Origin of the sequence: Xylophilus sp., from assembly GCA_009914555.1 — a bacterium.
In the GTDB taxonomy this organism is placed as follows: domain Bacteria; phylum Pseudomonadota; class Gammaproteobacteria; order Burkholderiales; family Burkholderiaceae_C; genus WNDY01.
In genome coordinates this window covers 1-44,136 of sequence record WNDY01000036.1, presented here as the reverse complement: position 1 = coordinate 44,136, position 44,136 = coordinate 1, and the positions used below count along the sequence as shown (strand labels likewise).

39 protein-coding genes and 1 pseudogene are annotated in these 44,136 nt (G+C 70.7%); 32 read left to right on the top strand and 8 right to left on the bottom strand.

The features are described 5' to 3' along the window. The first annotated feature begins 725 nt into the window (after positions 1–725). From GAK38_RS15670 to GAK38_RS15660, 3 genes are all read left to right on the top strand, one after another. Positions 726–956, top strand: coding sequence for a DUF1010 domain-containing protein (locus GAK38_RS15670; protein ID WP_325345700.1), 231 nt, complete (start codon positions 726–728; stop codon positions 954–956). 37 nt (positions 957–993) lie between these two features. Continuing rightward, positions 994–1,386 carry a VOC family protein gene (locus GAK38_RS15665; RefSeq protein WP_325345698.1) on the top strand — a complete coding sequence of 131 codons (393 nt, stop codon included), beginning with the start codon at positions 994–996 and terminating at the stop codon, positions 1,384–1,386. 338 nt (positions 1,387–1,724) lie between these two features. Continuing rightward, a complete protein-coding gene (locus tag GAK38_RS15660; protein WP_325345696.1) occupies positions 1,725–2,105 on the top strand; it encodes a VOC family protein in 381 nt (126 codons plus the stop codon). A gap of 16 nt (positions 2,106–2,121) precedes the next feature. Here the strand turns inward: GAK38_RS15660 and GAK38_RS15655 are convergent, their stop codons facing one another. Then, positions 2,122–3,048 carry a LysR family transcriptional regulator gene (locus GAK38_RS15655; RefSeq protein WP_325345694.1) on the bottom strand — a complete coding sequence of 309 codons (927 nt, stop codon included), beginning with the start codon at positions 3,046–3,048 and terminating at the stop codon, positions 2,122–2,124. A gap of 104 nt (positions 3,049–3,152) precedes the next feature. On the opposite strand from GAK38_RS15655, the gene GAK38_RS15650 reads away from it, so the two are divergent. Then, complete coding sequence (locus GAK38_RS15650; protein ID WP_325345692.1) at positions 3,153–4,913, top strand: GMC family oxidoreductase; 1,761 nt, start codon at positions 3,153–3,155, stop codon at positions 4,911–4,913. A gap of 287 nt (positions 4,914–5,200) precedes the next feature. Beyond that, the gene (locus GAK38_RS15645; RefSeq protein WP_325345690.1) at positions 5,201–5,959 is read left to right on the top strand and encodes a sulfite exporter TauE/SafE family protein; all 759 of its coding nucleotides are present in this window, start codon (positions 5,201–5,203) and stop codon (positions 5,957–5,959) included. Here the strand turns inward: GAK38_RS15645 and GAK38_RS15640 are convergent. From GAK38_RS15640 to GAK38_RS15620, 5 genes are all read right to left on the bottom strand, one after another. Further along, positions 5,938–6,396 carry a tetratricopeptide repeat protein gene (locus GAK38_RS15640; RefSeq protein WP_325345688.1) on the bottom strand — a complete coding sequence of 153 codons (459 nt, stop codon included), beginning with the start codon at positions 6,394–6,396 and terminating at the stop codon, positions 5,938–5,940. The two genes, GAK38_RS15645 and GAK38_RS15640, sit on opposite strands and share 22 nt — an antisense overlap. 37 nt (positions 6,397–6,433) lie before the next feature. After that, complete coding sequence (mrdA, locus tag GAK38_RS15635; protein WP_325345686.1) at positions 6,434–8,374, bottom strand: penicillin-binding protein 2; 1,941 nt, start codon at positions 8,372–8,374, stop codon at positions 6,434–6,436. Further along, complete coding sequence (mreD, locus tag GAK38_RS15630) at positions 8,371–8,892, bottom strand: rod shape-determining protein MreD (protein WP_325345684.1); 522 nt, start codon at positions 8,890–8,892, stop codon at positions 8,371–8,373. Before mreD ends, mrdA begins: the two co-directional genes overlap by 4 nt. Then, a complete protein-coding gene (gene mreC / locus GAK38_RS15625) occupies positions 8,889–9,854 on the bottom strand; it encodes a rod shape-determining protein MreC (RefSeq protein WP_325345682.1) in 966 nt (321 codons plus the stop codon). Before mreC ends, mreD begins: the two co-directional genes overlap by 4 nt. A 96-nt stretch (positions 9,855–9,950) precedes the next feature. Next, positions 9,951–10,994: a rod shape-determining protein gene (locus GAK38_RS15620; RefSeq protein ID WP_325345680.1), complete on the bottom strand. Its 1,044-nt coding sequence runs from the start codon at positions 10,992–10,994 to the stop codon at positions 9,951–9,953. Between the two features lie 336 nt (positions 10,995–11,330). Between GAK38_RS15620 and gatC the strand changes: the two genes are divergently transcribed. The 3 genes from gatC to gatB are packed head-to-tail and all read left to right on the top strand — an operon-like array spanning position 11,331 to position 14,627. Continuing rightward, entirely contained in the window at positions 11,331–11,630 is a 300-nt protein-coding gene (gene gatC / locus GAK38_RS15615) for an Asp-tRNA(Asn)/Glu-tRNA(Gln) amidotransferase subunit GatC (protein ID WP_325345678.1), read from the top strand. 11 nt (positions 11,631–11,641) lie between these two features. Further along, positions 11,642–13,171, top strand: a complete 1,530-nt coding sequence (gene gatA, locus GAK38_RS15610) for an Asp-tRNA(Asn)/Glu-tRNA(Gln) amidotransferase subunit GatA (protein WP_325345676.1) — start codon at positions 11,642–11,644, stop codon at positions 13,169–13,171. 7 nt (positions 13,172–13,178) lie between these two features. After that, a complete protein-coding gene (gatB, locus tag GAK38_RS15605; protein ID WP_325345674.1) occupies positions 13,179–14,627 on the top strand; it encodes an Asp-tRNA(Asn)/Glu-tRNA(Gln) amidotransferase subunit GatB in 1,449 nt (482 codons plus the stop codon). Here gatB and GAK38_RS15600 read toward each other — a convergent pair. Beyond that, a complete protein-coding gene (locus GAK38_RS15600; RefSeq protein ID WP_325345672.1) occupies positions 14,596–15,279 on the bottom strand; it encodes a DUF4124 domain-containing protein in 684 nt (227 codons plus the stop codon). The two genes, gatB and GAK38_RS15600, sit on opposite strands and share 32 nt — an antisense overlap. Before the next feature lie 6 nt (positions 15,280–15,285). Next, entirely contained in the window at positions 15,286–15,996 is a 711-nt protein-coding gene (gene pyrE / locus GAK38_RS15595) for an orotate phosphoribosyltransferase (RefSeq protein ID WP_325345670.1), read from the bottom strand. A 10-nt stretch (positions 15,997–16,006) separates the two neighbouring features. Here pyrE and GAK38_RS15590 point away from each other — a divergent pair, with 10 nt between their 5' ends. The 24 genes and pseudogenes from GAK38_RS15590 (at position 16,007) to GAK38_RS15475 (ending at position 43,863) form a co-directional block, all read left to right on the top strand. Continuing rightward, a complete protein-coding gene (locus GAK38_RS15590) occupies positions 16,007–16,810 on the top strand; it encodes an exodeoxyribonuclease III (RefSeq protein ID WP_325345706.1) in 804 nt (267 codons plus the stop codon). 235 nt (positions 16,811–17,045) lie between these two features. Then, positions 17,046–17,598, top strand: a pseudogene (tssB, locus tag GAK38_RS15585) (type VI secretion system contractile sheath small subunit). Positions 17,599–17,676: 78 nt separating this feature from the next. After that, positions 17,677–19,179 carry a type VI secretion system contractile sheath large subunit gene (tssC, locus tag GAK38_RS15580; protein ID WP_325345668.1) on the top strand — a complete coding sequence of 501 codons (1,503 nt, stop codon included), beginning with the start codon at positions 17,677–17,679 and terminating at the stop codon, positions 19,177–19,179. 50 nt (positions 19,180–19,229) lie between these two features. Next, the gene (locus GAK38_RS15575; RefSeq protein ID WP_325345666.1) at positions 19,230–19,712 is read left to right on the top strand and encodes an Hcp family type VI secretion system effector; all 483 of its coding nucleotides are present in this window, start codon (positions 19,230–19,232) and stop codon (positions 19,710–19,712) included. Between the two features lie 25 nt (positions 19,713–19,737). After that, positions 19,738–20,190 carry a type VI secretion system baseplate subunit TssE gene (gene tssE, locus GAK38_RS15570; RefSeq protein WP_325345704.1) on the top strand — a complete coding sequence of 151 codons (453 nt, stop codon included), beginning with the start codon at positions 19,738–19,740 and terminating at the stop codon, positions 20,188–20,190. A gap of 11 nt (positions 20,191–20,201) precedes the next feature. After that, complete coding sequence (gene tssF / locus GAK38_RS15565) at positions 20,202–21,956, top strand: type VI secretion system baseplate subunit TssF (RefSeq protein WP_325345702.1); 1,755 nt, start codon at positions 20,202–20,204, stop codon at positions 21,954–21,956. Then, positions 21,953–23,014 carry a type VI secretion system baseplate subunit TssG gene (gene tssG, locus GAK38_RS15560; protein WP_325345664.1) on the top strand — a complete coding sequence of 354 codons (1,062 nt, stop codon included), beginning with the start codon at positions 21,953–21,955 and terminating at the stop codon, positions 23,012–23,014. Before tssF ends, tssG begins: the two co-directional genes overlap by 4 nt. A gap of 24 nt (positions 23,015–23,038) precedes the next feature. Then, positions 23,039–25,759, top strand: coding sequence for a type VI secretion system ATPase TssH (gene tssH, locus GAK38_RS15555; protein WP_325345663.1), 2,721 nt, complete (start codon positions 23,039–23,041; stop codon positions 25,757–25,759). A 10-nt stretch (positions 25,760–25,769) separates the two neighbouring features. Further along, positions 25,770–27,719 carry a type VI secretion system tip protein TssI/VgrG gene (tssI, locus tag GAK38_RS15550; protein ID WP_325345661.1) on the top strand — a complete coding sequence of 650 codons (1,950 nt, stop codon included), beginning with the start codon at positions 25,770–25,772 and terminating at the stop codon, positions 27,717–27,719. Positions 27,720–27,721: 2 nt separating this feature from the next. Continuing rightward, on the top strand, positions 27,722–28,519 hold the full coding sequence (locus tag GAK38_RS15545; RefSeq protein ID WP_325345659.1) for a toxin-antitoxin system YwqK family antitoxin: 798 nt from the start codon (positions 27,722–27,724) through the stop codon (positions 28,517–28,519). Next, positions 28,520–28,909 carry a DUF4280 domain-containing protein gene (locus GAK38_RS15540; protein ID WP_325345657.1) on the top strand — a complete coding sequence of 130 codons (390 nt, stop codon included), beginning with the start codon at positions 28,520–28,522 and terminating at the stop codon, positions 28,907–28,909. 20 nt (positions 28,910–28,929) lie between these two features. Next, positions 28,930–29,154: a hypothetical protein gene (locus GAK38_RS15535; RefSeq protein ID WP_325345655.1), complete on the top strand. Its 225-nt coding sequence runs from the start codon at positions 28,930–28,932 to the stop codon at positions 29,152–29,154. Positions 29,155–29,183: 29 nt separating this feature from the next. Further along, positions 29,184–30,170: a substrate-binding periplasmic protein gene (locus GAK38_RS15530; RefSeq protein ID WP_325345654.1), complete on the top strand. Its 987-nt coding sequence runs from the start codon at positions 29,184–29,186 to the stop codon at positions 30,168–30,170. A gap of 24 nt (positions 30,171–30,194) precedes the next feature. Then, entirely contained in the window at positions 30,195–31,469 is a 1,275-nt protein-coding gene (locus tag GAK38_RS15525; protein ID WP_325345652.1) for a dicarboxylate/amino acid:cation symporter, read from the top strand. Next, on the top strand, positions 31,466–32,194 hold the full coding sequence (locus GAK38_RS15520; protein WP_325345650.1) for an aspartate/glutamate racemase family protein: 729 nt from the start codon (positions 31,466–31,468) through the stop codon (positions 32,192–32,194). The genes GAK38_RS15525 and GAK38_RS15520 overlap by 4 nt, the downstream gene beginning before the upstream one ends. A 108-nt stretch (positions 32,195–32,302) precedes the next feature. Next, complete coding sequence (locus tag GAK38_RS15515) at positions 32,303–33,763, top strand: dicarboxylate/amino acid:cation symporter (RefSeq protein WP_325345648.1); 1,461 nt, start codon at positions 32,303–32,305, stop codon at positions 33,761–33,763. Further along, positions 33,760–34,248 (top strand): hypothetical protein, encoded by a 489-nt coding sequence (locus GAK38_RS15510; protein ID WP_325345646.1) that lies wholly within the window; start codon positions 33,760–33,762, stop codon positions 34,246–34,248. Before GAK38_RS15515 ends, GAK38_RS15510 begins: the two co-directional genes overlap by 4 nt. Before the next feature lie 51 nt (positions 34,249–34,299). Further along, positions 34,300–35,637 (top strand): type VI secretion system baseplate subunit TssK, encoded by a 1,338-nt coding sequence (gene tssK / locus GAK38_RS15505; RefSeq protein WP_325345644.1) that lies wholly within the window; start codon positions 34,300–34,302, stop codon positions 35,635–35,637. Positions 35,638–35,806: 169 nt separating this feature from the next. After that, positions 35,807–36,574 carry a type IVB secretion system protein IcmH/DotU gene (gene icmH / locus GAK38_RS15500; RefSeq protein WP_325345642.1) on the top strand — a complete coding sequence of 256 codons (768 nt, stop codon included), beginning with the start codon at positions 35,807–35,809 and terminating at the stop codon, positions 36,572–36,574. A gap of 7 nt (positions 36,575–36,581) precedes the next feature. After that, positions 36,582–40,685 carry a type VI secretion system protein gene (locus tag GAK38_RS15495; RefSeq protein ID WP_325345640.1) on the top strand — a complete coding sequence of 1,368 codons (4,104 nt, stop codon included), beginning with the start codon at positions 36,582–36,584 and terminating at the stop codon, positions 40,683–40,685. Continuing rightward, the gene (gene tssA, locus GAK38_RS15490) at positions 40,685–41,824 is read left to right on the top strand and encodes a type VI secretion system protein TssA (RefSeq protein WP_325345638.1); all 1,140 of its coding nucleotides are present in this window, start codon (positions 40,685–40,687) and stop codon (positions 41,822–41,824) included. Before GAK38_RS15495 ends, tssA begins: the two co-directional genes overlap by 1 nt. A gap of 26 nt (positions 41,825–41,850) precedes the next feature. Beyond that, complete coding sequence (locus GAK38_RS15485; protein ID WP_325345636.1) at positions 41,851–41,988, top strand: hypothetical protein; 138 nt, start codon at positions 41,851–41,853, stop codon at positions 41,986–41,988. 136 nt (positions 41,989–42,124) lie between these two features. Continuing rightward, complete coding sequence (locus GAK38_RS15480; protein WP_325345634.1) at positions 42,125–42,685, top strand: hypothetical protein; 561 nt, start codon at positions 42,125–42,127, stop codon at positions 42,683–42,685. After that, positions 42,682–43,863: a PrsW family intramembrane metalloprotease gene (locus tag GAK38_RS15475; RefSeq protein WP_325345632.1), complete on the top strand. Its 1,182-nt coding sequence runs from the start codon at positions 42,682–42,684 to the stop codon at positions 43,861–43,863. The genes GAK38_RS15480 and GAK38_RS15475 overlap by 4 nt, the downstream gene beginning before the upstream one ends. Positions 43,864–44,136 lie beyond the last annotated feature (273 nt).

Genomic DNA, 44,136 nt, shown 5'->3' with positions numbered 1-44,136 from the left:
ACGCACGGCGGGCGTGGTGCGGGCGTTCCTGTGCAGGGCGATCAGCATGCTTGGACCTCCGGAGGTGATTGCAGTGACTCTATCAATCCTCGCATCACCGCTCGGGCCATGAAGAGTGGATAGCGATTCTCGCTTATGCAATCATCCGGGATGCGACACTTAGCTCTACATGCATTGGCAATCCATGTGGGTTTGCCACAAATGCGGATCCATCTATTCTCAGGAGTGAGTCCTAACAATTCATTCAAGCCGATGCCGCTTCGCGGCGCGGCTTAACTCAGGCGTTAGAAGCACTTGGAGAACATCATGGGATTTGGAACATTTCTTATCATTGTGGTTGTGGGTGTAGTTGGTTTGGCAGTGTTTTTGATAATTGCGGAGCAAAAAAAGATAAATGCGATGACGCCGGACGAAAGACAGAATTACGTGTTTGGTGTGGTCAATGCGCACTTAGTTTGCCCTCATTGCCAAACGACCGGAAAGGTGCGGAGTAAAAATGTTACGAGGCAAATAGTTTCAACCGGAACGGTTGGTGGAATACTAAAGACAAACACTAAAAGCACTACTGCGAAGGTCGTGACTCAACACCACTGCGACCACTGTGGGTCTACTTGGGATATTTAACGTCATTCTCAGCTTCAAACTTGCGCTTCAACCGGGACGGCCAAAATACCGGCTGCCCGTTAAGCTGGCATTAGCCACATATTTCCCGCCATATTCAGGTCATGCATAGTCCAGCGGCATTCGTCTTCTCTGGCGTCCATTCGTTGAGTGTTGTGCTGCGCGCCGGGCTTCGCCTTCGGGCATGGGCCTGTGGCACCTCGTCGCTTCGGCGGCGCAACTTCTATGCCTGGGCTGCGCCCGTCTTCGAGTCGGGGCGCTCCCTTTTGGCTATCAGGTCTAACTCGTCGCTCAAGCCGACCCGCCTACGGCGGGCAGCTTATCTAGGCCGTTAGTCTTTTCATCTGCCCTTGACGAGCCAAGCTCAATCCAATGCTTCATCATGTCGAGTTATACGTTTCCAACCTGACACGGTCGCTTGAGTTCTGGGAGCCGTTCCTTGGCGGCCTCGGATACTGCGAGTCACAGCGTTGGCCTCAAGGCGTGAGCTATCTTTACCAAAAAACATACTTGTGCTTTGTTCAGGCCCCCGAAGAGCATCTAAGGACTGGTTACCATCGCAAAAGGGTAGGGTTGAACCATCTTGCTTTTCATGGCAGGTCTCGCGCCCATGTCGATGAAGTCGCAGATTGGGTAAAACGTTCGGGATTCAAAATCCTTTATCCAGAGAGATTTCCGTATGCAGGCGGCCCGGATCACTACGCCCTTTACTGCGAAGATCCAGACCGCATCAAAGTTGAACTTGTTGCTCCTGCCCAAGGCTGACCCAGGGCTCAAGAGGGCGTGCCAATACGCTTGCGTCCAAGTGACCAGCCCGCGGCATACCGCTTTTTGGCATCTCCAGCCCCAGGCAAGCCGCAAAAGTCCAGCCGATCCCTCATCAATGCCAGCATGCCCTGCACGGCCAGCGGCGCGCGCGGCAGGATCGAAGGCAGCACGGAGGACGGTCGCGGGCATGGGGATGCGATGGCTCCCCCGCCGCCGGGCATCCCAAGGCAAGATGACGCGCCCCGCCAACCTCTTCCACGACGCCCGCCCCCCGTCCTCCCGCGGCAGGCGGCGCATCTGCATCCGGGCGGCGGCCGCCACACCATGAGCACGCCATGAGCAACCTGAACACCGTTGAGATCAAGGCCTTCGTGCCGGCGCGGGACTTCGATCTGTCGAAGCGCTTCTATGCCGACCTGGGCTTCACGCTGGCCTGGGCCTCGGACGACCTGGCGTACTTCCACGCCGGGTCGTCGAGCTTCCTGCTCCAGCGCTTCCACGTGAAGGAGCATGCGGAAAACTTCATGATGCACCTGCTGGTCGAGGACGTGGACGCCTGGTGGCAGCAGGTCTGCGACCGGCGCATCGGCGAGAAGTACGGCGTGCGCGTCCTGCCGCCCGAAGACCGGCCCTGGGGCATGCGCGACTTCACCGTGGACGACCCGACCGGCGTGCTCTGGCGCATCGGCCAGGACATCGAGGGCCGCCAACCCTGAGCGGGCGGCGGCGCGGTCAGGCCCACGCCGCCCGCACCGCCTCCACCGCCCCTGCCAGCACCGGCTCCTCTGCGCGCGACGCCAGATAAACGAAGCACAGCCCGCACTCCAGCGCGACCTGGTCCGCGATGACCAGCCCGCGCGCGTGGCTCTCGCGCATGGCGACCGCGTCGCGCGCCAGCGACAGCCCGAGCCCCGCGCGCACCAGGTCGAGCATCGACGCCTCCTGGTCCACCAGCGCGACGCGCTTGGGCTCCAGGCCCAGCGGGCCGAACACGCCGGCCAGCAGGCGGTGGTGGGCCGAGGCGGGCGGCGTCGCCAGCCAGGGCAGCGCGGCCAGGGCCCGCCAGTCGCGGCCCAGCACCTGCGGACCCCAGCCGGCCGGCGCCAGCACACGGTAGGTGCAGCGGGCCAGCGGCACGGCGGCGAACTCGGCGCCGGCGGCGCCCAGCGCCTCGGCTTCGGCCTGCGGATCGCCGAGGTAGCAGGCGCCGTCGAGCGTGCCGCGCGCGATCGGCGCCAGGTGCTCGCCGCTCATGGCCTGGCGCAGCTCGGTGTCGATCTGCGGCGCCGATTTGACCAGCGCCCGCAGAAAGGCGCCGAGCCGGGTGAACTCCGGGTCGAGGATGGTGCCGATGCGCAGCGTACCGCGCACGGCGCCGCGCAGCTGGCGCGCGGCATGGCCCACGTCGGCCAGCGCGGCCAGGGCGCGCTCGGCCTGCGGCAGCAGCACGGCGGCGTCGCGCGTGGGCGCCAGCCCGCGCGGCGTGCGGGTGAACAGCACCAGGCCGGTGGCATCGGCCAGGTTCTTCAATTGCAGGCTGACCGCCGGCTGCGACAGGTGCAGCAGCCGCGCGGCGCGCGAGACGCTGCCCTCGCGGGCCACGGCGACGAAAGCGCGCAGCGTCTGCGGATCGAAGGTGGAAGGAGGCGGGGCAGCCATATTGGTCGGACTTATACCGCCTTTTGCCGATTTCATTGGACGGCGCGCGCGGCCGTGCGGGACACTGCCGCCTTCGCATCCAGCGCCATCATGGAGACAAATACATGGCACAGCCCCGCAGCAGCACCCCCGCGGCCAGCGGCGACACCGCGTTCGACTACATCGTGATCGGCGGCGGCACGGCCGGCGCCCTGATGGCCAACCGCCTGAGCGCCGACCCGCGCCACCGCGTGCTGCTGATCGAGGCCGGACGCAAGGACGACTACCACTGGATCCACGTGCCGGTGGGGTATCTCTACTGCATTGGCAACCCGCGCACCGACTGGCTCTACCAGACCGAGCCCGACGCGGGCCTCAACGGCCGCACGCTGCGCTATCCGCGCGGCAAGACGCTGGGCGGCTGCAGCAGCATCAACGGCATGATCTACATGCGCGGCCAGGCGCGCGACTACGACCAGTGGGCGCGGCTCACGGGTGACGACGCCTGGCGCTGGAGCGCGGTGCTGCCGGCCTTCCGCCAGCACGAGGACCACTGGCGGCTCGATGCGCCCGGCGCCGCGAGCGAGGAATTCAAGCGCCTGCACGGCAGCAAATCCACCGGGGGCAGCGGCGAGTGGCGCGTGGAGAAGCAGCGGTTGCGCTGGGACATCCTCGACGCTTTCGCCCAAGCGGCGCAGCAGGCCGGCATCCCGGCGACCGACGACTTCAACCGCGGCAGCAACGAAGGCGTGGGCTACTTCGAGGTCAACCAGAAGAACGGCTGGCGCTGGAACACGGCCAAGGCCTTCCTGCGGCCGACCTGCTATGGGCGGCCCAACTTCGAGTTGTGGACCGGTGCACGGGTTGCCAAACTGAACCTGGAGCGCAGCGGCGGCAGCCTGCGCTGCACCGGTGCCGAGGTGTGGACCGGCAAGGAGCAGGTCACGGTGCACGCGGCGCGCGAGGTGATCGTCTGCGCCGGCGCCGTCAACTCGCCACAGCTGCTGCAGCTCTCGGGTATCGGCCCGGGGCGCCTGCTGGCCAGCCACGGCATCGAGGTACTGGCGGATGTACCCGGCGTGGGCGCGAACCTGCAGGACCATCTGCAGATCCGCGCGGTCTACAGGATCGACGGCGCGCCCACGCTCAACGTGCTGGCCTCGTCGCTTTGGGGCAAGGCGCGCATCGGGCTCGAATATGCGTTCAAGCGCACCGGGCCGATGAGCATGGCGCCGTCGCAGCTGGGCGCCTTCACCCGCAGCAGCCCGGCCTGCGAGCACCCGAACATCGAATACCACGTGCAGCCGCTGTCGCTCGATGCGTTCGGCGACCCGCTGCATGCGTTCCCGGCATTCACCGCGAGCGTCTGCAACCTGAACCCGACGAGCCGCGGCACGGTGGAGATCCGCAGCAACCGCTTCGACGACGCGCCGGCCATCGCGCCGCGCTACCTCTTTACGCCCGAGGACCGGCAGGTCGCCGCCGACTCGCTGCGCGTGACGCGGCGCATCGTGGCCCAGCCGGCCCTGGCGAAGTACCGGCCCGAGGAATGGAAGCCCGGCCCGCAGTACCAGACGGATGAAGAGCTCGCGCGGCTGGCCGGCGACATCGCCACCACCATCTTCCATCCCGTGGGCACCACGAAGATGGGCGCCGACGGCGACCCGCTCGCGGTGCTCGACAGCCGGCTGCGCGTGCGCGACGGCCAGGGCGGCTTGGTGGCCGGCCTGCGCGTGGTGGATGCGGGCGCGATGCCGACGATCACCAGCGGCAACACCAACAGCCCCACGCTGATGATCGCGGAGAAGGCCGCGGGCTGGATCCGCGCCGACGCGGCGCGCGAGCCGGCGGCCGCGCCGGCCAGCCAGGAAGCCGTGCCGGCCTGAGCCACTGCAGGTGGACCGCCCCGCCGCGATAGCGTGCAGGCCGGCGGGCACCACGGCGGTGCGGGAAACTCCCGATGCACCACCAACGCCCAGCTCATATAGTTATTCCACTCGCAACGGGCCGCAGGCCCTGCAGGCGGGGGGACTGAGGAGACAACGCCAGAGCAAAAACAATGGCTTTCCAGGCGCCCGGTTTTTGAAGAGGCACCGGTATTTTTGGGGCATCGCATCTTGCGATGCCCTTTTTGTTGTGGGCCTCCGATGGGCGCGGGACAATCGGCGCGCTTATGGATCTGTTGATCGTCTCGCTGGCCTCGCTGCTGGCCGGTTTCGTGGACGCGATCGTGGGCGGGGGCGGCCTGGTGCTGGTCCCCGCGCTGTTCGCCACCTTTGCCCACACCCACCCCGCCACGCTGTTCGGCATGAACAAGAGCGCCGGCATCTGCGGCACGGCGTTCGCGGCGCGCCAGTTCGCGCAACGCGTGGAAATGCGCTGGGCCACGCTGCTGCCGGCGGCAGGCGCAGGCTTCGCCGGCGCCTTCCTCGGCGCCTGGACGGTGACGCGGGTGTCGCCGGACTTCCTGCGCAGGGTGCTGCCGCTGGTGCTGGTGGCCGTGCTGCTCTACACGCTGGCGAGGAAGGAACTGGGCCGCCACCATGCGCCGCGCATCCAGGGCCGCGCCGAGGCCTGGGCCGCCAGCGCCATCGGCCTGGCGGTCGGCTTCTACGACGGATTCTTCGGCCCGGGCACCGGCAGCTTCTTCGTCTTTTTGTTCGTGCGCTGGCTGGGCTACGACTTCCTCCACGCCTCGGCGTCGGCCAAGCTGCTCAACACCGCGACCAACCTGGCGGCGCTGATCCTGTTCGCGGCGACCGGGCACGTCTGGTGGCACTACGCGGCCGTGCTGGCCGCCGCCAACGTCGTCGGCAGCCTGGCCGGCACACGGCTGGCGCTGCGGCATGGCGCCGGCTTCGTGCGCGGCTTCTTCATCGTGGTGGTGGGCGCGCTGATCCTCAAGACCGGCTATGACGCGTTCCTGCGCTGAAGTGGCGCCGGCGGCGGCGCGCCTTCGCCGGAACGGGCCGGCCGCTGCCCCTTCTTCTGGCGGGGCAAGGCGCGGACGTACCTGGACAGCGCCTTCTCGAAGCCTTCGGGCTGCAGCCTGCCGTCGTCGCGCAGGACCGCCAGCAGCTGCCCGAGCAGGAGGCGGGACAGGAGTTCGTGCTGCCCGTCTTCATACAGGGACAGCGCCCTGAACAGGAAGGCGGTCGAACTGGCCCGTGCAGGGCCCGCCAGGACCCGCAGGCTTTCGGCAGTCCGCCCCGCCACGCGCAGCGAGGAGCCCAGGCATATCCTGGCGATCAGCTCCTGGCGCGGAGGAAGGCCCGCCCTGATGGCCTTCCTGTAGTGCCCGATGGCCTCGTGCTCGCGGGAGGCGCTGTCCAGTCTCAGCGCCGTCTGCAGTTCGGTCTCGGCAGTCACTCTCAGCCTCCTGGCGGATGCACGGAATGCGCCGGATTCAGGGCGCGCCCAGTTCGATCTCGGCGACCGGCCGCGGCTTGCCCACGGGCGCGGCCGACTGGCCGCGGCGCGTGAGCTCGATGTCCTCGTCGCTCGGGTACAGGCCGCTGAGCACATAGTCGAATACGCGCCGCGCGATCGGGCCGGCGGCCGCCGCGCCCCAGCCGGCGTTCTCGACGATCAGCGCGACCGCGACCCGGGGCGCCTCGGCCGGCGCGAAGGCGGCGAAGAGCGAGTGGTCGCGCTGGTGCTCCTCGAGCGCGCGCGCGTTGTACTTCTGGTTCTGGCCGAGGCTCACCGCCTGCGCCGTGCCGGTCTTGCCGGCCGAGGTGTAGCCCGCGCCGGCGAAGATGCGGGTGCCGGTGCCGGCGGTGTTCACCGCTATCAGGCCGCGGCGCACGATGTCGATATTCTTCGGCGCGTAGCCGAGGTTCTGGCCCGGCGGCTGCGGCACCTCGGTGACCGTACCGGTCACCGGGTCGCGCGTGGCCTTGATGAGGTGCGGGCGGTAGCGTGTGCCGCCGTTGGCGAGCGTGGCCTCGGCCAGCGCGAGCTGCAGCATGGTGAAGTTGTTGTAGCCCTGGCCGATGCCCAGCGAGACGGTCTCGCCCGCATACCAGCGCTTCATCTCCGGGCGCTTGTAGGTGTCGCGCTTCCACTGCGTGCTCGGCAGCACGCCGCGCACCTCGCCGTTGAGGTCGATGCCGGTGATCTGGCCGAAGCCCAGCGGCTTCATGAAGTCGTGGATGGTGTCCACGCCCATGTCGACCGCGAGCGAATAGAAGTACGTGTTCGACGAGAACTGGATGGCGCGCACCATGTCCACGCCGCCGAGCCCGCCCTCGTGGCTGCGGAAGGTGCGCCCGCCGTAGTTGAAGTAGCCCGGGTCGTTGTAGACCTGCGTGGGCGAGCGCTTGCCCAGCTCCAGCGCGCCGAGCGCCATAAAGGGCTTGTAGGTGGAGCCCGGCGGGTAGGTGCCGCGCAGCGCGCGGTTGAGCAGCGGCTTGTCGATCGATTCGTTGAGCGCGGCCCAGCTCTCCTGGTCGATGCCGTCGACGAACAGGTTGGGGTCGAAGGTGGGCTTGGAGACGAAGGCCAGGATCTCGCCGTTGCGCGGGTCGATCGCCACGAGCGCGCCGCGGCGGTCGCCGTACAGGTCCTCCACCATCTTCTGGAGCTTGATGTCGATCGACAGCATCACGCTGCGTCCGGGCGTGGCCGGCCGCGTGCCGAGCCGGCGTGTCGCGCGGCCGCCGGCAGAGGTCTCCATCTGCTCGACGCCGGTGGTGCCGTGCAGCTCGCTCTCGAAGCTCTGCTCCACGCCGAGCTTGCCGATCACCTCGGTGCCGCGGTAGTTGGCGGCCTCGTCGGAGTCGTCGATGCGCTCCTTCTCGCGCGGGCTGATGCGGGCGATGTAGCCGATCACATGGCTGCCAAGCTCGCCGAACGGGTAGGTGCGGAACAGCCGCGCCTTGATGTCCACGCCGGGGAAGCGGTAGCGCTGGGCGGCGAAGCGAGCCACCTCCTCGTCGGTCAGGCGGGTGCGGATCGGCACCGATTCGAAGCTCTTGGAATCCTCGCGCAGCTTCTTGAAGCGACGGCGGTCGCGCGGCGTGATTTCGACCACCCTGGACAGTGCGTCGATGGTGTCGTCGAGCACGCCGGCCTTCGACGGCGTGATCTCCAGCGTATAGGCCGAATAGTTGGTCGCCAGCACCACGCCGTTGCGGTCGAGGATCTGGCCGCGGTTGGGCACGATCGGCACGATGGCCGTGCGGTTGCTCTCGGCCCGGTCGGCCAGGTCGTCGTGGCGCGCCACCTGCAGCACCAGCAGCCGCGCCACCACGAGGCCGAAGGCGCCCAGCACGACGAGCGCGATCACCAGCACCCGCAGGCGGAAGCGGGACTGGTCGGCTTCGACGTTGCGGAGTTCGGTCACAGCGGTCTATTTTCGTCGCGGTCGGGTGCGCGGCGTTGCGGCGCGAGCAGAACCCAGGTGGCCAGCGGCCAGAGCGCCGCCTCCAGCAACGGCGCCAGCAGCACCGACCAGCCGGGGAAGACGCCGCCGATGGCCATGCGCAGCAGCACCTCGATCACGTGCGCCGCGGCGGACAGCGGCAGCACCTGCACCGCCTGCGACACGGTGGAGAACCACAGCAGCCGCCGGTGCACGGTGATCGCCAGGAAGCTCAGCGCCGTGTACGACAGCGCATGCTGGCCGAGCAGCGCGGCCTGCTGCACGTCCATGCACAGCCCCAGCACGAAGGCCGCGCCCATGCCGATGCGCGCGGGCTGGTGCACGCCCCAGAAGACGAGCAGCAGCATGACCAGGTCCGGCGCCCAGGCGATGCGGCCCAGCGGCAGCATGTTGACCGCCAGGCCCGCGGCCAGGCTGGCCCAGATGAACAGGGGGCTGGCCGGCAGCAGCAGCTGCGGGCCGACGCGCGGCTGCATCATCGGCGCGATTCCCCCGCGCCGGCGGCGACGCCGGGCCTGCCGGCACCGGTGCGCCGCGGCGGCTGCGGCGCGGCCTCGCGCTCGGGGCGCGCCGGACGCTCGCCGTCGGACACCGGCTGGAGCACCATCACATGGCGCGTGCCGTCCACCTGCGCCAGCGGCGCGCAGTAAATGCGGGCGAAGGACGAATCGGCCCGGTGCTCCACCTGCAGCACCCGGGCCACCGGCAGCCCCGGCGGGTAGACGCCGTCGACGCCGCTGGTGGCCAGCAGGTCGCCCTCCTTCACGTCGGCGTTGCCGGGCATGAAGCGCAGCTCCATGCCGCCGCCGTGCGCCGCGACCGGGTTGCCGTAGGCCACGCTGCGCGCGCCGGTGCGGGTATTGAGCACCGGGATGGCCTGGTCGCGGTCGACCAGCAGCGTCACCTCGCTCACGAACGGGTGCACCCGCGTCACCTGGCCCAGCACGCCCGATTCGTCGAGCACCGGCGAGCCGGCGGCCACACCCTGGCTGCTGCCGCGGTCGATCACCACCACGCGGGTGTACGGATCGGCCGCGTCGTAGAGCACCTGGGCCGCCTGCGACGGCACCTGCAGCCGCTCGCGCAGCCCGAGCAGGCCGCGCAGGCGGGCGTTCTCGTGCAGCAGGTCCTCGACCTGGCCGGCGCGCTGCGACTGCTGCACGAGCCTGGCCCGCGCCTCCTGCTCGATCGCATGGGCGGACGCCCGCGTGTCGAAGAACTCGCCCACGGTCCGCCCGAGCTGCACCGGCTGCAGCACGAGCCACTGCACCGGATAGAGCGCGGTCGAGACGGCCGCGCGCAGCGGATCGGTCAGATGGAAGCGCACGTCGGCCACCATCAGGAACAGCGCGAGCGCGCCGAAGAACAGCAGCCTGGACAGCGCCGACGGCCCTTGCTTGAAGAAGGGCGGAGCGCTGCGGTCCAGGGTTCCCAGAGGCATGGTCGTCGGTCAGGCCGGAAGAAGGGGCAGCGGGACGGAGAGGAAGCAAAAGGCCGGCTGCATGGTAGCGAGCCGGCCTGTCAGGCGAAAGGGCGTCTATTCACTCGTGAAGATGCTGCCCAGGCGGTCCATGCGCTCCAGCGCCATGCCGCAGCCGCGCACCACGCAGGTCAGCGGCTCCTCGGCCACGAGCACCGGCAGGCCGGTCTCCTCGGCCAGCAGGCGGTCCAGGTCGCGCAGCAGCGCGCCGCCGCCGGTCAGCATCATGCCGCGGTCGGCGATGTCGGCGCCCAGTTCCGGAGGCGTCTGCTCCAGCGCGTTCTTCACGGCCGAGACGATGTTGTTGAGCGGGTCGGTCAGGGCTTCCAGCACCTCGTTGGAGCTGATGGTGAAGCTGCGCGGCACGCCTTCGCTCAAGTTGCGGCCCTTGACCTCCAGCTCGCGCACCTCCGAGCCGGGGAAGGCCGAGCCGATCTGCTTCTTGATCGCTTCGGCCGTGGGCTCGCCGATCAGCATGCCGTAGTTGCGGCGGATGTAGTTGATGATGGACTCGTCGAACTTGTCGCCGCCCACGCGCACCGAGCCCTTGTAGACCATGCCGCCCAGCGAGATCACGCCGACCTCGGTGGTGCCGCCGCCGATGTCTACGACCATGGAGCCCGAGGCTTCCGACACCGGCAGGCCGGCGCCGATGCCGGCGGCCATGGGCTCCTCGATCAGGTAGACGGCGGTGGCGCCGGCGGCCTCGGCCGCGTCCTTGATCGCGCGGCGCTCGACCTGGGTGGAGCCGCAGGGCACGCAGATGATGATGCGCGGGCTCGGCGTGAGCAGCGTGCGCGGGTGCACCATCTTGATGAACTGCTTGATCATCTGCTCGGTGATGACGAAGTCGGCGATCACGCCGTCCTTCATCGGCCGGATCGCCTCGATGTTGCCGGGCACCTTGCCGAGCATGGCCTTGGCTTCGCGGCCGACGGCCTGGATCACCTTCTTGCCGTGCGGCCCGCCCTCGTGGCGGATGGCGACGACCGACGGCTCGTCGAGCACGATGCCCTTGTCGCGGGCGAAGATCAGGGTGTTGGCGGTGCCAAGGTCGATGGCGAGGTCGGTGGAGAAGTACCGACGGAAGGCTCCGAACATTCAAAAATCCTCTCGGGCACGGCGGGCACCTCGGCCTGCCGTCGCCAGGGTGTTAGGGGTGCGCGCCCGACCGGACCGGCCGCGCCGCCACGGCACCTGCGCCCAGGCGCAGCGCCCTGGAAGGGGCTGCCACACGGCGGTACACGTCGGCGGCAGTCGGACGGCGTCGGTTCATGGGGTTGGGAGGGGCTGCGGGCTTTCTTTCGCGCGCGGCGGCCGGCTCTTGGCGGAGGGCGTCGCGGCAAAGCCGGGATAATACCTTATCGCCTGTGAACAACTCCCCGTGAACCGGCCGCAAAGTGCGCTTTACATCCGGTTTCGGCAGCCTTTTCCGCCATGTCCCTCACACCCCAGGATCTGGGCCGCATCGCCAACCTGGCGCGGCTCGAACTCAGTCCCGCCGAGAGCGAACAGACGCTCGCCAGGATCAACGACTTCTTCCGCATCGTCGAGGCCATCCGCGCCGTGGACACCGCCGGCGTCGAGCCGCTGTCGCACCCGGTCGCCGCGGTCCTGCCCATCGCCTTGCGCCTGCGCGACGACGTGGCCAGCGAGCCGAACCAGCGCGAGGCCAACCAGCGCAGCGCGCCCGAAGTGGAGCGCGGCCTGTTCCTCGTGCCCAAGGTGATCGAATAAGGCCGCCGACCATGACGACGCCCTCCCTCACCACTACCGCCGACCTGCACGACCTGGGCGTGACCGGACTGCTCGCCGCGCTGCGCGACCGCCGGGTCTCGGCCGTCGAGGCCGCCGGCCACTTTCTCGGCCGCGCCCGTGCCCACCAAGCGCTCGGCACCTTCGTCGCGATCGACGAAGAAGCCACGCTGCTCCAGGCCCGCGCGGCCGACGCGGCCATCGCCGCCGGCACCGCCGGCGCGCTGGCCGGCCTGCCGGTCGCGCACAAGGACCTGTTCGTCACCCGCGACTTCCCGACCAGCGCCGGCTCGCGCATCCTGGCCGGCTACCGCTCGCCGTTCGACGCGACCGTGGTCGCCCGGCTGGCCGAGGCCGGCGCCGTGACGCTCGGCAAGCTGAGCCTGGACGAGTTCGCCATGGGCTCGGCCAACGAGAACGTCGCGGTCGCGCCGGTCGGCTTCGTCGCGCCGGCGCCGGTGCGCAACCCCTGGGCCACCGATCGCGTGCCCGGCGGCTCCTCCGGCGGCAGCGCCGCGGCCGTGGCCGCGCGCCTGGTGCCGGCTGCGACCGGCACCGACACGGGCGGCTCGATTCGCCAGCCGGCTGCCTTCTGCGGCATCACCGGCATCAAGCCGACCTACGGCCGCATCTCGCGCTACGGCATGGTGGCCTTTGCGTCGAGCCTGGACCAGGCCGGCCCGCTGGCCCGCAGCGCCCAGGACTGCGCGCTGCTGCTGTCGGTCCTGGCCGGCCCCGATCCGGACCGCGACTCCACCTCGCTCGACCTGGCCGCAGAGGACTTCGGCCGCCAGCTGAACGACGACATCGCCGGCCTGCGCATCGGCGTGCCGCGCGAGTTCTTCGGCGAGGGCCTGGCGCCCGGCGTGCGGGCCGCGGTCGATGCGGCGCTGAAGGAATACGAGAAGCTCGGCGCCAGGCTGGTGCCGGTCAGCCTGCCGCGCACCGAGCTGGCTATTCCCGTCTACTACGTGCTCGCGCCGGCCGAAGCGTCGAGCAACCTGAGCCGCTTCGACGGCGTCAAGTTCGGCCACCGCGCAGCCCGCTACACCGACCTGGTCGACATGTACAAGAAGACCCGGTCCGAAGGCTTCGGCGACGAGGTCAAACGCCGCATCATGATCGGCACCTATGTGCTCTCGCACGGCTACTACGATGCCTACTACCTTCAGGCGCAGAAGATCCGCCGCCTGATCGCCGACGACTTCCAGTCCTCCTTCCAGGACTGCGACATCATCGCCGGCCCGGTCGCGCCGACGGTCGCCTGGAAGATCGGCGAGCGCGCCGACGACCCGCTCGCCAACTACCTGGCCGACATCTTCACGCTGCCGGCCTCGCTCGCCGGCCTGCCCGGCATGAGCGTGCCGGCCGGCTTCGGCGAGGACGGCTTGCCGGTGGGCCTGCAGCTGATCGGCAACTACTTCTCAGAAGCGCGCCTGCTCAATGCGGCGCACGGCTTCCAGCAGGCCACGGACCACCATGTATATGCCCCTGGCACGCGTGTGACGGGCGCTACGAGCTGATACCGCCATGAGTACACCTCCCCTCGTCCAGGGCTACGAAGTCGTGATCGGCTTCGAGACCCATGCCCAGCTCTCCACCGAGAGCAAGATCTTCAGCCGCGCGCCGACCGCCTTCGGCGCCGAGCCCAACACCCAGGCCAGCGCGGTGGACCTGGCGCTGCCCGGCACGCTGCCGGTGATGAACCGCGGCGCGGTCGAACGCGCGATCCGCTTCGGCCTGGCCATCGGCGCCACGGTGCCGCCGGTCAGCATCTTCGCCCGCAAGAACTACTTCTACCCGGACCTGCCCAAGGGCTACCAGATCAGCCAGTTCGAGATCCCGGTCGTGGTCGGCGGCGAGATCGGCTTCTTCCTCGGCGACCAGAAGAAGACGGTGCGCCTGGTGCGCGCCCACCTGGAGGAAGACGCCGGCAAGTCGCTGCACGAGGACTTCGTCGGCCAGTCGGGCATCGACCTCAATCGCGCCGGCACGCCGCTGCTGGAAATCGTGACCGAGCCCGACATCCGTTCCAGCGCCGAGGCCGTGGCCTATGCCAAGGAGCTGCACCGCATCGTCACCTGGATCGGCATCTGCGACGGCAACATGCAGGAAGGCAGCTTCCGCTGCGACGCCAACGTGTCGATCCGCCGGCCGGGGCAACCGCTGGGCACGCGCCGCGAGATCAAAAACCTCAATAGCTTCAAGTTCATGCAGCAGGCGATCGACTTCGAGGTCCGCTGGCAGATCGAGCAGATCGAGGACGGCCACGCGATCCAGCAGGCCACGGTGCTGTTCGATCCGGACACCGGCGAGACCCGCGCGATGCGCACCAAGGAGGACGCGGCCGACTACCGCTACTTCCCCGACCCGGACCTGCCGCCGCTGGTGATCGCCGCCGACTGGATCGAGCGCGTGCGCGGCGAACTGCCCGAACTGCCGCGCGCCCTGGTCGCCCGCTTCGCCGAACAGTATGGCCTGCCCGAGTACGACGCCACCACGCTGGCGCAGAGCCGCGCGGTGGTCGACTACTTCGAGGCGACGGCCCAGGCCAGCGGCGCGCCCAAGCTCGCGGCCAACTGGATCCTCGGCGAGGTGTCGCGCCGGCTCAATGCGAGCGAGATCGGCCTCGAGCGCGCACCGGTCGCGGCCGGCCAGCTCGCCCGCGTGATCGCCCGCATCGGCGACGGCACGATCTCGAACAACGCCGCCCGGCAGGTGTTCGACGCCCTCTGGACCGGCGACGGCACCGACGTGGACGCCATCATCGAGGCCAAGGGCCTGAAGCAGATGAACGACAGCGGCGCGCTGGAGAAGATCATCGACGCGGTGATCGCGGCCAACGCCGACAACGTGGCCCAGTACAAGGCCGGCAAGGAAAAGGCGTTCAACGCGCTGGTCGGCCAGGCGATGAAGGCGAGCAAGGGCAAGGCCAATCCGGCCGAGGTCAACGCCCTGCTGAAGAAGAAGCTGGCCTGAGGGCGGCCGGCGGACCGGCCTGGGCCTGCGCCGCCCAGAGCTGGCGCAGGCGCGCCAGCTCGGCGTCGAAGCGCGCCTGGATGCGGCCGCGCTCCTGCTGCTGGCGCTCGATGAAGCGGCTCTGCGCCAGCACGTCGGCATCGTTGTCGGCGAAGCGGCGCTGCAGCGACAGCGGCGCCTTCGACGGGTCCTTGCGGTAGAACTCCATTTCGGTGTCGAGCGCCTTGCGCTGCGCGCGCAGCTCGGCCACCCGCTGGTCGGCCGCGGCGATCACGTCGTCCACCTGGCGCAGCGCCTCGGCCCGCTCGGCATCGTGGGCGGCCACGTTCGGATAGCGCAGGACCAAGGCCCGTTCGCGCCGGCGGTCCTCCAGCTGGCGGCTGCGCTCCTCGGCCTCCTGCCGGCGGCGGGCCTCGATGGCCGCCTGCTCCTGTTCGCTGAGCGCCGGGCCCACGCTGCGCCGCACGGTGCCCGAGCGGTTGAGCTCGCGCTGCTCGCGGTCGCTGCATTCGGGGATCGGACGGTCGGCCGTGAGGCGGCGGCCCTGGCCGTCGACACAGGCATAGATGCCGCCCTGCGCCTGCGCCTGCGGCACGGCCACGCCCATCGCCAGGAAGACGCCACCCGCCAGCGTGCGGGACCGCCGATTCATCTCATCTCACCTCGCAGACGATGGGCCGTCTTCTTCGACGCCGTAGCGGTCGCGATAGGCTTGCACGCGCTGCCGGTGCTCCCGCGCAGCGCCGTCCTGGCCGAGATAGTGCAGCAGGTCGGCCAGCCGCGCGATCGTCACGACCTGCAGGCCCAGCCGGCTGCGCACGTACTGCACCGCACTGTAATCCACGTCGGCGCCGTTCTCGGTCGCCTTCTCCTGGCGGTCGAGCGCCAGCGCCACGCCGTGGGGCACGGCGCCCGCGGCCCGGATCAGGGCGATCGACTCGCGCACGGCGGTGCCGGCGGAGATCACGTCGTCGATGATCAGCACCCGGCCCTGGAGCGGCGCGCCCACCAGGCTGCCGCCTTCGCCGTGGTCCTTGGCTTCCTTGCGGTTGTAGGCGAAGGGCACGTTGCGGCCCTGGCGGGCCAGTTCGACCGCGACGGCCGCGCCCAGCGGAATGCCCTTGTAGGCAGGGCCGAAGAGCATGTCGAACGCGATGCCGCTGTCGAGGATGCGGCGTGCATAGAATTGCGCGAGCCGGCCCAGGCGCTCGCCGTCGTCGAACAGTCCGGCGTTGAAGAAGTACGGGCTCAGGCGGCCGGCCTTGGTCCTGAACTCGCCGAAGCGCAGCGCTCCGACCTCCACGGCGAACTGCACGAACTCCTGCGCCAGCGGCCCCTGGGCCGTGTGCTGCGCCACCTCTGTCACCATGAAAAACTCCCTGTTCAAACTGACCAGCCTCAACCTCAACGGCATCCGCTCGGCCGCCGTCAAGGGCGTGGAAGCCTGGATCGCGGCCACGCGCCCGGATTGTATTTGCGTGCAGGAGATCAAGGCCCAGGCCGCCGACCTGGAGGGCCGCTTCGAGCGGCTGGCCGGGCTGCAGGGGCATTTCCACTTCGCGCAGAAGAAGGGCTACTCGGGCGTGGGCGTCTATTCGCGCCACGAACCGAGCGACGTGATCGCGGGCTGGGGCGACGAGGAATTCGACGCCGAGGGCCGCTACGTCGAGCTGCGATTCGACACGCCGGCGCGCAGGCTGTCGATCATCAGCTGCTACTTCCCGAGCGGCTCTTCGGGCGAGGAGCGGCAGCAGGCCAAGTACCGCTTCCTCGCCGGCTTCCACCCGCACCTCATGCGGCTGAAGGCGGCGCGCGAGTTCATCCTCTGCGGCGACATCAACATCGCCCACCAGCAGATCGACCTCAGGAACTGGCGCAGCAACCAGAAGAACAGCGGCTTCCTGCCCGAAGAGCGCGCATGGATGACAAGACTGTTACATCTCACTGACGAAGGCGGCGGCCTGATCGACGTCTACCGCCAGCTGCAGCCCACCGCAACCGACGCCGCCTACACCTGGTGGAGCAACCGCGGCCAGGCCTATGCCAACAACGTCGGATGGCGGCTCGACTACCACCTGGCGACCCCCGCCACCGCCGCCCTCGCCCGCAGCGAGCACATCTATAAGACGGAAAAATTTTCCGATCACGCGCCCATCACAGTCGACTACGACTTCCGCCTCTGACCTGGGGGCCGCCGCAGGCGGCGCTGCGGCGCCCTATACCGCATTGAGGGTATGCGGTGTCAAAAAGTGTTGCGGCGACATGGTTTGTCTGCATACTGCCGCCGTTCCGGTAGCGGACAGGCGGAGCCATCCGCACGTCCGGCATGGAAACCGCATGGCACGCGCCGCCGCGGGACGATCCGACCGGCGCCTGCGCAGAGTCCCTGTCAACGCAACCTTTTCCTGAGGTCCCCTTATGTCGAATAGCCTGCAACACTGGGTGGGACGCAACCGTCCCCCCCCGCGTCCAGATCACCTACGACGTCGAGATCGGCGACGCGGTCGAGAAGCAGGAACTGCCGCTGGTCGTCGGCGTGCTCGCCGACCTGTCGGGCCAGCCGGCCACGCCGCTGCCCAAGCTCAAGGAGCGCCGCTTCGTCGAGATCGACCGCAACAATTTCGACGAGGTCCTGGGCAACATCGCCCCGCGCCTGGACCTGTCGGTGCCCGACACGCTCAAGGGCGAAGGCAACCTCCGGATCGAACTGAACTTCGGCAAGTTCGACGACTTCCACCCTGAAGCCATCGTGGCCCAGGTGCCCCGCCTGGCCAAGCTGCTCGAAGCCCGCCAGCAGCTGCGCGACCTGCTGGCCAAGCTCGACGGCAACGACGAGCTCGACGACCTGCTCGAAAGCGTCGTGCAGAACACCGAGGACCTCAAGGCCGTGCGCAGCCAGGCCGAAGCCGACCAGCCCGCCGCCGCACCGGCCGCTGCCGAGTCCACCGAAACCGAAGCTCCGGCCGCCTGACGCGGCCCTTCTTGTCCGATCAATCCGCCGGCGGCCTTCGTTGACGACGCCCCGGCATACCCGTACATGGTGAAAGAGATGGCCAAATCATCCCAGGCCGCTGGCAGCAGCGCAGCAGCAGCAACCACGGTCACGACCAGCGAATCCGGTCTGCTCGACCGCATCCTTGAGGAAGGCAACCTGGTCTCCGAGCCTTCGCAGCGCCCCTACGCGAAAAAGCTCATCGGCCAGCTGGCCTCGCAGATCCTCGACGAGGACATCAAGACTGCCCCCGGCAAGGGCGTGGTCACGCTGATCAACGAGCGCGTCGCCGAGATCGACCGGCTGCTGACCGACCAGCTCAACGCGATCCTGCACGACCCCGCCTTCCAGCAGCTCGAAGCCTCCTGGCGCGGCCTGCGCGACTTCGTCAAGGGCACCGAGACCGGCCCGGGCCTGAAGCTGCGCCTGCTCAACGTGACCAAGAAGGACCTGCTCAAGGATCTGGAGACCGCCGTCGACCACGACACCAGCGTGCTCTTCAAGAAGATCTACGAAGAGGAATACGGCACCTTCGGCGGCCACCCCTACTCGCTGCTGATCGGCGACTACCAGTTCGGCCGCCACCCGCAGGACGTCGCCCTGCTGGAGCGCATCTCGCGCGTGGCCGCGGCCGCGCACGCGCCGTTTATTGCCGCCGCCGCGCCGGCCCTGTTCGACTTCAAGTCGTTCACCGAACTCGGCATCCCGCGCGACCTGTCGAAGATCTTCGAGAGCGCCGAGCTGGCCGCCTGGCGCGGTTTCCGTGAATCGGAAGACTCGCGCTACGTCTCGCTGGTGCTGCCGAGCTACGCCGCCCGCCTGCCCTACGGCGTCAAGACCGTGCCGGTCGAGAGCTTCGCCTACGAGGAGGACGTGGACGGCACCGACCACCACAAGTACCTCTGGGCCAACGCGGCGTACCAGCTGGGCCTGCGCATCACCGACGCCCACGCCAAGTACGGCTGGTCGACCGCGATCCGCGGCGTCGAGGGCGGCGGCAAGGTCGACGGCCTGGTGGCCCACACCTACAAGACGGACGAAGGCGACATCGCCCTGAAGACGCCGACGGAAGTGACCATCACCGACCGCCGCGAGAAGGAACTGAGCGACCTCGGCTTCATCGCCCTCGTCAACTCCAAGGGCTCCAACTCGGCCACGTTCTTCGGCGGCCAGACGCTCAACAAGCCCAAGGTCTACGACAAGGACGCGGCCAACGCCAACGCCGCGGTCTCGGCCCGCCTGCCCTACGTGCTGGCCGCTTCGCGCTTCGCCCACTACCTCAAGGTCATCGTGCGCGACAAGATCGGCAGCTTCCAGACCCAGGCCGACCTGCAGAAGTACCTGAACAACTGGGTGGCCAGCTACGTGCTCGTGAGCCCCTCGGCACCGCCGGCCCAGAAGGCCCGCTTTCCGCTGAGCCAGGCCCGCGTCGACGTGACCGAGGTGCCGGGGCGCCCGGGCGCCTACCGCGCCGTGGCCTTCCTCAAGCCGCACTTCCAGCTCGAAGAGCTCTCCGCCTCGATCCGCCTGGTGGCCGACCTGCCCGCCGCGGCCGCCTGACCGCCCGCGCCTCCCCAACAACCCCTTCACAGACCGCAAAGCAGTACATCATGCCTATTTACGTCAAGCTCCCGAACATCAAGGGCCAGACCCAGGTCAAAGGCTTCGAGGACCAGCTCGAGGTCTATTCGTTCCAGTTCGGCGCCGGGCTCCACGTCACGCCGGGCACGACCAATTCCGAGCGCACCGTCGGCACGGCCAGTTTTTCCGAAGTCACCCTGACCCGCAACAGCGACTCGGCCACGCCCCAGCTGCTCCAGCACCTCGCCGCCGGCGAAGTGCTGGCCGGCGACACCATCGTCACGTTCGTGCGCGAAGACAAGGGCGAGAAGCTGCCGCTGCTCATCGTGACACTGACCGACGTCATCCTCAGCACCGTGTCGATCTCCAGCGGCGGCGACCTGCCGTCGGAGACGATCGCGCTGAACTACGCCGTCATCAAGGTCGACTACACCAAGCAGAAGGAAGAAGGCAGCAAGGAAGGCGTGGCTCCGTTCGGCTGGAACATCTCGACCAACGAATCGGCGGCCTGACCATGACCGCCGGCGCCGAGCGTGTCTGAACTCATCCGCGGGGCGGTGGCGCCCCTGTTCGACCGCCTGGCGTCGGATCCGCCGCAGTCCGGGGACTCCGGGCTCGCGACGATGGAGTCCATCGAGGAGTCCATCGGGCCGGGATCTCCGGCGCCTGTTCAACACCCGCTCGCCGCTGGCCCCCGCGGACTATGCGCAGGGACCGGCGACTGTGCTGGAGTACGGCATCCCGGATCTGTATTCCTTCGGAACGCAGAACGCCTACGCACTGCGCCAGCTGGCCCACGGGCTGAAGCTGGCGATCGAGCGCTACGAACCCCGTCTGAGCGACCTCGCCGTCGAGGTCGTTGCGACACCCCGGCAGGCCGAGACGGCCTCGGTGCGCATCGACGCCCGGGTCCGCATCGGCACCGAGCTGCGCCGCGTGAATTTCGAAATGCTCCTCGGCCTGCCCGACAGCCTGATGCGAGTCGACTGACCGTGTCCGATATCCAGCACAGCGACCTTCTGCAGTACTACAAGCGCGAACTCTCCTACCTCCGGGGGCAGGGCGCGGATTTCGCACGCCGCTATCCCAAGGTCGCCGCGCGCCTGGCGCTGCACGGCGCCGAATCGCTGGACCCGCACACCGAGCGGCTGATCGAGTCGGTCGCCTTCCTGACCGCCCGCGTGCACCGCGACCTGGACCAGGAATTCCCGCAGATCGCCCACGCGCTGCTCGACAACCTCTGCCCGTCGCTGGTGCAGCCGCTGCCGTCGATGTCGGTGGCGCAGTTCAGCCTCGACCCGGCCCAGGGCAAGGTGACCGCCGGCCTGCGCGTGGCGCGCCACACGCTGCTGCACGCGCGCACCACCGGCGGCGAGCAGTGCCGCTTCCGCACCGCCTGGGACAACGTGCTGTGGCCGCTGCGCATCACCGGCGCGGCGGTCGACAGCGACGCGGTGCTGCACCTCACGCTGGCCGGCGACGCCGGCACCGACTTCTCCGAGCTGGAGATCGACCGACTGCGCATCCACCTCCAGGGCGACTGGATGACCACCATGCCGCTGTACGATGCGCTGGCCGGCGGCGTGCAGTCGGTCGAGGTGGCGCCCGAAGGCGCTGTGGCGCAGTGCCTGCCGCCGCACGCCTGGCGCGAATGCGGCTTCGCCGACGACGAGAACGTGCTGCCGCTGCCGCCCCACGGCCAGCCGGCCTACGGCCTGCTGCAGGAGTACTTCGCCTTTCCGCGCAAGTTCCACTTCTTCGAGGTCCGCGGCCTGCGCGGCCGGCTGGGCCGCGGCACGACCGCCGGGCTGCGCCTGCGGCTCGACCGCCCGGCGCGCGTGCTGCGCCATGTGGACACGTCCCACTTCCAGCTCGGCTGCGTGCCCATCGTCAACCTGTTCCCCCGCGTGAGCGAGCCGGTGGCGGTGGACCATCGCCACTACGAATACCTGCTGATGCCCGACCGGCAGCGCGATGCCTTCACCGAGGTGCATTCCATCGCCGGCGTGGCCGCCTCCGACCCCGATGCCGAGCGGCCGGTGGACGTACCCTCGTTCGCCGCGCTCGGCCACATCGACGCTGCAGCCGACGCCGTGTTCTGGAGCGCGCGGCGCGAGCAGAGCCTGCGCGAGAACATTCCGGGCACCGACGTCTTCCTCTCGTTCGTCGACCAGCAGCACGCCTGGAGCCGGCCGACTCAGCCGATCGTCTATGCCCACCTGCTGTGCACCAACCGGCGCCTGGCCGAGCAGGTGCCGCCGGGGGCGCGCCTGATCGCCGAGGGGCCGTCGCAGCCGACGCAGGTCCGCTGCCTCTACGAGCCCACGCCGCAGCACGATCCGCCGCTGGGCAGCGAGTCGCTCTGGCGGCTGGTGTCGCTGCTCACGCTCAACCACCAGTCGCTGGTCGACGGCTCCACCGGCCGCGAGCAGCTGCGCGAGATGCTGCTGCTGTTCGCCTCCGACAGCCGGCGCGACCATGCGCAGATCCGCGGCATCGCCGGCCTGTCGGCCCGCGGCGTCACCGCCCACGTCGGCACCGAAGCCTGGCGCGGCTACTGCCGCGGCACCCAGGTCACGCTCGACTTCGACGAGGACGCCTTCACCGGCAGCTCGCCGCTGATGCTCGCGGCGGTGCTGGCGCGCTTCTTCGCGCTCTACACCTCGGTCAACTCGTTCGTGCGGCTCGCGGCGCGCCAGGGCGGCGAGGTCCGGCGGCAGTGGCCGCCGATGACCGGCAGGCAGATCGTCCTATGACTGCATTGCCCAAGGACGGCGAAAGCACCGGAGCGCCGGCCTGGCTGCCGGCCGTCGAGCGCCTGCTGGCCCAGCCGCAGGGCTTCGACCTGTTCCAGGCGGTCAGCCTGCTGGAGCGCGCCGCGGCCGGCGCCGCCGTGCCCGTGGGCCGGGCGCGCGGCCCGCTGGAGCGCGAGGCGGTGCGCCTGCGCTCGCATCCCTCGCTCGGTTTCGAGCCCAGCGACGTGAGGGCGGTCGACGGCCCGGCCGCCACCGGCGAGCCGTTCACGCTGACCACGCCGGTGCTCGGCCTGGCCGGCGCGAACGGGCCGCTGCCCGTGGCCTTCACCGAGCTGGTGCTGGAGCGCCAGGCCCGGCGCGACCATGCGACGGCCGATTTCGTCGACATCTTCAACCACCGGCTGCTGGCCTTCCTCTACCGCGGCCGCGCCAAGCACCAGCCCGCGCTCCACGCCGGCGCGCCCGCGCAGTCGGCGCTGGCGGCCACCATCGACGCCAGCAGCGCCCTGGGCCTGCGGGCCGGCGAGCGCGCGCCCGACGGCTCCGCGCTCTGGCTGCGCCATGCCGGGCTGCTCGGCGGCACGCCGCGCTCCATGGCGGGGCTGCTGGTGCTGCTGCGCGAGCGGCTCGGCACCACCGTGCGCGGCCGGCAGTTCGCCGGCGGGTGGCGCGAACTCGACGCGGCCGACACGCCGGCGCTCGGCGCCCGCGCCGGCGGCCCGCGCCTGGGCCGCGGCGCGGTGCTCGGGCGCCGCGTGTGGGACCAGGGCGCCGGCATCCGCCTGGGCTTCGACGGCCTGGACCGCCCGCGCCTCGACGCGCTGCTGCCCGGCGGCACGGACCACGCGCTGGCCGGCTGGCTGGTGCGCCGCTACCTGCCGCAGGACCTCGACGTGCAGCTCGAACTCACGCTCGGCGCCGGCGAGCCGCGCGGCATCCTCCTGGGCCGGGCGCAGCCGGCGCGGCTGGGCTGGACCTCCTGGCTCGCCGGCCCCGCCCACCGCGGCAGCCTGCCCGCCGTCCGCACCACGCTGGCCCGCAGCCCCGCCGCCGCCTGACAACGCATCGCATCGACCAACGCCATGGACATCGACATCCGCACCCTGCTCGGCCGGCTCAATCCCGAAACCAAGCGCGCCATGGAGCAGGCCGCCGAGCTGTGCGTGCAGCAGACCCACTACAACGTGGACATCGAGCACCTGCTGCTGCGCCTGCTGGACAACGACGCGCCCGACCTGCGGCTGATCTTCGCCCGCTTCTCGATCCGGCCCGACACCGTGCAGAACCAGCTGCAGAAGACGCTGGACACCTTCAAGCGCGGCAACGGCCGCACGCCCTCGCTCTCGCCCGACCTCGCGCCGCTGTTCCAGGAGGCCTGGCTGCTGGCCTCGATGATCCTGGGGCAGCAGCTCATCCGCTCGGGCACGCTGGTGCTGGCGCTGCTGGAGGTGGACCGCCTGCGCGGCCGGCTGGTGGACACGGTGCCCGCACTGCTGCAGATCCCGCGGGCCACGCTGCGCGACGAGCTGCCGCACCTGCTGACCTCGTCGTCCGAAGATACTCCCGACGCTACAACCCCGAAACGCGCGCAGGCCGGCCGGACCGAGGGCATACCCCCCGCCATTGAGGCAACCGGCGGGGCGCTGCCGCAGATGCCGGGCGGCCGCCGCGGCAGCTCGGCCACGCCGTCGCTCGACCAGTACACGGTCGACCTGACCCAGCAGGCGCGCGACGGCGCGATCGACCCGATCCGCGGCCGCGACGCCGAGATCCGCCAGATCGTCGACATTCTGCTGCGCCGCCGCCAGAACAACCCGATCCTGACCGGCGAGGCCGGCGTGGGCAAGACGGCCGTGGTCGAGGGCTTCGCGCAGCGCGTGGTGCAGGGCGACGTGCCGCCCGCGCTGCGCCAGGTGTCGGTGCGCTCGCTCGACCTCGCGCTGCTGCAGGCCGGCGCCGGCGTGAAGGGCGAGTTCGAGAACCGGCTCAAGTCGGTCATCAGCGAGGTCAAGGCCTCGCCCACGCCGGTCATCCTGTGCATCGACGAGGCCCACCAGCTGATCGGCGCCGGCGGCAGCGAGGGCCAGGGCGACGCGGCCAACCTGCTCAAGCCGGCGCTCGCGCGCGGCGAGCTACGCACCATCGCCGCCACCACCTGGGCCGAATACAAGAAGTATGTGGAGCGCGACCCGGCGCTCGCACGCCGCTTCCAGGTCGTGAAGGTCGAGGAGCCGGTCGAGGTGGTCGCCATCGACATGCTGCGCGGCATGGTCGCCACGCTGCAGCAGCACCATGGCGTGGAGATCGCCGACGACGCGGTGCGCGAGGCGGTCAAGCTGTCGCACCGCTACATCTCGGGCCGCCAGCTGCCCGACAAGGCGATCAGCGTGCTCGACACCGCCTGCGCCCGCGTGGCCATCGGCCAGAACGGCGTGCCGGCCGAGCTCGAAGCGGTGGCGCGCGACATCTCCGCCGGCGAGAACGAGCTGCGCGTGCTGCGCCACGAGGCCGCCACCGGCGCCGAGCATGTGGAAGCCATCGCCGCGCTCAACACCCGCCCGGACGACCTGCGCGCGAGGCACCGGCGCCTGGCCGACAAGCTCGACGAGGAAAAGCAGGCCGTGGCCGAGATCGTCGCGCTGCGCCGGCGCATCGCGGACAACCTCAAGGACGACGCGCCACCGGCCGACGAGGAGAACGACCCGGCCCTGCTGACCGCCACGCTGCGCCGGCTGGAGAAGGGGCTGGAGGCGCTGCAGAACGACGAGCCGCTGGTGCCGGTGCACGTGAACGCCGCCGTGGTGGCCGAGGTGATCTCGGGCTGGACCGGCATCCCCGTGGGCCGCATGCTGGCCGACGAGCTGCACACGGTGCTGCACCTGAAGGACAAGCTCGCCGAGCGCGTGGTCGGCCAGGACCAGGCGCTCGACGCGATCGCGCGGCGCGTGCGCACCTTCCGCGCCGACCTCGACGACCCCGGCAAGCCCGTGGGCGTGTTCATGCTCGTGGGCCCGAGCGGCGTCGGCAAGACCGAGACCGCCTATGCGCTGGCCGACCTGCTCTACGGCGGCGAGCGCAACGTCATCACCGTGAACATGAGCGAGTTCCAGGAGGCGCACACCGTCTTCAGCCTCAAGGGCGCGCCGCCGGGCTACGTCGGCTACGGTCGCGGCGGCGTGCTGACCGAGGCGGTGCGCCGCAAGCCCTACAGCGTGGTGCTGTTGGACGAGATGGAGAAGGCGCATCCGGACGTGCTCGCAGTCTTCTTCCAGGTCTTCGACAAGGGCCAGATGGAGGACGGCGAGGGCGTGCAGATCGACTTCAAGAACACGCTGATCCTGCTCACGTCCAACGCCGCGCAGGACGTGATCACCCAGGCATCGCAGGGCGGGCGCCGTCCCGACCCGGAAGAACTCGTCGAGAAGCTGCGGCCCGAGCTGTTGAAGCAGTTCAGCCCCGCCTTCCTGGGCCGGCTGGCGCTGGTGCCCTACTACCACCTGGGCGACGAGCAGATCCGCGCGATCGTGGACCTCAAGCTCGGCAAGCTCACGCGCCGCTTCGAGCTGAACCACAAGGCCGTGTTCACCTGGGACGCGGCTGTGACCGACGCGATCACCGCGCGCTGTACCGAGGTGGACAGCGGCGCCCGCAACATCGACCACATCCTGGCCCATGCGGTGCTGCCGGAGCTGTCGCGCCAGGTGCTGGAGCGCATCTCCGAGGCCCGGCCGTTCGACGCGGTGCACATGAACCTGGGCGCCGGCGGCGGCTTCACCTACCGCTTCGAGTCCGCGGGCCTCTGACGACGACACCATGGCATTGCGCGAAGGCTATACCCAGGCGGGCTCGTTCCTCTCCGTGCGCACGGCGCTCGGAGACGACGTGCTGCTGCTCGACGCCCTGCGGGGCAGCGAGGGGCTGTCGGAGCTGTTCGCCTTCACGCTCACGCTGCGCGCGTCCTCGTCCGCGCTGGACGCGGCCGACCTCATCGGCACTGCGGCCACGGTCACGCTGCAGCGGCCCGGGGCCGCGGCCCGCACGATCAACGGCATCGTCTCGCGCTTCACCTACCTGGGCACGCAGGGCGACTTCGCGCTCTACACGGCCGACCTCGTGCCGCGCCTGTGGCTGGCCGCGCTGGGCCGCGACCGCGTGATCTACCAGAACCAGACCGGGCCCGACATCGTCAAGGCCGTGCTCGGCGACTTCGGCGTGGCCTTCGCCGACCAGCTCACCGGCAGCTACGCCGCGCGCGAATACTGCGTGCGCTACGACGAGACGGCCTTCGACTTCATCTCGCGGCTGATGGAGCAGGAGGGCATCTTCTACTTCTTCACCTTCTTCGGCGCCACCCACACCCTGGTGCTGGCCGACGACACCTCGGCCTGGGCCGACCTGGCCGGCACGCCCACGCTCAACATCTCCTCCGAGGTCACCGAACGCCGGCGCACCGAGGAGGTCACCCACTTCGCGCTGGAGTCGCGCCTGGTGCCCCGATCGCACCAGGTGGACGACTACAACTACCTCACGCCGGGCACCGCGCTGCTCGCCGCCAACGACGGCCAGGACGGCCGCGGCACCGACTACGAATACCCGGGGCGTTACCTCACCGTGTCCGACGGCGCGGCGCGCGCGCGCATCCACAACGAGGCCCACCATGCCGAGGCCGTGCTGGGCCGCGGCAGCAGCCACAGCCACTTCCTGACGGCCGGCGGCCGCTTCACGCTGGCCGGCCATCCGCGCGCCGCGCTCAACGCGCGGCACGTGGTGCGCCGCGTGTCCCACCAGGCCGACCGCGAGGACTACGCCAACCACTTCGAGACCGTGCCGCCGGCCACGCCGTTCCGCGCGCCGCGCCGCACGCCGCACCCGGTGGCGCTTGGCAGCCACGTGGCCACCGTGGTCGGCCCCGCGGGCGAGGAGATCTGGACCGACGAGCACGGCCGCATCAAGGTGCAGTTCCCGTGGGACCGGCTGGGCAAGAAGGACGCGCAGAGCTCCTGCTGGGTCCGCGTCTCGCAGATCTGGGCCGGCCAGGGCTGGGGCGCGCTCTACATCCCGCGCATCGGCCAGGAGGTGGTGGTCAGCTACGTCGACGGCGACCCGGAGCGGCCGCTGGTCTCCGGCAGCGTCTACAACGCCGAGCAGACCCCGCCCGTCGCGCTGCCGGGCGGCAGCACGCAGAGCACGCTGCTGTCGCGTTCCACCAAGCAGGGCACGGCCGGCAACGAGCTGCGCTTCGAGGACAAGAAGGACAGCGAGGAGCTGTACCTGCACGCGCAGAAGGACATGCGCGTGGAAGTCGAGAACGACCTGGCCACCAAGGTCCTCGCCGGCAACGAGACCCACACCGTCGCCAAGGGCGACCGCACCGTGGCCGTGGAGACCGGCAAGGAAGTCCACACCGTCCAGGGCACGCGCGAGGTCACCGTCACCGGCAACGAGACCCACACCGACAAGGCCGACTTCACCCGGGACGTGGCGGGCCACTACACGCTCAAGGTCCAGGGCAACCTGCTGATCGACGTGACCGGCACCGTCACGATCCAGTCGGCCCAGTCGGTGGACGTGAAGGCCGGCACCGCCCTGACCGCCAAGGCCGGCACCAACCTCGTCAACGACGCCGGCGTGAAGCTGACCCACAAGGCCGGCGTGTCGCTCGCCAGCGAGGCGCCCACCATCGACAGCAAGGCCCAGGCGATGCAGACCGTCGACGGCGGCGGCATGCTCGCCCTCAAGGGCGGGCTGGTGAAGATCAACTAGCCATGGCCCTGCCACCGCTCCCCGTCCACCCCGCCATCGCGGCCGCTGCCAAGGCGGCCGCGCCGCGCCCGCCTGCTGCGGCCATGCCCACGGCCGCGGGCGTGGAGAACGCCGCGGCGGCCGAGGTGCGCGACGTGGTCGACCCGGACGGCACGCTGCGCGCCCGCGCCAGCTTCGCCGGCGGCGTGGCCCACGGCCCGCTGACCCGCTACGGCCCGCGCGGCACGCCGGTGCTCGAAACCCCCTACGTCCAGGGCGAGCCCCATGGCATGATGCGCCTGTACACCGACGACGGCCGCATACTCCAGGAGTCACCCCGCCACAGCGGTTTAGCTGAGGGCGTTACGCGCACATACTCTCCTTCGGGCAGGCTCATGTTCGAGCAGCGCCATGTGCTGGGCGTGGCCGAGGGCGAGGCCGTGGCCTATGCCGAATCGGGCGACGCCACTGCCCGCCTGCCCTACCACGCCGGCCGGCTCGACGGCGTGGCCACCTATTACAGCGAGGCCCGCCTGGTGCGCCGCGAGACCTGGCGCGCCGGCCTGCTCGACGGCGAAGTCGTCGACTACGCCGCCAGCGGCAACTCGTCGCAGCAGGCGCTCTACCGCGCGGGCGTGCTGCACGGCCTGCTGCGCCGCTTCTGGCCCGACGGCATGCTGATGGAAGAGCTGGCCTACCGCAACGGCAGGCCGGTGGGCGCGCCGCGCCGCTTCGATGCCCAGGGCCGCGAGATCGGGGCCGACGCGCAGTCGCCGGGCTTCATGAAGAACCTGGAACGGTTCGTGAAGGGAGGCGGCTGAATGGGATGCCACGTCTGCATGGGCGCCACGCTGCAGTGCAGCTTCGGCGCCGCGCCCTCCTCGCTCGTGGTGCTGCCGGCCAACCAGGTGCTGACCAGCAACATGCCGGCGGCCAACATCATGGACAACAAGCCGTTCGTCAACATCCTGCCGTTCGGCACCTGCAACAGCATGTCCAACCCGGTAGTGGCCGCGGCCACCGCCGCCGCGCTGGGCGCGCTCACGCCCATGCCCTGCATCCCCGTCACCAGCGCGCCCTGGGCGGTGGGCGCGCCCACCGTGCTGCTGGCGGGCATGCCGGCGCTCAACGACAGCGCCAAGCTCATGTGCAGCTGGGGCGGCGTGATCCAGGTGGTCGCGCCGGGCCAGTTCACCGAAATGATCCCCTGAAGACCCCCCCAACCCCACCCATGGCTTCGCAATACGTCTTCACCATGACCTCGCGGATGGTCGCCATCGCGGCCACCTGCGTCCTGCTGCTGTTCATCCTGCTCTTCCTCCTGCTCTTCCTCCTGGGCATCGAGATCGGGCGGCGGCTGGCGCTGCCCCCGGCCCTGCCGGCCGCAGGCGCCCCCGCCGCCGCCGTGCCCGCACCGCCGGCCTCCGCGCCGGCCACCGCCACGGCCGCGCCCTGAAAAGCGCGGCCATCCACCCTTTTGCTGCCATGACCTCGACCTTCCCCTGCGCCCCGCGCCGCCGACCGTCGGCAGCCGCCGCCGCCCTGCGCCGGCTGGCCCTGACCTTCACCCTCGCGCTGGCCGGCCTGCTGCCGTCCGCCGCGCTGACGGCGGCCCCGGCGGGCGCGGCCGCGGCCACCACCAGCGCGCCGGCGCCGGCCGCGCCCGCACCCGTGGCGCACGCCCCCGTCTCGCCCAACGCCCTCGGCAGCGTGGTGCGCCTGCCCGACGGCCGCCTGCTCGCGCCGGACATCGCCCGCATCGTGACCCGCGGCGAGCTGGGCGTGGCCATGCTCAACGTGGACACGCCGCCGTTCTTCTCGTTCGACGACCAGGGCCGCTGGAGTGGTCTGGAGGTGAACCTGGCCCAGTCGATCGCCGACGAACTCGGCGTGAAGCTGCGCGTCAACCGCGACGCCGCCACCTTCAACGCGGTGGTCGACCTGATCGCGCGCGGCGAGGCCGACATCGCCATCAGCAAGCTCTCGCGCACGCTCGGCCGCACCCAGACCATCGCGTTCAGCGCGCCCTACCTCACGCTCAACCATGCGCTGATCCTCAACCGCGTGAAGTTCGCCCAGCTCGCGCGCGGCCGGCCGCTGCCCGAGGTGGTGCGCAGCTTCGACGGCAGCATCGGCGTGATCGCCAAGTCGTCGTTCGCCTACTACGCGCGGCGCAACTTCCCCAAGGCGAAGATCGAGGAGTTCCCGACCTGGAACGACGTCCTGGCCGCCGTGTTCGACGGCAGCGTCACGGCCGCCTACCGCGACGAGTTCGAGGTCAAGCGCGTGCTCAAGGCCGACCCGACCGTGGCGCTGGCGCTGCGCACGGTGATGCTCAAGGACCTGGAGGACACGCTGGGCGTCGGCGTATCGGTGGCCGACCCGAACCTGCTGGCCTTCGTCAACGAGTTCCTCGCGCAGCGCACCGAGAAGCTCGACATCACCAGGGTCCTCCAGGCCCTCGACAAGTAAGCCGCACGGACAGCGGAGCCTCTCATGGACATCAAACGTATCTATACCTTCGTGCTCAACCCGTGGGTCGTCGTCGGCAGCCTGTCGGCCGGCGTGGCCTTCGGCATGCTGGCGCCGGCGCGCGCGGTGGGGCTGGGCTTCATCGGCGACATCTACGTCGACCTGCTCAAGATGATCACGCTGCCCTTCATGGTGTCGGCCGTGGTCTTCAGCCTCCAGCGCCTGTTCCGCGAAGGCGGCACCGGCCGGCTGCTGGGCCGCGTGGCGGTCGTCTTCATCGGCTTCTCGATCTTCGTGGCCGTGGCCGGCGCGGTCACGCTGCTGGTGCTGCGCCCCGGCGAGAACCTGCCGCCCTCGACGATGGAGACCTTCGGCCACATCGTCGGCGGCGACCTCAGCGCCAACGACACCGAGATGCGCCTGCGCGGCGTGGACGAGCCCAAAAAGACCATCGGCTTCTCCGACGTGCTGATGAGCCTGGTGCCGGCCAACATCTTCTCGGCGCTGGCCAACGGCGACACGCTCAAGACGCTGGTGTTCGCGCTGCTGTTCGGCCTGGCCGTGGGCCAGGTGCCCACGCGCATCTCCGACGGCCTCACGCAGGCGCTGGAGACGATCTACCACGCCTGCCAGACGCTCATGAAGTGGCTGAGTTTTCCGCTGCCGCTGGTGCTGTTCTGCATGAGCGCGGCGCAGCTCGGCAAGACCGGCATCGAGCCGCTGCGGGCGATGGCGCAGTTCGTCGGCGCGTTCTTCGTGGTGTCGATCGCGATCCTCGCGGTCTCGGCCTGGATCATCTGGAAGCGCTCCAACGGCACGCTGGGCCAGACGCTGGGCGCGCTGCGCGGCCCGTTCGCGCTGGCCCTGGCCACGCGCAGCAGCGCAACCTGCATGCCCATCATGATCGAAAGCCTGGTCGAGCGGCTGGGCTTCGCCCGCTCGCGGGTGGAGCTGCTGGTGCCGTTGACGGTGTCGCTGCTGCGCGTGGGCCCGGTCGTGTACTACGTCTGCGCGACCATGTTCATCGCCCAGCTCTACGGCCGCTCGCTCACCGCGGTCGAGATCGCGATCGTGCTGACCGCCTCGGTGCTCGCGGGCTTCGCCTCGGCCGGCATGACCGGGCTGGTGACCGTCTCGCTGATCGGCATGACCTGCACCTACCTGGGCCTGCCGTTCGAGGCCGCGTTCATCCTGTTCCTCGCGGTCGACCCGATCTGCGACATGCTGCGCACGCTGGTGCTGGTGATCGGCAACACGGCCGCGGTCACCGTCGTCTGCCCCAAGCCGCTCAAGATATGAACACCACAGCATCCTCCCTGCCGCGGCGCGTCGGCGTGTTCGGCGGCATGGGCCCGCTGGCCACGGTGGACTTCATGGACAAGGTGGTGCAGCTCACGCCGGCCGCGCGCGACCAGGAGCACCTGCCGGTCATCGTCGCGAGCCTGCCGCACATCCCCGACCGCTCCACCGCCATCGTCGGCGGCGGCGCCGACCCGCTGCCGGCGCTGCTGGCCGGCATCGACGTGCTCAACACCATCGGCGTCGGCGTGGTGGCCGTGACCTGCAACTCGGCCCACCACTGGTATGCCCAGATGGCCGAGCGCAGCCATGCGCCGGTGATCCACATCGCCCATGCCTGCGTGGCCGCGGTGCCGCGCGTGCCGCAGGCCCGCGTGGCCGTGCTGGCCACGCGCGGCGCGCTGGCCTCGGGCTTCTACCAGGACGCGCTGCGCGCGCAGGGCATCGACCACTTCGTGCCCGGCGCGGCCACCGGCCAGGACGACGTGGACGCCTGCATCCGCGCGGTCAAGGCCGGCGACCTGGCCGCCGGCACCGCCGCGCTCGACCGCGCGCTGGCCGCGCTGGCCGGCGCCGGCGCGACCGCCGTGATCATGGGCTGCACCGAGATCCCGATCGCCGCGCGCGGGGCCGCGCCCACGCCGCTGGCACTGATCGACAGCACGCTCGAACTCGCGCGCGCCACCGTGGCCTATGCGCTGGAGCGGGGATGGAACCGGCCCTGATGGCCGGCGCGCCCCATATACTCCCCCCTATGTACCGCCATAACGCGCTTTCTTCTTGCACCTGGAGCATATACCCCCACATCTTTTGGACGGGACGGCACGGCTGAGATGGGCCTGCTGACCCGCCTCTCGCACAGCCTGCCGGCGCTGCTGGTGTGCCTGCTCGCCGGCTCGGTCGCGGGCCTCTATGCGCCGTCGGCCGGCGACTTCGCCTACGTGGCCGCGCAGGTCTACCTGTCTGTCGTGAGCATGGCGGCGATCCCGCTGCTGGTCGTGGCCACGTTCTTCGGGCTGCGGCAGACGATCGCGCTGCCGTTTCCGGGCCGCCGCATCGCGATGATCGCCGGGCTGGCGCTGGCGATCGTGGCGGCCTGCGCCGCCGTCGGCGTGACCGCCGGTTCGGTCGTGTCGCCGGGCGCCCACCTCGGCTCCGACGCGCGCGGCCAGCTCGGCGCGCTGGTCATGCGCGCGGGCAACGGCGGCGACGAGGCGATCGACCTGCTGGCCGACGGCCACCAGGTGGCCAGCGCGCCCGACCCGCGCCCCTGGCGGACGCTGCTGCCCGACAACTTCTTCCGCGCGCTGTCCGAGGGCCGCTCGCTCGGCATCCTGACCTGCGCGCTGCTGTTCGGCATGGGCTTCGCCACGCTGTCGCGGGCGCAGAACCAGACGCTCGCGAACCTGTTCGAGGCGGTCTACCGCGCGCTCGAACTCATTATCGCGCGCGCCAACATCCTGCTGCCGGTGGTGGCCTTCGGCATCGCCGCGCACGTGATGACCGTCACCGAGCCGGCCACGCTGCTCGCGATGGGCGGCTTCCTGCTGCAGTTCGGCGCGCTGGCCGTGCTGCTGTCGGCCGTGGCCATCGGCATCGTGAGCCGGCGCAGCGGCCTGCCGCTGCCCGCCGTGCTGGCGCACCTGAAGGCGCCGATGCTGGTGGGCATCGTGTCGTCGAGCACCACGGCCAGCATCCCGCACACCATCGAGGCGATGAGCGCGCGCCTGGGCTTTTCGCGCGGCATCGTGGAGCTGGTCGTGCCGACCGCCTCGGTCTTCCTGCGCGCGGGCTCGGCGCTCTACTACGTGCTGGTCGCCCTGTTCGTGGCCGGGCTTTATGATCGCGCGCTCGATGCGGCCGACATCGGCATGGTCTGCGTGGGCGCGACGGTCGCGGCCTTCGCCTCGGCCGGCAACAACAGCCTCACCAACGTCGGCTTCGCCGGCATGGTGCTGGCGCTGCTGCAGCTGCCGGGCGAGGCCGCGCTCGCGCTGTTCCTCGCGGTCGACCTGATCTGCGAAGGGCCGCGCAACCTGCTCACGCTGCTGGCGGCGTGTGCGCTGATCGCCATCGTCTCGGCCGGACTGCCCTCGGAACGGCAGACCGCGGCGACCGAGCTGCCCGCGGCGCCGCCGCAGCCGGTGCGCTTCGTGTTCTCGCGCCCGCAGCTTGCGCTGCTGGCCGGCGGCACGCTGGTGGCCGCCTTGCTGGTCGTGCTGCTGGGCGTGGGCGTGGGCGCCTCGCGCAGCACCGCGCCGCCGCCGGCGCCGCCTTCTGGAGTCTTGCGATGAATGGGACGAGAACACTGCTGCGCCGGGTGGCCGCCGCCCTGCTGCTGGCGCCGCTGGCCGGCTGCGCGCTGCCGGGATTTTTGAGCTTCAAGGGAACCAAAGTCGACTGGAGCGAGGTCACGCTGGCGGCCGCGCCGCTCGCCAACGACAACAGCCCGGTCGCGGTCGATATCGTGTTCGCGCTCGACGACGCCATGACCGACCGGCTGGCCGAGCTGCCTGCGGCCAAGTGGTTCGCCGCGCGCGCGGACCTGCTGAAGACCTATCCCAAAAGCCTTTCCTACCGCACCTGGGAGCTGGTGCCGGGCCAGACGCTGCGCGTCGCCGGCGACAGCTTCGGCTCGCCGCGCGTGGCCGCCGTCTTCGTCTATGCCGACTACGTGGCTCCCGGCGCGCACCGCGTGCGCGTGGAAAGCCTCAAGGGCCCGCTGCTCGTGCGCTTCGAGGCACGCAGCTTCGACGCGGGGCCGCCGCCGGCGCCCTGAGGCACCGCCGTCTCCCGCCCACAACAACCACCCTCCGCCCGCATCGCCGCCATGACCGAACCCGCCGCACCGCCGATCACCGACCGCATCGAGTGGCACGAGGGCATGCTGCTCGCGCCGCAGCACTTCCAGCAGCTCTCTTCGCGCCTGGACACGCTCGTGGCCTGGCAGACACTGGCCGCCGCGCCCTTCGCCTGGGGTGTGCGCCGCCTGGCGTTCGACACCGGCCTGCTGCCCTCGGGCCTGCTGCGCGTGCTGGCGCTCCAAGCCATCCTGCCCGACGGCACCGCGGTGCAGTACGACGCGGCCGATCCTTCGCACGGCGTGCTGGAGCTGCCGCTGGCGCCGCATGCCGAGCAGCTGGCGGGCGCGGCGCTGGACGTCTGGCTCACGCTGCCGGTGGCCGCCGGCGCGCGCCGCCGCGGCGCGCCGGGCCGCTTCCGCTCGGTGGCCGGCGCGCCGGTGGAGGACGAGGTCTCCGACGCCGAGCCGGCCGACATCCCGCGCCTGCTGCCGCAGCTGGCGCTGGTCGTGGGCGCGGTGCCGCCCGGCACCCACGTGCACCTGCGGCTCGGCAACGTCTACCGGGACAACGAGGTCGTCAAGCTCGGCACCCGGTTGCCGCCGCTGCTGGAGCTGGGCCGCGACAACGCGCTGTGGCAGCAGGTGTCGACGCTGCTCGGCCAGCTGCGCGGCAAGGCCGCCTTCGTGGCCAGGCAGACGGCCGTGCCGTCCTCGCGCGTGGACGACCGGCTGGCCCATCTCGAACTCAAGGACCGGTTGCGCAGCCTGCTCGCCGGCCTGCCGCTGGCCGAGGCTGTGCTGCGCACGCCGCACCTGCATCCGCTGCCGCTGTACTGGGCGTTGAACGGCCTGCTGGCTGCGCTGACGCTGCTGCGCCCGGGCGGCCTGCCGCCGGTGCCGGCGGACTACGACCATGGCGATCCGTCGGGCGTCTTCGTGCCGCTGCTGCTGGCGCTGGGCGAGGCGGTGTCCGAGGTGAGCCAGGAGTACCGCGAGCACAAGTTCGACTTCCGCCAGGGCGCGTTCGAATCGGTGCTGCGCGGCGAATGGCTCGGCGGCCCGCGCATCGTCGTGGGCCTGCGCGGCCAGTCCGAGCGCGACCTCGCGGCCTGGATGGACAGCGCCATCGTCGGCGCGCAGTCGGCCTACCCGTCGCTGCGCGAGCGCCGCGTGCTGGGCGCAGTGCGCACGCCGATCGAATCGGCCGACAAGCTCGGCCTGCGGCCGGGCTCGGGCTACAAGCTCTATGCGATCCAGACCAGCAGCGTGCTCACCGTGCCGGGCGAGACGCTGGTGATCGCCAACGCGAACGAGGGCGCGCAGGCCCAGCGCCCGCAGGAAATCGTGCTGTTCGTGAAGGATTAGGAATGAAGGACAACCCCCCGAGCGGCTTTGCCGCTGCCGCCTTCTCTCGCGGCGCTTCGCTTGCGGGAAGGGGGGCGGCGCCAGCGCGGCGGGGCGGCCCTTGCGCGGCGTCCGCTGGCCTCGGCCGCCATGCCCTGTGCGCATCGCGCGTCATGGAAGGACTCTGAGAATGGCACGTACGCCTACTGCGGAGCTGGCGGTCGACGACCACATCACCCAGCAGTTCCGCGCGTTCTACGACGAGATCATCCGGGCGCGCGACCGCACGGCCGATGCACGCGAGACCGACCCGAACGCTGTGGCCGCGGCGCTGGCGCGCCACCTGGAGAACCTGCTGGAGCTGCAGACGCTCGAATCGCGCCGCGAGAGCACCCGCTTCGAACTCGAGAACGTGGCCGACGCGCGCTACCTCAAGGCGGCGCTGGCCGACGAGATCCTGCTCAACACGCCCTGGATCGGCCGCGAGTTCTGGACGGCGCACCTGCTCGAATCGGCGCTGTTTCGCACCAACATCGCGGGCGACCTGGTGTTCACCCGCATCGAGGAGCTGCTGTCCGAGCGCGAGCCCTCGCGGCGCGACCTCGCGCGGCTCTACCTCTTCACGCTGGCGCTCGGCTTCGAGGGCAAGTACCGCGGCACCGGGGAGGACGCGCGTCTGCGCGGGCTGCGCGAGGAGTTGTTCCAGTTCGTCTACCAGCGCCAAGCCGACCTGTCGGGCCGCGACCGCGTGGTCTCCGAGCGCGCCTATGCGAGCACGCTGTCGCACATCGCGCCGCGCAAGCTGCCCACGCTGAGCCGCTGGAGCGTGGTCTTCCTGCTCTCGCTGGCGGCGCTGCTGGCCGTCTCCGAGCTGCTGTGGCTGTGGCAGTCCTGGCCGGTGCGCCAGGTGCTGCAGCAGCCGGGCGCCGCCGCCCCTTCCGTCCCATCGACCCGCTGACGCCGCCATGCTGACGGACTCGCTGTTCCTCCTCTCCATCGCGGTACTCACGGTCATCGTGCTGATCGTGCTCGGCCTGGTGCTGTACTTCGCCGCGCGTCGCTCGCACGCCAAGCCGTCGGCCGACCCCAAGGTCGCGCGCATCCGCTTCGACTCGCTGCGCAGCTCGTTCCGCCAGGCGGTCGAGCTCATCGAGGGCAACATCGCCTCGCGCGCCGACCGCTACGGCATCCCCTGGATCATGGTATTGAACGAAGGCGACGACCACCGCCCGCTGCCGATCGCGCAGTCCGGCGTGGCCAGCGCGCTCTCGACCGAATCGGCCTCGGCCGCCGCCACCCAGGGCATCGCGTGGAACTTCTTCGACCGCGGCGTGGTGATCGACATCCAGGGCGCCTACCTCGGCTCGCCCGACGACGACGACGCCTCCGAGAAGCCCTGGGACGAGTTCCTGAGCCTGTGCCGCGCCTACCGGCCGCAGCGCCCGTTCGACTCGGTCGTCGTCACCGTCCCGGCCGCGCTGCTGGCCGACGACAGCGCCGACGGCCGGCTCGAACTCTCCAAGCGCGCCAAGCTGGCCCACCGCAGGCTCTGGCTCGCGCAGAACCGCTTCGCCATGCGCTTCGCGGTCTACGTGCTGGTGACCGGCGCCGAGCAGGTGCCGGGCTTCTCGGCCTTCGCCTGCGCGCTGCCCGAGCCGATGCGCGCGAGCATGCTGGGCTGGTCGTCGCCCTACGACCTGTCGACCACCTACCAGTCGTCGTGGGTGGACGAGGCCATGGGCACCGTGGTGCGCTCCATCTCCGACACCTCGGCCGAGCTGTTCGCCAGCGCCGTGCCGCCGGGTGATGCCGGCGCCGCGCTGCTGCTGCCGGCGCGCGTGGAGGCGCTGCATGCGCAGCTCCAGCTCTACGTGGACGAGCTGATGCGCCCGAGCGCCTACCACGAGCTCTTCTTCTTCCGCGGCATCTACCTCACGGGCGACGCCGGCGAATCGGCCCAGGCCGTAGCGGCCATCGAGCACAGCGACGCGGCGGCGCTGGCGGCCGACGCGGTCGGCGACGTGGCGCCCGGCGGCGACCTGATCTCGCAGCTGATGCGCCAGCCGGCCTTCCTGCGCGACCTGTTCGAGAAGAAGGTCTTTCTCGAATACGGCCTGACCCGTCCGTCGCGCACGCAGGCGCTCGCGCGCCCGCTGACGCACCGCGTGCTGCGCTGGGGCGGCGTGCTCTTCCTCGGCGGCTGGGCCATCGGCCTGGGCGTGGCGACCTGGCAGCTGCACGTGCACAACCAGACGCTGGTAGCGGCGCTGGCCGAGCTGCAGAACGACGCGCTCTACCGCAACCGCGCGGTGCAGCGCGGCGAGGCCATTCCGGCCGCCTGGTACCGCAACAAGGCGCTGGCGCTGCTGGCGATGAACGAGCGGCTGCGCACCGAGGGCACGCATTCGGTCTTCATGCCGGGCTCCTGGCGCGTGTTCGACGACCTCAACGAGCGCGTCATCGAGCGCATCGAACGCGAGTTCGGCGACATCGCCGTGACCACGCTGCGCCGCGAGCTGCTGGCCCGCGTGGCCCAGCAAAGCGGCGTGGAGCAGGACGTGGTCGGCGGCGGCCTCATCGCTGGCGCGGCCTGCACGCTGCCGCCGAGCTTGCGCGCCGTGGCCGACGCGCCGCGCGGCAGCGGCCTGCAGCCCGAGGACCAGCCCGAGTTCGCCGCGCTCCAGCGCTATCTGGCAAACGTGGACCAGATCGACGCCGCCCTGGCCGCCATCGACCGCCTGCGCCAGGGCGCGGCCACCAATGCAGAGGACCTGCGCATCGCCGTGCGCTTCGCCCTCGGCGCCGAGCTGCCGGTCGATGTGGGCCGCAGCCTGCGCTACTTCCGCCTGGCTGCGGCCGACGGCGGCGCGCTCGTGATCCCGCTGCCGCCCGTGCAGGACGCGCTGCGCTGCGCGCTCGACCGCAGCGCCGCCGCGCTGGGTGCGCGCCTGTTCTCGGGTAACGCGCTGATCGCCTCCGAGCAGGTGCTGCTGGCCCGCCAGCTGCCGGCCGGCGGCGCGGGCGCGGGCGCGGCCGCCGACTTCCACCGCACGGTGGCCGGCTGGCGCGACACCGTCGCCGCGATCAAGAACCAGGAGGATCTGATCGCCACCGGCAAGGGCGGCTGGATGCGCCAACCCGTGCTGGCCTGGGGACCGGCCTGGGAGCAGACGCTCACCCGCATCGCCGCCAACCGCCTGCTCGGCCAGGATTCGGCCGACCGGGTGCGCGAGCGTACGCAGGACGACTTCCAGAAGCTGCGCGCCGAGTTCAACCTGCGCTTCGGCGGCCCGCAGCCGGGCATCGTCTGGAACGACAAGGACGGCCGCTTCGTCCTGGCGCCCGACCGCGTCGCGCTGCGCGACGCGCTCACCGGCCTGCTCAACCAGCCCTTCGTCGGCGCCGCGCGCGACCGCGACCTGCCCGCGCTGCCGGCGCGCTCGGTCATCGCCTGGGACCTGGCGCGGCTCGACGCCGCGCTGGCCCTGGGCGAGCAGCGCAAGCGCTACGCGGCCGAGGGGCTGGCCGCCTTCCCGCCAGCCGCACGGCCCGGCGTGGAGGCCGCGCTGAACGCCCAGTTCGCCCAGCTCGTCACCGACCAGGTGGCCGAGGCCGCCACGATCGACACGGTGCGCCCGTCCAACGCGCTGGCCGCGGCCGACGGCCAGGCCGCAGCGTTCGACGCGGCCCGCCAGCGCCTGGGCAAGATCCAGTCGCTGCTGACCGAGCTTGGCGCGCCCAACCGCGCCGAGTCCCTGCGCGCCCTGGCCTCGCAGGACGCGCTGGAGCACCTGCGGCTGGTGGACGAGGCCTTCGGCCAGTCGGAGCTCTACACCATGCGCGGCCGTGACTTCCAGGCCTGGCGCGGCGAGCGCGGCCCGGCCCTGGCGGCCTTCGGCGCGCCCGATGCGGCCTCGCTCGCGGCCTACCTGTCGCAGCAGTTCAGCCGCGCCGAGGCGCTCGGCAGGCTGGCCGAGACCTACATCGCCGCGCTCGACGGTGCCGGCGCCGGCTCGGTGCTGGCCCAGCGCTGGCAGGCCATCGACCGCGACCTGGAGCGCTACCGCCTGAAGAACCCCAACAGCAGCCTGCTGCTGCTGGAGCAGTTCCTGGCCACCACCGGCGCCGAGGCCGACCGCGAGACCTGCGCCGCCCGCCTCGTCGGCAAGGCGCCGGCGGGCCGCACCGGCGACTACTTCGGCGAGCGCCACGTGCAGATCTACAACGCGCTGCTGGCGCGCTGCTTCGAGCTGCACTGGCGCGACCAGCAGGACCAGTGGACACGCTATGCCGAGCGCTTCAACCGCACGCTGGCCGGCCGCCATCCGTTCGGCACCGCGCCCGCCTCGGCCCGCGAGTTCCAGGTGGCCGATCCGCAGGAGGTCGGCGAAATGCTCCAGGCCCTCGACCCGGTGGCCAAGGCGCTCAAGGAAACGCGCGTGGACGGCAACACCCGCTTCGCCGTGCCGGGCCAGGCGGCGCGCCGCTTCGTCGCCCAGTTCGAGCGGGTGCGCGACTTCCTCGCGCCGCTCTACCCGGGCGAGGAAGGCGCCGTGCCCGGCTACGACCTGGCGGTGGACTTCCGCGCCAACACCGCGGCCGAGATCGAGGGCAGCAAGATCATCGACTGGACGCTGGAGGTCGGCGACCAGGCGCTGCGCCTGCGCGACGCGCCGCGGCCGCTGCACTGGGAATATGGCACGCCGATCGCGCTGACGCTGCGCATCGCCAAGGACTCGCCGCTCATCGCCCGCGCCGACGCGCAGCAGGCGCTGCTCTCCACCGACGGCCGCAGCCTGACCTGGCGCTTCACCGACCCGTGGGCGCTGTTCACCTTCGTGCAGCGCCAGCGCGACGCCGAGGCCGGCCAGCGCGGCGACGGCCGCAGCCAGGTGCTGCGCTTGGAGTTCCCGCTCGCGGCGCAGTCGGCCGGCGACGCGGCCCTGGTGCCGGCCGGCGGCCGCGGCCGCGTGTTCCTGCGCATCGGCTTCACGCCCGCGGGCAAGAAGACGCCGCTGGTCTGGCCCGCCGTGTTCCTCGCCCGTGCCCCCGAGTGGAATCTTCCCTGATGGCCGCCTACCCCGAACCCGACACCTACTTCGCGCCCGACCTGGCGCCGCTGGTCGCGCCGCTCGAAGGCGGCGACGGCCCGACCGGCCCGTCGCTGCGCTACGACCCGGTCTTCGCCCGCATCCGCGAGGCCCGCACCGAGGACGACGCCTCGCTGCCCATGGGCGAATGGACGCGCCCGCTCAAGAAGGCCGACTGGCGCGCCGCCGAGGTGCTCTGCGAAACCGTCCTGTCGGAGCGCAGCAAGGACCTGCAGGTCGCCGCCTGGCTGGCCGAGGCTTGGCTGCACCGCCACGGCGTGCGCGGCCTGCTGGCCGGTGCCCGGCTGCTGCTGGCGCTGGCCGAAGGCTTCTGGGACGACGTCCATCCGCGCATCGACGGCGACACCGAGACGCGCACCGCACCGCTGGTCTGGGCCAGCGAGGCCCTGGCCCAGACGCTGCTGCTGCACCTGCCCATCGTGCCCTGGCCCGACGCAGTGCCGCCCTACATCCGGCTCTACGACTGGCAGCGGGCGATGGCCGCGGAGTGCGGCGGCGCCGTCCGCTTCGACTCGGCACCGCCGGCCAGCCGCGCCGAGATCCTGGAGCAGGCGGCGCGCGACCCGTGGGCGCTGGTCGCGCTCGACGAGGCGCTGATCGAGACCGGGTCGGCCTGGCAGGCCCTGGCCGGCGTGCTCGACGAGCGCCTGGGCGCCGACTCGCCCAGCCTCTCCAAGACCGCGGACACGCTGGGCCAACTGCGCCTGGCCGTGCGCAGCCTGCTCGGCGACCGCGATCCGCGCGGCGCCGCCGCTCCCCCGCAAGACCTGGGGTATACGCCCAGTGCGACCGAAGATGGCAGGCCACCAAGTGATACCCCTCCAGTGTATATGAGCGACAACCTCCCCCCCGCCGGCCCAGGCGCGGCCCTGCCTTCGCCCGACAGCCCGATCGCCAGCCGCAGCGACGCCTACCGGCTGCTGGAGCGCGTGGCCGAGTACCTGCAGCGCACCGAGCCCCACAGCCCCACGCCCTACCTGATCCGCCGCGCCGTCACCTGGGGCCGCCTGCCGCTGCCCGAGCTGATGCAGGAGGTGCTGCGCGAGGAAGGCGACCTCAACCGCTACTTCTCGATGCTGGGACTGCGGCAGGAATGAAACCCACGACCCCTCCGGAGCGCATCATGGCCGGCCCACCGAACCACCAACCGGATCAGATCAGCATCCTCGCTGCCCGGCATTCCGACTCTGCCAAGGCCCTGTTCGACCTGGTGGAAACGGCCGCGTCGCGGCAATACAGCCTGCGCACCGGCCGGCTCTGAGCGGGCGCAGTCCGCGCGCTGGCGCTCCTGTTCTTTGCCTGTTGTTTCGTGCCGCACCGGATGGCCGCCCGCCTCGCGGCCGGCCGAGGCCCGCACATCTTCTCGGGCCGGGCCGCGCGTTGGGCAGAATCGCCGCATGACCCATCCGATCCGCCGCGTACCGTACCGCACTTGGCCCGGCACGCTGGCGGTGCTGCTCGCCATCGCGGCCTACGTCGGCGGGCTGGTGTTCTGGGACCGCCATACGCCCGGCGACTGGGCGCTGCCCGCCGGCCGGACGGTGGAGATCGGCCAGGTGCGCTTCGTGCCGGCCGACGGCTGGCGCATGGACGTATCGCGCTCGCGGCCCGGCCGGACGCTGGTGCTGTTCAAGACAAGCCACCGCTTCGTGGTGACGCTCGGCGAGTGGGCCGGCGGGCCCGACGGCCCCGTGGTGCGCCAGCGCCGGCTGATGGAGCGCGGCCAGGGCCTGCGGATCGAGGGCGAACCCTCGGCCTTCTTCAACGCCTGGGGACTCGAAGGCAGCACCTTCGCCTACTACGGCTCCCGACGCAACGGCCGCTTCTGGCAGGTGGTCGACCTGCGGCGGCGGCTGCTGGCGCAGATCGACTGCTACGGCCCCGGCGACGGGCTCGACGAGGCGCTCATGGACGCGCGCCGGATGGTGGACTCGATGGACATCGGTGCCCCGGCGTGAGCGTGCCGTCCTTCGACCCGCAGCCGGCCTGGCCCGTCGGCACCGACTCGTTCCTCCAGCCGCGCCGCGCGGCGTTCTGGGCGCTGTCGGTCCTGATCCTCAACGGCCTGTTCTACACGGCCCGCACGTTCTCGCTGGGGCTGGCGGTGGTGCCGCTGACGGTCGGCCTGGGGCTGCTGGCCTGGGGCGGCTACACCCTCCTGTTCGTGCAGTTGCTGCGCCGGTTCGAACTGCTGGAGCAGCATCCGCCCGAGGCCTTCGTCCTGACCTTCGGCTGGGGCGGGCTGGGCGCGGTCTACTTCGCGGCGCCGGCCAACGCGGCGTTCCAGAGCCTGTGCAGCAAGCTGGTGTCGCCGGAGTTCGCCGCCGCCTGGGGCCCGGCCCTCGCCGGGCCGAGCACCGAGGAATTCCTGAAGCTCGCCGGCGTGTGGCTGCTGATCCTGGTCGCGCGCAACCAGTTCCAGACCCATCTGTCGGTGCTGGTCGTGGGCGCGATGGCCGGGCTCGGCTTCCAGGTGGTCGAGAACCTGAGCTACACCGTGAGCGCCGCCCTGCGCTTCCCGCTGGAGGCGCAGGTCGCGCCGGTGCTGCTCAACCTGCTGGTGCGCGGCGTGCTGGCCGGCCTGTGGTCGCACGCGGCGTTCACGACCATCGCGTCGTACGGCATCGCCTGGTATCTGCTGCATCCGCAGCGCTGCCTGGCGCGCCGGCTGGCGGTGGCGGTGGCCTTCTTCGCGCTGGCCTGGGCGCTGCACTTCGTCTGGAATTCGCCCCTGCTCGAACAGATGCTCGACGACGGCTATGCCAGCGTGGCGCTGCTGTCGCTCGCCAAGGGCCTGCCGGTGGTGCTGGCCGCGGCCCTGGTCTGGCGCATCGCCGCCGACGAGAACGGCGCCTACCTGCATGCGCTGGCCGCGTATTTCGTGCCCGAGCGCGAACTCATCCGCGACGACGAATGGCGCCGCCTGGGCGCGCCGCTGCTGCGCATCCAGGCGCGGCACGATGTCCGCAGGCGATACGGCCGGCGCGCCGGACGGCTGAAGGACCGGCTGCAACGCGAGCAGCTGCGGCTGATCCGCAAGGCTGCGACCTACGGGCGAGGCGCGCAAACCGCGGCCCATGAAGACGCCATCCGGCGGCTGCGCCGGGCTCTGGACACCTTGACCGCAGGCTCCTGATGACCTGCGGCCGGTCTTCCCGGCGAATCAATGCCGGATGCACGGAGGAGCACAGGTCTCCAGCCCGCAGCAAAGTTACCGCAGCGGCGAGAACGGCAGGGGCGCGGCGAGGGTGGAAGTCATGCGCGCGAGCGAGTCCGGGCCGCGAGCCTGTCCGAAATTTTGTGTGTGAGGCATAGCATGTCAATGAGGAGCATGTATGCCGACGAGCAAGACGAAAACGAAGAACGCAGCGATAGCCGCCCGAACGGCGGCGTTGCCCACGATCCCCAA

What these genes read in the sequence shown, in the direction of transcription:
- GAK38_RS15670 (WP_325345700.1), top strand. Translation starts at nt 726, where the DNA reads ATGCATAGTCCAGCGGCATTCGTCTTCTCTGGCGTCCATTCGTTGAGT.
- GAK38_RS15665 (WP_325345698.1), top strand. Translation starts at nt 994, where the DNA reads ATGCTTCATCATGTCGAGTTATACGTTTCCAACCTGACACGGTCGCTT.
- GAK38_RS15660 (WP_325345696.1), top strand. Translation starts at nt 1,725, where the DNA reads ATGAGCAACCTGAACACCGTTGAGATCAAGGCCTTCGTGCCGGCGCGG.
- GAK38_RS15655 (WP_325345694.1), bottom strand. Translation starts at nt 3,048, where the DNA reads ATGGCTGCCCCGCCTCCTTCCACCTTCGATCCGCAGACGCTGCGCGCT.
- GAK38_RS15650 (WP_325345692.1), top strand. Translation starts at nt 3,153, where the DNA reads ATGGCACAGCCCCGCAGCAGCACCCCCGCGGCCAGCGGCGACACCGCG.
- GAK38_RS15645 (WP_325345690.1), top strand. Translation starts at nt 5,201, where the DNA reads ATGGATCTGTTGATCGTCTCGCTGGCCTCGCTGCTGGCCGGTTTCGTG.
- mreD (WP_325345684.1), bottom strand. Translation starts at nt 8,892, where the DNA reads ATGATGCAGCCGCGCGTCGGCCCGCAGCTGCTGCTGCCGGCCAGCCCC.
- mreC (WP_325345682.1), bottom strand. Translation starts at nt 9,854, where the DNA reads ATGCCTCTGGGAACCCTGGACCGCAGCGCTCCGCCCTTCTTCAAGCAA.
- GAK38_RS15620 (WP_325345680.1), bottom strand. Translation starts at nt 10,994, where the DNA reads ATGTTCGGAGCCTTCCGTCGGTACTTCTCCACCGACCTCGCCATCGAC.
- gatC (WP_325345678.1), top strand. Translation starts at nt 11,331, where the DNA reads ATGTCCCTCACACCCCAGGATCTGGGCCGCATCGCCAACCTGGCGCGG.
- gatA (WP_325345676.1), top strand. Translation starts at nt 11,642, where the DNA reads ATGACGACGCCCTCCCTCACCACTACCGCCGACCTGCACGACCTGGGC.
- gatB (WP_325345674.1), top strand. Translation starts at nt 13,179, where the DNA reads ATGAGTACACCTCCCCTCGTCCAGGGCTACGAAGTCGTGATCGGCTTC.
- GAK38_RS15600 (WP_325345672.1), bottom strand. Translation starts at nt 15,279, where the DNA reads ATGAATCGGCGGTCCCGCACGCTGGCGGGTGGCGTCTTCCTGGCGATG.
- pyrE (WP_325345670.1), bottom strand. Translation starts at nt 15,996, where the DNA reads ATGGTGACAGAGGTGGCGCAGCACACGGCCCAGGGGCCGCTGGCGCAG.
- tssC (WP_325345668.1), top strand. Translation starts at nt 17,677, where the DNA reads ATGGCCAAATCATCCCAGGCCGCTGGCAGCAGCGCAGCAGCAGCAACC.
- GAK38_RS15575 (WP_325345666.1), top strand. Translation starts at nt 19,230, where the DNA reads ATGCCTATTTACGTCAAGCTCCCGAACATCAAGGGCCAGACCCAGGTC.
- tssG (WP_325345664.1), top strand. Translation starts at nt 21,953, where the DNA reads ATGACTGCATTGCCCAAGGACGGCGAAAGCACCGGAGCGCCGGCCTGG.
- tssH (WP_325345663.1), top strand. Translation starts at nt 23,039, where the DNA reads ATGGACATCGACATCCGCACCCTGCTCGGCCGGCTCAATCCCGAAACC.
- tssI (WP_325345661.1), top strand. Translation starts at nt 25,770, where the DNA reads ATGGCATTGCGCGAAGGCTATACCCAGGCGGGCTCGTTCCTCTCCGTG.
- GAK38_RS15545 (WP_325345659.1), top strand. Translation starts at nt 27,722, where the DNA reads ATGGCCCTGCCACCGCTCCCCGTCCACCCCGCCATCGCGGCCGCTGCC.
- GAK38_RS15540 (WP_325345657.1), top strand. Translation starts at nt 28,520, where the DNA reads ATGGGATGCCACGTCTGCATGGGCGCCACGCTGCAGTGCAGCTTCGGC.
- GAK38_RS15535 (WP_325345655.1), top strand. Translation starts at nt 28,930, where the DNA reads ATGGCTTCGCAATACGTCTTCACCATGACCTCGCGGATGGTCGCCATC.
- GAK38_RS15530 (WP_325345654.1), top strand. Translation starts at nt 29,184, where the DNA reads ATGACCTCGACCTTCCCCTGCGCCCCGCGCCGCCGACCGTCGGCAGCC.
- GAK38_RS15525 (WP_325345652.1), top strand. Translation starts at nt 30,195, where the DNA reads ATGGACATCAAACGTATCTATACCTTCGTGCTCAACCCGTGGGTCGTC.
- GAK38_RS15520 (WP_325345650.1), top strand. Translation starts at nt 31,466, where the DNA reads ATGAACACCACAGCATCCTCCCTGCCGCGGCGCGTCGGCGTGTTCGGC.
- GAK38_RS15515 (WP_325345648.1), top strand. Translation starts at nt 32,303, where the DNA reads ATGGGCCTGCTGACCCGCCTCTCGCACAGCCTGCCGGCGCTGCTGGTG.
- GAK38_RS15510 (WP_325345646.1), top strand. Translation starts at nt 33,760, where the DNA reads ATGAATGGGACGAGAACACTGCTGCGCCGGGTGGCCGCCGCCCTGCTG.
- tssK (WP_325345644.1), top strand. Translation starts at nt 34,300, where the DNA reads ATGACCGAACCCGCCGCACCGCCGATCACCGACCGCATCGAGTGGCAC.
- icmH (WP_325345642.1), top strand. Translation starts at nt 35,807, where the DNA reads ATGGCACGTACGCCTACTGCGGAGCTGGCGGTCGACGACCACATCACC.
- GAK38_RS15495 (WP_325345640.1), top strand. Translation starts at nt 36,582, where the DNA reads ATGCTGACGGACTCGCTGTTCCTCCTCTCCATCGCGGTACTCACGGTC.
- tssA (WP_325345638.1), top strand. Translation starts at nt 40,685, where the DNA reads ATGGCCGCCTACCCCGAACCCGACACCTACTTCGCGCCCGACCTGGCG.
- GAK38_RS15485 (WP_325345636.1), top strand. Translation starts at nt 41,851, where the DNA reads ATGGCCGGCCCACCGAACCACCAACCGGATCAGATCAGCATCCTCGCT.
- GAK38_RS15480 (WP_325345634.1), top strand. Translation starts at nt 42,125, where the DNA reads ATGACCCATCCGATCCGCCGCGTACCGTACCGCACTTGGCCCGGCACG.